Annotated in this window: 48 protein-coding genes; 21 read left to right on the top strand and 27 right to left on the bottom strand. The window is 61.4% G+C overall.

The window, feature by feature from the left end; translation table 11 throughout:
• From ABW043_RS22485 to ABW043_RS22410, 16 genes are all read right to left on the bottom strand, one after another.
• Window positions 1–671: ROK family protein (locus ABW043_RS22485; protein ID WP_353923427.1), on the bottom strand; the 671-nt coding region annotated here is incomplete at its 3' end.
• Window positions 661–2076, bottom strand: a complete 1416-nt coding sequence (gene zwf / locus ABW043_RS22480) for a glucose-6-phosphate dehydrogenase (RefSeq protein ID WP_353923426.1) — start codon at window positions 2074–2076, stop codon at window positions 661–663. The genes ABW043_RS22485 and zwf, both read right to left, overlap by 11 nt.
• Window positions 2073–3071 carry a phosphogluconate dehydrogenase (NAD(+)-dependent, decarboxylating) gene (gnd, locus tag ABW043_RS22475; RefSeq protein WP_353923425.1) on the bottom strand — a complete coding sequence of 333 codons (999 nt, stop codon included), beginning with the start codon at window positions 3069–3071 and terminating at the stop codon, window positions 2073–2075. The genes zwf and gnd overlap by 4 nt, the downstream gene beginning before the upstream one ends.
• 22 nt (window positions 3072–3093) lie before the next feature.
• Window positions 3094–5496 carry a glucan 1,4-alpha-glucosidase gene (locus tag ABW043_RS22470; RefSeq protein ID WP_353923424.1) on the bottom strand — a complete coding sequence of 801 codons (2403 nt, stop codon included), beginning with the start codon at window positions 5494–5496 and terminating at the stop codon, window positions 3094–3096.
• Window positions 5497–5622: 126 nt separating this feature from the next.
• Complete coding sequence (locus ABW043_RS22465; RefSeq protein ID WP_353923423.1) at window positions 5623–6444, bottom strand: hypothetical protein; 822 nt, start codon at window positions 6442–6444, stop codon at window positions 5623–5625.
• Window positions 6445–6460: 16 nt separating this feature from the next.
• Window positions 6461–6946, bottom strand: coding sequence for a cupin domain-containing protein (locus ABW043_RS22460; RefSeq protein ID WP_353923422.1), 486 nt, complete (start codon window positions 6944–6946; stop codon window positions 6461–6463).
• Between the two features lie 72 nt (window positions 6947–7018).
• Complete coding sequence (locus ABW043_RS22455) at window positions 7019–7399, bottom strand: lysozyme inhibitor LprI family protein (protein WP_353923421.1); 381 nt, start codon at window positions 7397–7399, stop codon at window positions 7019–7021.
• The gene (locus ABW043_RS22450) at window positions 7399–7719 is read right to left on the bottom strand and encodes an MliC family protein (RefSeq protein WP_353923420.1); all 321 of its coding nucleotides are present in this window, start codon (window positions 7717–7719) and stop codon (window positions 7399–7401) included. Before ABW043_RS22450 ends, ABW043_RS22455 begins: the two co-directional genes overlap by 1 nt.
• Window positions 7720–7825: 106 nt before the next feature.
• Window positions 7826–9010 (bottom strand): mandelate racemase/muconate lactonizing enzyme family protein, encoded by a 1185-nt coding sequence (locus ABW043_RS22445; RefSeq protein WP_353923419.1) that lies wholly within the window; start codon window positions 9008–9010, stop codon window positions 7826–7828.
• Window positions 9010–9921 (bottom strand): dihydrodipicolinate synthase family protein, encoded by a 912-nt coding sequence (locus tag ABW043_RS22440; RefSeq protein ID WP_353923418.1) that lies wholly within the window; start codon window positions 9919–9921, stop codon window positions 9010–9012. Before ABW043_RS22440 ends, ABW043_RS22445 begins: the two co-directional genes overlap by 1 nt.
• Window positions 9918–10754, bottom strand: coding sequence for a carbohydrate ABC transporter permease (locus ABW043_RS22435; RefSeq protein ID WP_353923417.1), 837 nt, complete (start codon window positions 10752–10754; stop codon window positions 9918–9920). Before ABW043_RS22435 ends, ABW043_RS22440 begins: the two co-directional genes overlap by 4 nt.
• Complete coding sequence (locus ABW043_RS22430) at window positions 10754–11689, bottom strand: carbohydrate ABC transporter permease (protein WP_353923416.1); 936 nt, start codon at window positions 11687–11689, stop codon at window positions 10754–10756. The genes ABW043_RS22435 and ABW043_RS22430 overlap by 1 nt, the downstream gene beginning before the upstream one ends.
• A 62-nt stretch (window positions 11690–11751) precedes the next feature.
• A complete protein-coding gene (locus tag ABW043_RS22425; protein WP_353923415.1) occupies window positions 11752–13020 on the bottom strand; it encodes an ABC transporter substrate-binding protein in 1269 nt (422 codons plus the stop codon).
• An 82-nt stretch (window positions 13021–13102) separates the two neighbouring features.
• Complete coding sequence (locus tag ABW043_RS22420) at window positions 13103–13909, bottom strand: SDR family NAD(P)-dependent oxidoreductase (protein ID WP_353923414.1); 807 nt, start codon at window positions 13907–13909, stop codon at window positions 13103–13105.
• Window positions 13906–15000 carry an ABC transporter ATP-binding protein gene (locus ABW043_RS22415; protein WP_353923413.1) on the bottom strand — a complete coding sequence of 365 codons (1095 nt, stop codon included), beginning with the start codon at window positions 14998–15000 and terminating at the stop codon, window positions 13906–13908. The genes ABW043_RS22420 and ABW043_RS22415 overlap by 4 nt, the downstream gene beginning before the upstream one ends.
• A gap of 14 nt (window positions 15001–15014) precedes the next feature.
• Entirely contained in the window at window positions 15015–16745 is a 1731-nt protein-coding gene (locus tag ABW043_RS22410; RefSeq protein ID WP_353923412.1) for an SMP-30/gluconolactonase/LRE family protein, read from the bottom strand.
• Between the two features lie 131 nt (window positions 16746–16876).
• Here ABW043_RS22410 and ABW043_RS22405 point away from each other — a divergent pair, with 131 nt between their 5' ends.
• The 4 genes from ABW043_RS22405 (at window position 16877) to ABW043_RS22390 (ending at window position 19786) form a co-directional block, all read left to right on the top strand.
• Window positions 16877–18028: a mandelate racemase/muconate lactonizing enzyme family protein gene (locus ABW043_RS22405; protein ID WP_353923411.1), complete on the top strand. Its 1152-nt coding sequence runs from the start codon at window positions 16877–16879 to the stop codon at window positions 18026–18028.
• An 8-nt stretch (window positions 18029–18036) separates the two neighbouring features.
• Complete coding sequence (locus ABW043_RS22400; RefSeq protein WP_353923410.1) at window positions 18037–18921, top strand: 2-dehydro-3-deoxygalactonokinase; 885 nt, start codon at window positions 18037–18039, stop codon at window positions 18919–18921.
• A gap of 113 nt (window positions 18922–19034) precedes the next feature.
• The gene (locus ABW043_RS22395; protein WP_353923409.1) at window positions 19035–19535 is read left to right on the top strand and encodes a DUF6790 family protein; all 501 of its coding nucleotides are present in this window, start codon (window positions 19035–19037) and stop codon (window positions 19533–19535) included.
• 38 nt (window positions 19536–19573) lie between these two features.
• Entirely contained in the window at window positions 19574–19786 is a 213-nt protein-coding gene (locus ABW043_RS22390) for a hypothetical protein (RefSeq protein WP_353923408.1), read from the top strand.
• On the opposite strand, the gene ABW043_RS22385 is transcribed toward ABW043_RS22390, so the two are convergent.
• From ABW043_RS22385 to ABW043_RS22375, 3 genes are read right to left on the bottom strand one after another with little or no spacing between them, the layout of a single operon-like run.
• On the bottom strand, window positions 19787–20557 hold the full coding sequence (locus ABW043_RS22385; RefSeq protein ID WP_353923407.1) for an amino acid ABC transporter ATP-binding protein: 771 nt from the start codon (window positions 20555–20557) through the stop codon (window positions 19787–19789). It abuts the gene before it with no gap.
• Window positions 20554–21480: an amino acid ABC transporter permease gene (locus tag ABW043_RS22380; RefSeq protein ID WP_353923406.1), complete on the bottom strand. Its 927-nt coding sequence runs from the start codon at window positions 21478–21480 to the stop codon at window positions 20554–20556. The genes ABW043_RS22385 and ABW043_RS22380 overlap by 4 nt, the downstream gene beginning before the upstream one ends.
• 15 nt (window positions 21481–21495) lie before the next feature.
• Window positions 21496–22431, bottom strand: a complete 936-nt coding sequence (locus tag ABW043_RS22375) for a transporter substrate-binding domain-containing protein (RefSeq protein WP_353923405.1) — start codon at window positions 22429–22431, stop codon at window positions 21496–21498.
• Between the two features lie 220 nt (window positions 22432–22651).
• Between ABW043_RS22375 and ABW043_RS22370 the strand changes: the two genes are divergently transcribed.
• The 15 genes from ABW043_RS22370 (at window position 22652) to ABW043_RS22300 (ending at window position 33648) form a co-directional block, all read left to right on the top strand.
• The gene (locus ABW043_RS22370; protein ID WP_353923404.1) at window positions 22652–23263 is read left to right on the top strand and encodes a TetR/AcrR family transcriptional regulator; all 612 of its coding nucleotides are present in this window, start codon (window positions 22652–22654) and stop codon (window positions 23261–23263) included.
• A 107-nt stretch (window positions 23264–23370) separates the two neighbouring features.
• The gene (locus ABW043_RS22365) at window positions 23371–23859 is read left to right on the top strand and encodes an HXXEE domain-containing protein (protein WP_353923403.1); all 489 of its coding nucleotides are present in this window, start codon (window positions 23371–23373) and stop codon (window positions 23857–23859) included.
• A 30-nt stretch (window positions 23860–23889) separates the two neighbouring features.
• The gene (locus tag ABW043_RS22360) at window positions 23890–24390 is read left to right on the top strand and encodes a DUF2165 family protein (RefSeq protein ID WP_353923402.1); all 501 of its coding nucleotides are present in this window, start codon (window positions 23890–23892) and stop codon (window positions 24388–24390) included.
• A gap of 235 nt (window positions 24391–24625) precedes the next feature.
• Entirely contained in the window at window positions 24626–25177 is a 552-nt protein-coding gene (locus ABW043_RS22355) for a general stress protein (RefSeq protein ID WP_353923401.1), read from the top strand.
• Window positions 25178–25262: 85 nt separating this feature from the next.
• Window positions 25263–25778, top strand: a complete 516-nt coding sequence (locus ABW043_RS22350) for a hypothetical protein (protein ID WP_353923400.1) — start codon at window positions 25263–25265, stop codon at window positions 25776–25778.
• A gap of 43 nt (window positions 25779–25821) precedes the next feature.
• Window positions 25822–26379, top strand: coding sequence for a DUF2165 family protein (locus ABW043_RS22345; RefSeq protein ID WP_353923399.1), 558 nt, complete (start codon window positions 25822–25824; stop codon window positions 26377–26379).
• Between the two features lie 56 nt (window positions 26380–26435).
• Entirely contained in the window at window positions 26436–27017 is a 582-nt protein-coding gene (locus tag ABW043_RS22340) for an HdeD family acid-resistance protein (protein ID WP_353923398.1), read from the top strand.
• Between the two features lie 167 nt (window positions 27018–27184).
• Complete coding sequence (locus tag ABW043_RS22335; protein ID WP_353923397.1) at window positions 27185–28324, top strand: helix-turn-helix transcriptional regulator; 1140 nt, start codon at window positions 27185–27187, stop codon at window positions 28322–28324.
• A 122-nt stretch (window positions 28325–28446) separates the two neighbouring features.
• A complete protein-coding gene (locus tag ABW043_RS22330) occupies window positions 28447–28884 on the top strand; it encodes a hypothetical protein (RefSeq protein ID WP_353923396.1) in 438 nt (145 codons plus the stop codon).
• Between the two features lie 123 nt (window positions 28885–29007).
• The gene (locus tag ABW043_RS22325; RefSeq protein WP_353923395.1) at window positions 29008–30189 is read left to right on the top strand and encodes an alpha/beta fold hydrolase; all 1182 of its coding nucleotides are present in this window, start codon (window positions 29008–29010) and stop codon (window positions 30187–30189) included.
• Window positions 30190–30224: 35 nt separating this feature from the next.
• The gene (locus ABW043_RS22320) at window positions 30225–30743 is read left to right on the top strand and encodes a DUF6622 family protein (protein ID WP_353923394.1); all 519 of its coding nucleotides are present in this window, start codon (window positions 30225–30227) and stop codon (window positions 30741–30743) included.
• A gap of 29 nt (window positions 30744–30772) precedes the next feature.
• Window positions 30773–31123 carry a hypothetical protein gene (locus ABW043_RS22315; protein WP_353923393.1) on the top strand — a complete coding sequence of 117 codons (351 nt, stop codon included), beginning with the start codon at window positions 30773–30775 and terminating at the stop codon, window positions 31121–31123.
• A 34-nt stretch (window positions 31124–31157) separates the two neighbouring features.
• Window positions 31158–31619: a DUF6790 family protein gene (locus ABW043_RS22310; protein ID WP_353923392.1), complete on the top strand. Its 462-nt coding sequence runs from the start codon at window positions 31158–31160 to the stop codon at window positions 31617–31619.
• A 3-nt stretch (window positions 31620–31622) separates the two neighbouring features.
• Complete coding sequence (locus tag ABW043_RS22305; protein WP_353923391.1) at window positions 31623–33053, top strand: MFS transporter; 1431 nt, start codon at window positions 31623–31625, stop codon at window positions 33051–33053.
• Window positions 33054–33126: 73 nt separating this feature from the next.
• Complete coding sequence (locus ABW043_RS22300) at window positions 33127–33648, top strand: DedA family protein (RefSeq protein ID WP_353923390.1); 522 nt, start codon at window positions 33127–33129, stop codon at window positions 33646–33648.
• Window position 33649: 1 nt separating this feature from the next.
• On the opposite strand, the gene cyoD is transcribed toward ABW043_RS22300, so the two are convergent.
• From cyoD to ABW043_RS22275, 5 genes are all read right to left on the bottom strand, one after another.
• Entirely contained in the window at window positions 33650–34006 is a 357-nt protein-coding gene (cyoD, locus tag ABW043_RS22295; protein WP_353923389.1) for a cytochrome o ubiquinol oxidase subunit IV, read from the bottom strand.
• Complete coding sequence (gene cyoC, locus ABW043_RS22290; protein ID WP_353923388.1) at window positions 34003–34626, bottom strand: cytochrome o ubiquinol oxidase subunit III; 624 nt, start codon at window positions 34624–34626, stop codon at window positions 34003–34005. Before cyoC ends, cyoD begins: the two co-directional genes overlap by 4 nt.
• The gene (locus ABW043_RS22285; protein WP_353923387.1) at window positions 34623–36623 is read right to left on the bottom strand and encodes a cbb3-type cytochrome c oxidase subunit I; all 2001 of its coding nucleotides are present in this window, start codon (window positions 36621–36623) and stop codon (window positions 34623–34625) included. Before ABW043_RS22285 ends, cyoC begins: the two co-directional genes overlap by 4 nt.
• A complete protein-coding gene (locus ABW043_RS22280) occupies window positions 36620–37450 on the bottom strand; it encodes a COX aromatic rich motif-containing protein (RefSeq protein WP_353923386.1) in 831 nt (276 codons plus the stop codon). Before ABW043_RS22280 ends, ABW043_RS22285 begins: the two co-directional genes overlap by 4 nt.
• A gap of 108 nt (window positions 37451–37558) precedes the next feature.
• Window positions 37559–38146 (bottom strand): hypothetical protein, encoded by a 588-nt coding sequence (locus ABW043_RS22275; RefSeq protein WP_353923385.1) that lies wholly within the window; start codon window positions 38144–38146, stop codon window positions 37559–37561.
• Between the two features lie 187 nt (window positions 38147–38333).
• Here ABW043_RS22275 and ABW043_RS22270 point away from each other — a divergent pair, with 187 nt between their 5' ends.
• Together ABW043_RS22270 and ABW043_RS22265 are read left to right on the top strand one after the other, a co-directional pair.
• Window positions 38334–39980 carry an alpha-keto acid decarboxylase family protein gene (locus ABW043_RS22270; protein ID WP_353923384.1) on the top strand — a complete coding sequence of 549 codons (1647 nt, stop codon included), beginning with the start codon at window positions 38334–38336 and terminating at the stop codon, window positions 39978–39980.
• A 91-nt stretch (window positions 39981–40071) separates the two neighbouring features.
• A complete protein-coding gene (locus ABW043_RS22265) occupies window positions 40072–40371 on the top strand; it encodes a hypothetical protein (protein ID WP_353923383.1) in 300 nt (99 codons plus the stop codon).
• A 27-nt stretch (window positions 40372–40398) separates the two neighbouring features.
• Here the strand turns inward: ABW043_RS22265 and ABW043_RS22260 are convergent, their stop codons facing one another.
• The 3 genes from ABW043_RS22260 to ABW043_RS22250 form a co-directional block, all read right to left on the bottom strand.
• Entirely contained in the window at window positions 40399–41067 is a 669-nt protein-coding gene (locus tag ABW043_RS22260; RefSeq protein ID WP_353923382.1) for a response regulator, read from the bottom strand.
• Window positions 41067–42416, bottom strand: coding sequence for an HlyD family type I secretion periplasmic adaptor subunit (locus ABW043_RS22255; protein ID WP_353923381.1), 1350 nt, complete (start codon window positions 42414–42416; stop codon window positions 41067–41069). Before ABW043_RS22255 ends, ABW043_RS22260 begins: the two co-directional genes overlap by 1 nt.
• Before the next feature lie 23 nt (window positions 42417–42439).
• On the bottom strand, window positions 42440–43196 hold a 757-nt coding region (locus ABW043_RS22250), incomplete at its 5' end, for a calcium-binding protein (RefSeq protein WP_353923380.1).

Below are 43196 nucleotides of genomic sequence, written 5' to 3'. Positions count from 1 at the left end.
AGGGTCTTGTTCAGCCAGAGCGCGAAGCCACCCTTGAAGGCGTTGGTATTGTCGCCTCTGCGCGCATTGGGCGGCATCTTGTCGAGCTTGGTGACATTGCCACCGCCGATGACGACATAATCGGGCTCCATCGCGGCCGTCAGTTGTTCGACGGCGTCAAGGACGTGCTTCTGCCACTTGTCGTGGCCACGTTTTTCAAGGCTTGCCTCACCAAGATAGTCCTCGAAGGTGCTTCCCTTGCGATAGGGCAGATGCGCCAGTTCCATGGGCTGGGCAACATTCTCGACGATCATGGCAGCACCGAGCCCCGTGCCAAGGCCGAGGAACAGCATCCGGCCGCCCTGGTAGCTGCCAATGGCCTGCATCAGGGCGTCGTTGACGATCCGAACCGGCTTGCCGAAACGCTTGGCGAAATCGAAGCCGACCCAGCCGGGCGCTAGGTTATGGGGATCAACGAGAATCTTGTTGTGAACGACGGGGCCCGGATAACCCATGGCGATGACGTCGAATTTTATGCCATCCGCCAGCTTTTCAACGATGTCGGCCATGCCCGCGGCATTCATCTTGGGGCCGGAGACGGCCTTGCGTTCCTCACCACCGGCGCTCGACTGAATTTTGACGTGCGAGCCGCCGATATCGATGGCGAGAACGGTGGGAACGTCATTTTCCATGGACGATAACTCCTTCCTTGCCCGGATCAATCCACCCGCCGGGCGGCTCAAACCCGGCCATTGCGGCGGCCGGTCCCCAGCTCCCCGGCGCGTAGGACGCGGGCTCGGCTTTGCGGGCAAGAACGGGGTCGACGATGCGCCAGGCCAGTTCGGAGGCATCCTGGCGGGTAAAAAGCTGCCGCTTGCCGTTCATCGCGTCGCCGATCAGGCGCTCATATGGCATCATGTCGTCGGTCGTGTCATCGACCGCATCGAGCTCGACCGGCTCGCCGATCATATCGCTGCCGGGGGCCTTTCGCCGGGCGCCAATACCGATCATCACCTGCGGACCGACGCGGAAGCGCACATAATTGGCGGCTGCGTCCTCTACATCGTCGAACAGGGCGACCGGAGGCTTGCGGAAACGCACCACGACTTCGGTGGCGCGGACCGGCAATTGCTTGCCGGCGCGAATGTAGAAGGGCACGCCCTTCCAGCGCCAGGTATCGACGAAGAGACGCACGGCAGCGAAGGTTTCCGCCTTTGAGTCCGGCGCCACGCCAGGCTCATCGCGATAACCGTCAAACTGGCCGCGCACGACGTCCGCCTCGGTCAATGGGCGCATGGCCTTGAGAATCTGCACCTTCTCGTCGCTGAGATCGTCGGAGGCGCTGGTGACGGGGGGCTCCATGGCCAGAAGCAGCAGCACATTGACCAGATGGTTCTGGATCACATCGCGAATGCAGCCGACCTCGTCATAGAACTTGCCGCGACCGGCAATGCCGAAATCCTCGGCCATGGTGATCTGCACGCTTTCCACATAGGTGCGGTTCCAGACCGGTTCGAGAAAGGCATTGGCGAAGCGGAAATAGAGCAGGTTCTGCACCGCCTCCTTGCCGAGGAAATGGTCAATCCGAAAGACTGCTTCCTCGGGAAAGGCGCGGTGCAACACGCCGTTGAGCGCCTGTGCCGTCTCAAGATCATGGCCAAAAGGCTTTTCCACCATGAGGCGGGACTTTTTGGCGATGCCGGCGGCCTTGAGGGCATCGATGACCGTGCCGAACAGCGAGGGCGGAATGGCAAGATAGTAGAGCGGATGGGTGGCGCCGCCGAGCGCGTCGCGCAGCTTGTCGAAGGTCTCGGCATTCTTGTAGTCGCCGCTGACATAGCGCAACTGCGCCTTGAAGCGGGCAAATACCGCCTCGTCGACGCTTCCGAATTGCTTGACGATGCCGTCGCGGGCGCGGTCGGCCAGCTTGTCGACATCCCAGTTGTCGAAAGCGACACCAACGATGGGTTCACTCAGATGCCCGCGACGCACCATCTGATAAAGCGAGGGAAGGATCATCTTGTGCGCGAGATCGCCGGTGGCGCCAAAAACCACGAGAGCGTCGGAGCGATCGTCGGCCGTTTTGATGGGGTTCATTTTTCTTCGTGCCCGCCAAACGAGTAGCGCATGGCCGAGAGCAGCTTGTTGGCGAACTCGTCGTTGTCGCGTGATGCGAACCGGTTGAACAAGGCGGAGGACAACACTGGCGCCGGTACGCCGGTTTCGATGGCGGCCTGCAGCGTCCAGCGCCCTTCCCCTGAATCCGACACCTTGCCGTCAAAGCGCGCCAGGGTGGCGTCGTCCTTGAGGGTCTGCGCGGTCAGGTCGAGCAGCCACGAGCCGATGACGCTGCCATGGCGCCAGACTTCGGTAACAGCGGCGAGATCGATATCGAAGCGGTAGTATTCGGGGTTATGGAGAGGCGCGGTCTCGGCATCGGCGGCGCGCTTCTCGTTGCCGGTATCGGCGGCCTTGAGGATATTCAGGCCCTCGGCATAGGCAGCCATGATGCCGTATTCGATGCCATTGTGGACCATCTTGACGAAGTGCCCGGCGCCCGCCGGACCGCAATGGAGATAGCCCTGGGTCGCCGTGTCGACTGTGCCGGGCGCGGCACCGGACCCGTCCTGGCCTGGAGCAAGGGCCGCAAGGATCGGGTCGAGCGTCTTGATCGCCTCGGGTGTGCCGCCGACCATCAGGCTATAGCCGCGCTGCAGGCCCCAGACGCCGCCGCTGGTGCCGACATCGACATAGGAGATGCCGCTGGGCGCAAGCTCGGCTGCAAGGTCCACCGCGTCACGGTAGTTGGAATTGCCGCCATCGATGAGGATATCGCCCGGCGCCATCTGGCTGGCGATCTGGCGGGCGACGCGCCCGGTGATGGCCGCCGGCAGCATCAGCCAGACGGCGCGGGGCTGCTCGAGCTTACCCAGCATGTCGGCGATGTCGGCAGCGCCAATGGCCCCTTCGGCGACCAAGGTCGCGACGCTCTGCGGATTGAGGTCGCTTACCACGCATCGGTGGCCGGCCAGCATCAGACGCCGGACCATATTGGCACCCATGCGACCCAGACCGATCATTCCCAGCTGCATATTCCTGCTCCTGCTTTGACGCTTAATCGCCTGTGATTTGAACCCTGAACTGGGATGGATCCCAGCGCTCGCCATCGAGCCAGAGGAACGTGAAGACCACGGCTCTGCCGGGTGGCAACGTCGAGATGTCGAGATCGACCACGTGGGTATTGAGGCCACTATCCCTTGTTTTCGTGTCAGTTGCCCCCTGCCAGTCGTCGAGCCCCCAATGGACGAGGGCCGGCGCGGTCAGTTCGAGCCGCAGGCTTTTGCCAGCAGGCATGCGCGTGATGGCATTGTTGAGGCGCCAGATGCGCAGATGCGATGGCGTCTTGCTTGCCACATAGCGCGCGTGGGTTTGCGGCGGCATATCGAAGACTGCGCCATCGGCGAGCGAGCGCAGGAGCTTGATATGCTCGGCGTGTGCCCACACCAGCGGCATGGCGCTGCCCGACGCGCGGCCGCGGAACAGTTCGCGCGCCGGAATGTCGTCTGCGTCCCAGCTTTGCTCAGGCAACAATCCCTCGACGCTTGCAGATGCTTCAAGCGTCCGAAGTAGGTTTTCGGCCTCGTCCATACGTCCGGCACAGATTTCGTAGTGCGCGCGCTCACCGGCAAGAAGCGGCCAGGCCCGGCCCTGCCCCGCGCCATCGAAGGCGGCGCCATTTTCGTGCTCGCCATAACCATCGCCGGTATAGCGATACCAAAGTGGGCCCTGTGGCAGATCCACCTTGAGCGTGGCGTCGAGCATCTTGACGGTGTCGAGCATGCGCGGATCGTCCGCTGCGCGGAGACCAAAACGCACCAGCGCCAAGGCGTCGGGGCTTAGCACCTGGCGGGTCGGCAATTCCGATTTGCCGATGATCTGATTGCGGATGACGGTCATGCCGGTGCGGGCATCCGCAACATCGGTCGCAAGATCGTTGCCCATGCGCACATAGTAGCCGGCGACGCCCAAGGCCGGCTCGGGATCGCCGACATAGGTCCAGTTTTCGATCTGCTCGTTCCAGCAGTCCGCCGTTTCGCGCAGGTGCCGTCCCACCTCTTCCTCTTCGAGCAAATCGGCCGCGGCCAGCAGCGCCGCGATCTCGACTGCCAGAGTGAAGGGGCTGTAGCCGCCGTCTTCCTCCCATCGGTCCTGACGGCTGGCAGGACCATTGGCGATGATATAGCCGGCAGCACGCCGAACCATGGGCAAATAGCGCTGCAGCGCCCCGCCGCTGAGAACGCCTTTGCGTCGCAGAAGGTCCGTCAAAAGGATTGGGAAGGCGCATTCGTCCATCTGGACGCCGCGCCAATAGGGTCGTCCATCGAGCCACATATTCTGCGCCCAATGGCCAGAGGCCAGTTGCACCTCGCGCAGATATTCGAGGATGTTGCAGGCCTCTTGCCGATCGCCCGCCGCCAGAAACCCACCTGCCGTTTCCACGAGATCGCGCGGCCAGACGAGATGGTAGCCGCCCATATCGTCGTCGCCCTTGCTCGTCCCCCAGGGGATGGAAAGGCTCGCAACCACGGCCCCCGGACGATCGACGGCGCGATGGCTGGCGAGGACAGCGGTCGAAACCCGATAGGCGTTGATCTTGCCCGACTCGGGGCGGTCGAGGTCCCGCAGGCCGTCCTGCCAGTCGCGCCAGTTCCTGCAATAGCCGGCAAGCGCCTCCTCCCAGCCACTGCGCAGGCTCGCCAGCACATTGGCGCCGGCTTCCGTTTCGGACTGGCCGAAGCCGAGAACCAGATCGACACTGTTCTGGTCCTCAAATCCGATCTCGGCGGTGATGGCGACATTGCCCTCGTCAGCGCGCTGATATTGCTGGGTAAGCCTGCCGGTCTGGGCCAATTGCTGATAGCCGTCCGATGTTCCGACGAACCCTACGGACCGGCTACGCCATGGCAGCGAACTCCCCAGCGCCAGATAACGCGAGCGTCCGCTGGCATAGAGCAGAGTGATATCGCGCTGCTCGCTGATCCAGGCGGAGTTGTCCATGCCGGCATTGACCAGATGCGGCGCGAGGAGGGCATAGACGCGATAGTCGCCGAGCGTGCCCACCAGCGGCGTGAAGGTGATCCGCTGGATGAGACTGGGGCGAGCCGGATCGGAGACGATCTGCTTTTCGATCCGGTAGCGACCGTCTCGCGCCGTGTTGGTCACATGGAATGCCGGCACGCCGTCTTCGTGATGGGTGGTCGTGCTGTCGCAGTCGCGCTTTTCTTCGGAGAGGTAGCCGTCAGGCCCCGTGACCAACAGTTCGAAGTCGCGCGTGCAGGCGCTGTCGACGCGCGGATAATAGACCTCGTTCAGAACACCGTGGCTGAGCGTGAACCAAACAGGCGACTTGCGCGACAAGGCCGTCCCCACGCCGCTCTTGGCGCTGGATGTCCATCGGGGCGTGATGCCGGGCGCGCCGGGAGCAAAGTCAAGCAGATCGGCTTTGGATAGTGCCATGGCGGAGCCTCGTGGACACACGGCAACCGGCGCTTCGCAGAAGCGATCCCGAAAATGCGTGGCCATAACGTAGTTTATGTCTTGGGCGACCTTCACCCGCAAGAGCCAGCCTGTTGACGCTAGGCATCATCCTGCAACGCGCTGGTGGCGATTGCCCAATAGGTGGAGCGCCAGGAGAAAGACGCTCCAGCCGACCGAGACGGCAAGGGCCAGAAGCAGGGACACCGTGTTGCCGAGCGGAACTGCGGTCAGATGCAGCAACAGGAACGCGGCCACGACGCCAACCATTCCGGGCAAGGCATGGGACATGACCGCAGCCGAAGCCGGTCCGCCATGACGCGACTGGATGATGGCCATCATGGCGATGAAGGTGACCGGCACCGAGGCGAAGATGCCCGTGGTTTCGGGGCCCGCAAAGGCAGCCGCTATTTCAACGCCGGCAACCATTGCCGCCACGGCGAGACCGCGCAGGGCAAAATCCTGCCATTTGCTGTGACCGGACGACAGCGGCACATTGCCGAAACGGCGGACCAGAACCGTGCCACCAGCGAAGACAATGATTCCGGCAGCCACAGAAGCAGCCGGATGCACTTCAAGCCCCAGCAGCAGCAGTGTGGCGAGCGCCCAGATGACAAGCGCTGCGAGGATGGAAACCACAGTGCCGGCCCGTTGGGCGAGGAAGATATAGGCCACCAGCATGACGCCGGCGGCGACGAGGCCGCTGAAACTGGTGATGGCAGCGTCGGCAATGAACGCGGGCGAATGGTCCAGCGCCAGGAGGTAATAGACCGGAGCGGACGAGATCGGCAGCGTGGCGATCAAGCCCCCGATTACCGGCCCAGCCCTTTCGGCAAGGGACGTCGAGGCCACGACCATGAAGGCGATCAGCACCATCTTGGGGATCAGGTCCAGCGTGAAGGGCCAGGCCTCGTAAAAGAGATGCAGCATCAGGACCTCCCGGGCCTCAGGTGTTCGTCGGCAGGTCGGCAAGCGACAGCGGCGGGCCGAGAAAGTCGACCTCCCACTCCACGCCAAAAGCATTGAGCGCGGTACGGTCGGGCACGCCGTCATGCATGACCCCGGCAAGGCCGGTGAAGAAGGCGGCGGCGTCGAGCGCTGGTGTTATGATGATGTATTGGCGTGCCGGCTTGTCCGAAACGTTGACGAAGCCATGCTCGACATTGCCCGGAATGGCGACCACGTCGCCTTCCTCGGCGTAAAACCGGCGCCCGTCGAGTTCGTAGAGATAGCGGCCTTCCAGCACACGAAAAATTTCCGCCTGCGGATGACGGTGTCGCGGCGGTCCCTTCCCCGGTGCGTTGATGGTCTCGATGATGGACATCTCACCATCGGACGCCTCGGGCGGCAGGCGGACGAAGAGGTCGAGACCAATTGCGGGAATGGCTATTGGTCGTTCGCTACCTGCCGAATGGATGAACTTGATGCTCATTGTCTGGTCCCTGGTTCGAGGCTGTGCTGAAGATCCAGCCGGTCCGTCATCGCTGGGGCAAACAAGCCCTACCTACAGGCCCAGATTGCTCTTCTCGTTTTTGAGAAACATGATCTGGTCGGTATAGGCGCTGACGAGGCAATCGATACCGGCGCCGCAAGCATTGCGTGTCTGCAAGAACTTGCCCTGCTGGGTCTTGACCAGTGCGACGGTAGCCGCCGGGGCGCCGCTTCCCACGATGAGGAAGTACATCCCCGTTGTCTGTTCATCGAGACGGCTGAGATTGGCATTGCCGCAAATGGCGATTTCGGCCGGCAATACCGCGTGGGCGCAGTTGAATGATTGGGCTGCGGCGGGGGGCGGAGTGATAGCCAGCGTCATGCCCACGGCGGCAACGAGGATCAGGATGGCCGGGATGACACCGGCCAGAATGTTGCGCAGGGACCGGGCCATTACTGCGCCGCCTTCGAGACTTCACAGGTCTCGGTCTTCCCAGACTGGGTCAGGGTCGCAGAATTGCCCTTGATCCAGAATTCGTTGTCGCTGTCGGCATAGCGGCCGCCATCAGCGGAAACCGCCTGCGGCAGCACGAGATCGCCGTCCTTGCCTTCAAAGAGCAGTTCGACCTGGCCGGGCGTCGAACCGACCGGCGAGAAGATCGCCGTAAGCTTGGTACCGCCGTCACACGCATAGCTCGCTTCGGTGGCAAGGCTTGCCCCGGTTGAGCAGATGACAATTGCGAGTGCGACAAAGCCGCGATTGAGGTTGGACATCTTGGAATCCTGCATTTCTGTTCAAGCTGCAGGTCAAATAACGCCAACCCAAAATGCCCGCGTCCTCAGAACTGGTGACGAACCCAATTCATCCGCACTCTTTCGCTCAGAGCTGCCGCCTGATGGCGAATTCCAGGACGGCCTCGGTCGGCTCGACGCCGAGCCCCGCACCGGTTGGGACCGTATAGGCCCCTCCGCTGCAGCCCATATTGCCGGTCACGTAGCCCAGGTTCCGATCGAAAACCGAGTGCTGGTATTCGTGATAGGGCACGTTCTGCAGCGCGGAAGCGGCATGCAGGCTGGCGGCCATGAAGATGCCGATGCTGATCGAGGCGTGCGGTATGACATTCATGTGGAATGCCTGTGCCATGCGGCCGATCTGCATGAACTCGGTTATGCCGGTATGGCCGATTTCGGGCTGCACGATGCTCATGGCGCGCGCTTCGAAGCGGGGCCGGAATTCGTAGGTCGTTCGCAGTTCCTCGCCCAGAGCCAGCGGTACGCCGATACCAGCTGCGACGCGCGCCTGTCCTTCGAGGTTTTCCGGCTGCACCGGCGCCTCGGCGAAGTAGAGATTGTGCGCCTCGAGCCGCCGGATGAGACGGATCGCTTCGGCCGCCTCGAACTTCCAGTGCAGGTCGACCATGATGTCGATATCGGGGCCGACGGCTTCGCGCAAAGCCGCCATTTCGGCGACGATACCTTCGTCCGAAACCGCCGCCGCGAATTTGATGCCCTTGTAACCCTTGGCCACCCATTCGAGCGCCAGGTCGCAGCGCTCTTTGATTGTTGCGCGGGGGAGGCCGGAAACATAGGCCGGGATGGTTTCGTGGCGGCGACCACCGAGCAATGTCGAGACTGGCACGCCCAGCACCTTGCCCGCGAGGTCATAGAGCGCGATGTCGATGCCGGCCAGCGCGTCGAGATAGAAGCCGCCGAAGAAGCCGCGGACGCGCATGAGGTCGTAGAGATCCTCATGGATGACCACCGCGTCCGCCGGATCGCGACCGATGATAACGGGGCCGAGCACGTCGTCGATAATCGCCTTGGTCGCTTCGGGCGCCACGATGCCATAGCATTCGCCCCAGCCCACCTTGCCGCTTTCGCCCGTCACCCGGACCAGCAGCGTCATATCGGTCGAGGGATAAATGGTCCGGTTGCCCTTGCGCACCAGATAGCCGCGTTCATTGATCGCCTCCCCGGCCTTGAGCGGCCCGAGATAGGGCACGTCGCGCGGGATGGAGATGATGAAGGTTTCAACCCTGACAATGGCGTCGACAATATTGGGCATCAGACCGGCTTATGGTTGGAGTAGGGAAGATCGGCTTCCGCCAGCAGCAGGGCCAGTTCGGCCCGATCTCCATCGTCGAATTTGGGGCCCTTGCCGCGCACGAAGGTGTTCTTGATGACACCGCGGCGGCGCAGCACTTCCTTGGTCATGTGCATGCGGAAGATGGCCTGGAAATTGAGCAGCGGCAGCGAGACATTGTAAAGGCGCCGCGTCGTCTTGGCGTCACCCTGCTGCCAGGCATGGATCATCTGGGCATGGATATCGGCCAACTCTGAGGCGGGCATGGTGCCCGCCGCGCCGCGCGCCAGTTCGTCGGTGACGTACCGCCCTCCGGCTCCGCCGAAGATGGCTTCAACCGAACCGTTGGCTGCGGCCTTGATGCGGGTCAGGTGCTGTCCGCAGGGCGCGGTCTCTTCCTTGACGTAACGGATTTCGGGCACGGCATTGGCAACCGCGGCAACCTCTTCTGGCGTCAACCCGGCGCCAATCGGCTTGGGCTGGTTTTGCAGCATGATCGGCACGCCTGCCCCTGCCGAAACCGCCTTGAAGTAGGCGATCTGGGCGTCGATGTCGTTGCCGATGGCGAAGGGTGCGATGACCATGGCGGCAGCGGCGCCGATCTCGGCGCCCTGGGCGATGTGCCGGGCCGCAACGGACGGATCCGGATCGCTGGCGCCGATGATGATGGGAATGCGTCCGGCAATACGTTCTGCCAGAAGGCTCACCTGCGACTGGCGTTCCTCGGGCGTCAGCGTCTCCACCTCACTAGCAACCCCGGGATAGACGACGCCGTCGACCTGGCTTTCAAGCGCAAAGTCGATCACCGAGAGAAAGTCGGCAGTATCGATCTGGCCGTCGTCACGGAATGGGGTGGGCAGCACGGGAAAGGCGCCAGCAAGGGATTTGGTCATTTTACGGCTCCGGCGGTGACGCCCTGGATGAAATAGCGCTGAAGGAACATGAAGGCGATGACGATAGGCGCCGACGCCATGAGCGAAGCGGCCATGGCGCCACCCCAGTCGGAATTGACCTCGTTGAGATAGGTCAGCAGCAGACCCGGCCCGATGGTGCGCTTGTCGTCGGAAACGATGAGCGTCATCGAATAGAGCAGGTCATTCCAGCTCCACATGAAGGAGTAGAGGAAAACCGTGACGACGGGCGGGATCGAGATGGGAATAACGATGGTGTGGAAGATGCGCAGATCGCTGGCACCATCGGCCCGCGCCGCATCGATCAGCTCGTCCGGCACCTGCGCAAAATAGCTGTAGAGCATGTAGGTCGACACAGGCAGCGCGAAGACGAGGTAGGAGAGGATCAGCCCAAGCTGCGTATCCAGCAGGTTGAGGCTGCTCATCATCGGATAGATGGAAATCAGCAACAGGCCGAACGGGAACATCTGGGCGCTGAGCATGAACAGCATGACCGGCTGGCGACCGAAATAGCGGTACTTGGCAAAACTATAGCCCGCATAGATGGCCAGCACCGAGACCAGCACCGCACTGGCGCCGGAGGTGATGAGCGAGTTGAGCAGATACATTGGCAGCTTGCCGCGGGTGATGGCGGCGACGAAGTGCTCGAGCGTCGGCATCACCGGCACGGGCGTGGGGATGATCTGGTAAAGCTCGGCATTGCCCTTGAGCGACGAGATCACCAGCCAGTAGAGCGGGAAAAACAGGAAGAAGCCGATAAACGCCAGGGCAAGGCCGAAGACGACCTTTGCCGAGGTTGAAGACAGGTCGAACATCAATTGTTCCCCTTGATCAGCATGCGCAGATAAAGGAACGCCGGCGGCAAGAGGGTTGCGACCCACAGGACCCCGATGGCCGAGGCGATGCCGATATCCCATTGCTCGAAGGCGCGGCGATAGACTTCCACCGACAGCACGGCCGTCGCGCGCACCGGACCGCCACCCGTCAGGGCATAAATGGTGTCGAACTGCTGCAGATTGCCGATGACACCGAGCACGACGACGATGATCAGCACGGGGCGGAGATGGGGAAGGATATGGTCACGCAGGACCGCCCAATTGCCGGCCCCGTCGACGCGCGCCGCATCGATCTGTTCGCGATCGACATTCTGGAGGCCAGCGAGGAAGAAGGCCATGAACAGCGGAATGGAGAGCCAGATCTTGGTGAGCACCACAGCCAGCATGGCGCCCTGTGGCGTCGAGAGCCAGGCCTGCGGATAGTCGATCAATCCCATCTGCATCAGCAGGGCATTGAGAACGCCATAGCGCGAATTGAAGATCCAGCCCCAGATGAAGGCCGAAACGGTTGAGGGCAGCACCCAGGGCAGCAGCGACAGCGAGCGCAGCACGGCCCTGCCCCGAAACGACTGGTTCATCAGCAGCGCCCAACCAAGGCCGAGCACCAGCGTGCCGGTGGTCGTCAGCGTCACGTAAATGGCAGTGGTGGCGAATGAGCCCCAGACCGCGGGGTCGCTCAAAAGCTTGCTGAAATTCCCCAGACCATTCCAGCGGGGCGACATCATCTCGACCGTATATTGGAACAGCGAGAGGCCGAGCGCTTGGAGGAACGGGTAGAGAATGATGGCAGCGAAGGCCAGGGCGGCGGGCAGCAGCATGAGCAGGCCCACGCGCGATTGCCCGGCTTTCAACCCGCCCCGATTGGCCGCCGGGGATATGGGATAGTCGGCGAATTGATTGTCTGTGGCCGCCATGTCGATCCTCTGGAGAAGAAGCCGGTCGCCGAAAGGCGGCCGGCTGATGTGCTGGTGGAGCCTCAGCTTGCCGGAGTGGCGTTGGCCATGGATTCCGTCAGGCGGGTCTGCATGGCAGTGATGGCGTCATCCACCGACTTCTGACCGAGAAGCGCGCCCTGCACTTCTTCGCCGATGATCGTGGTCATGTCGGCCGCGTTGGACCAGATGCCCACTTCATTGGCGCGCGAAGCGCCGGTGGCTTCGGCCCAGGCCGTGAGGTAGGCGTCATCGGCCACGGCAGCGCGGGCGGAGTTGGTGACGGGCAGCGCACTCATCTTGAGCGGGAATTCGGTCTGCACCGCATCCGAAGTCAGGTAGCTCAGGAACTTGTCGGCAGGATCTTCAGCGGTCGCCGTGGCGCCGGGAGCGAACTGTACCAGCAGGTGGCCCCACTGCACCGAGGTCGAGGCGTCACCTTCGTTGAGTACCGGGGTCTTGAGCGGCAGCACGTTGACGTCAAAGGCTTCGCCCTGGCCGGAGAAATCGCGGAGGAAGGTGCGTGTCTGCGGAGCGTCGAAGTAGAACGCCGACGCCCCCTGTGCGAGCAGACGACGGCTATCGGGACGATCGATTTCGGGCGCGGCAAGGCGCTCGTTGAGGAGATCGACCATGAACTGCAGAGCGGAACGGCTTTCCGGGCTGTCGACCACGACCTTGCCTTCAGCATCGATGATGCTGCCGCCATGCACCCAGTTCCAGATCATGAAGTCGATCAGGATCGAGCCGTTGTTCTTGGTGGCCATGGTGTAGGGCACGGAATTGGGCACATTGTCGCGAACCGCGATCAACGCATCCTTGAACTCGGCGACGGTCGTCGGCGCCTCGACGCCAGCCTGATCGAGTACGGCCTTGTTGGCGACCATGCCGATCGAACCCGAAATCAGCGGCAGGGCGAACTGCTTGCCATTGATATTGCCCATCGCGAGAGCATCGGCCGCAAAAGTGGCCTCGAGATTTTCCTGGCCGTACACGGTGTTGAGATCGACCAACTGGTCGAGGCTGGCAAAGGTCGGCAGCCAGCGTTCGGAGAGCTGGGCGACGTTCGGCAGCGTGTTGGAGCGGGCGCGCAGGAAGATGTTCTTCTGCATGTCGCCCCAGGCAAAGCCGAGCGGCTCGACAGTGAGCCCGTCTGCGGCCTTGAAGCCGTCGAGCAGCCCCTGAACTGTGGCCGTGTTGGCCTCTTCGGCATAGGTGAAGCTCATGAAGCTCAGGTCATCCGCCTGTGCGGTACCCGCTCCCATGGAGCCGATCAGGGCGACGGCGCCGAGAGCCTTGGTCAATCTGTTCATCTGGTTTCCTCCCAATGAATTTGTGGAACTGTGTTTCAATACGTCCATTGGACGTGCGGCCGCGTTCCCCGGACGGTAAGAGCTAGACGACGCCTCCATCCACGATGAATGTCTGCGCAGTAATGAGACGGGAGTCATCGGCAGCCAGGAACAGCGCCATACGGGCGATGTCGGGGGGCAACAGATGTTCCTTGAGGCATTGCGCCTCGAGATATTCGGTGAACTTGCCGTGGTAGATGGCCTTGGCGCGAACGACCTGGCGCTCGGTGAGCACCCAACCGGGCGCGATGGAATTGACGCGGATATTGCGCTCGCCCAGTTCGCGCGCCAGCGACTTGGTCATACCCATGACGGCAGATTTGGCCGTGGTGTAAAAGATCAGCCCGGCAGCGCCGCGCATCCAGGAGATGGAGCCCATATTGATGATGGCGCCGCCCCCTGCCGCTTCCATGCCCGCAATCACCGACTGCACGGCAAAGAACTGATGGCGCAGATTGGTCGCCTGCCGCTCGTCCCAATAGTCCGGCGTGATCTCTTCGATCGGCTTGCGGTCATCGTTGCCGGCATTGTTGACGAGGACGGTGAAAGGCCCGGTTTTCTCGGCAAGACGCGCGATTGTCGTCTGCATCGCGGCGATATCGCGCAGGTCGGTCACTTCGTAGCTCGGTCGCGCACCGGTTGCGCGCTCCACCGCGTCCGCACAGGCGGCCGCCACTTCGGCGTTGAGTTCGATGAAGCCGACCTTGCAGCCCTGCCCCACGAAATGCTCGACCAGCGAGGCCCCAATACCCGAGCCTCCGCCCGTGATCAGCACGGACTTCCCCATAAGGCTGGGATAGCGGGCCACGGCTACGTCAATGGACGGTACGAGTTCGGGATGGATGGTCATGCCGCTTCCAGTGCCACCGGACGCGCCGAGGCCAAGGTCTGCCCATCGGCGGCAAAGACGTGGATCATTTCTGGATCGAAGGCGATACCGATGGCTTCGTTGCGCCTCACCGCACGTTCGCCGGACAGGCGCACAACCAGCATTTCCTCGCTTCCCGTGAGGGAAACGTAGGCATAGGTGTCGCTGCCCAGATGTTCGGTCATGCTGATCGTGCCAGTCAGGGTATGCGGCTTGTCGAGGTCGACGAGTTCCAGATGCTCGGGCCGGATACCGACGGAAGTGGGAGTGCCCGAAAGCCCGCCGGGAACCGACACTTCGCCCCCAGGGACATTGAAGCGGCCATTTGCCGAAGGCGCACCCAGCGCCAGGAAATTCATCTTGGGGCTGCCGATGAAGCCGGCAACAAAGCGGTTCTGCGGCTTGTTGTAGAGATCGAGTGGCGAGCCCATCTGCTCCACCCTGCCCGCATTGAGCACCACGATCTTGTCGGCCAAAGTCATTGCCTCGATCTGGTCGTGGGTGACGTAGACCATGGTTGTGCCAAGGCGATCCTTCATGCGCGCGATTTCGATACGCATTTCGACGCGCAGCGAGGCATCGAGATTGCTCAGCGGTTCGTCGAAGAGAAAAATCCTTGGCTCACGCACGATGGCACGGCCAATCGCAACACGCTGGCGCTGGCCACCGGAGAGCTGGCGCGGCTTGCGGTCGAGATAATTGTCGATCCGCAGCACCTTCGCAGCAGCATCCACCCGCTTCTTGATCTCGTCCTTGTTGGTGCCAGCGAGACGCAGCGCGTAGCCCATATTGTCGGCAACCGACATATGCGGATAGAGCGCGTAGGACTGGAACACCATGGCGATACCACGCTTGGCCGGCGGTACGTCGTTGACGATTTCGCCATCGATCGCCATGCCACCGGCCGAGATTTCGTCGAGCCCGCAGATAAGCCGCAACAGGGTGGACTTGCCGCAGCCCGAGGGGCCGACAAAGGCAACGAATTCGCCGTCTTCCACAGTGAGATCGATGCCCTTGAGCACCTCGGTGGCGCCGAACGACTTCTTGATGCCGCTGAGTTCTAGCTTGGCCATGAAAATACCTTCCGTCAGCCGGCAAACATCGGGTCTGCCAGACCCTTGATGCCGGTATCGATGGCGAAGACGCTGCCGGAGAGCGGCGCGTCGGCGAGTTGGGCCGCCGATAGGCGGATACGAGCGGTGGTGACGAACAGGGTCTGCATGTCCGCCCCGCCAAAGACACAGGACGTTGGACGCGGCACCGGCAGGTTGATCACCCGCTCCACTTTGCCTTCTGGATCGTAGCGGGTGACGCACCAGCCATCCCAATGGGCGACCCATACAAAGCCTTCCGCGTCGACCGTAAGCCCGTCGGGCTTGCCTTCGTTTTCCGGCACGGTCACGAATGGCCGGCGGTTGGCGATGGCGCCGGTTTCGAGATCGAAGTCGTAGACATAGATCGTCTGGCGGGCCGTGTCGGTGAAGTAGAACTTCGTGTCGTCCGGACTCCAGCCAAGGCCATTGGCGACATGGAATCCGCGATCCATTTCATAAGTTCGGCCATCGGCATCGAGCCGCCAGAGCCGCCCCTGGTCTGGCGCTGTGTCGATCGCCAGTGAGCCTGCCCAGAGACGCCCCTTGCGGTCGCACTTGCCATCGTTGAAGCGATTGCCGGGACGATCGGCCTCGGGTCGCGCAATGGTCGTTATCGAGCCGCTCGGCAGGTCGAGGCCACGGATTTCGCCATGCATGGCGGTGACGAAGCCACCGCGCGTCCGCGGAATAATGAAGCCCACGAGCTCCGGCACCGGCAAGCTAGTATAGGTGCCCTTTTCAGTGTCGCCGGTGTGAACGGCCGGCGCCAGAATGTCGACGAAGTAGAGCTTCTTGTCCTGCGCCGACCAGTGCGGACCTTCGCCCAGGAATGTGCTGGCAGGAATGACGCAGCGCACGTCAGCCCGATCGACCCCAAGCGGACGCGGCTGAATACCGAGCGACATGGCGAACTCTCCGAAATTGCCCGATGTTCGACGCGCCGCCTCGATGACTTCCCGCCCAAGGGCGTGCAGACGATCGACCGGCAAGCGGAAGGATGGACCGATGATGCCGATGGCGCCGATAGGCTCGCCGCGATGGTTGAGCACGGGCGCCGCGACCGAGGAAATGCCGACATTCTGTTCGTCGACCGACACGGCATAGCCGCGCGCCTTGGTCAGATCGAGCTGGCGGATCAGTTCATCGATATTGGTGATAGTCGTGGGCGTCAGTTGCTCGAGCGGAAAGTCCGCCAACAAGGCGCGGCGCTTTTCCAGCGACAGATGCGCCAGGATGGCCTTTCCAAGACCGCTGGCATAGGGCGCCGCCCGGCTGCCGACACCATTGTTGAGGCGCAGCGGCTGCGGCACTTCGCGCTGATCGATGTAGAGTACGCTCTCGCCATCGAGTACGCCGAGCCGGATTGCCTCGCCCGTTAGATCGCGCAGCCGTTCCAGTTCAGGCTCCGCGGCGCCGCGCAGATCAAAGTCATCCCAGACCTTGTGCGCCCATTGGAAGAGACGCGCGGCGAGCCGATAGGTCTGATTGCGACCATCAAACCCCAACAACCGCTCTTCCACTAGCGCCTGCAGCAACCTGTGCAACGTGCCTTTGGGCATACCGGTCTGCTCGAGCAACTCGGTAAAGCGCAGGCCGGCAGGGGCGGAGGCGACGATGTCGAGTATCTGGATTCCGCGCGTCAGAGCCTGCACGCCGGGGGTCGACGGCCCTTCGGCCTCGACCTCTTTTTCAGGCGCAGTAACGCTCAGCTGGGGCTTACCCATAACCTCTCCCATGACCGGTGTTTTCCAGTCAGCTCATTGCGACTTTTGCCGCCGTGTTGCCATTCGAATATCTTGGAACTAAGTTCCATGTCAACACGTGCGATGACAAATGCCATCGCGGAGGAGGAAGAATGCGCATAACGAAGGTAGACCACTGGCTGGTCAGAATGCCCTTTACCGAAGACATTCTATGGGGTTCGGGCCGTCGTATCGGCACCACCAGGCTGGTTTGCCGTATAGAAACGGACGCTGGAATCACCGGCTGGGGCGAGACGATTTCGCTGATCGCCAATGTGCCGGCGGTCTTCACCGACATCGTCGCGCCCCTCGCAATCGGTTATCCGGTGGCGGACGTTGAGCGCCTCCATCGTCATGTGCTCGGCGCGGGCTTTTATCACCACAAGCGCGCGGCGGTGATGGCCATTGCAGCTCTTGAAATGGCGATGTGGGACGCGCTTGGAAAACAGGCCAAGCTTCCCCTTTATGCCCTATGGGGCGGCAAATGGCGGCAGGACGTCGAGGCGGCGGCTTATCTTTTTACCAATGAACCCCAGGGCCTGGCCGAGCGCCTGCAGCGCTTTCTCGACAAGGGGTATGAGACTTTCAAGGTCAAGATCGGCTTTGACGAGCGGACCGACATTGTTCTCGCCGAGACGGCACGCAAGGTCATCGGAGACCGCCCGCTCCGTCTCGACGTCAACGGCGCCTGGTATCGCAACACCGCCAAGCGGCAGTTGGAAAAGCTCCGGCCCTTTGATCCCGCCTATGTCGAGCAGCCTCTGGAACTCGATGACCTGGCCGGACATGCGGCGCTTGCCGCCCAGTCATCGGTGCCGATTGCGCTCGACGAAAGCGCGTACACGCTCGCTGACGTTGGCAATATCGTCCGCGCCGCGGCGGCCGATGTCGTCCTTCTCGATCCCCACGAGGCCGGCGGCCTCTGGCAGACGATAAAGGCGGCTGCAATATGCGAAGCGGTCGGGATACCCGTGACCCTCCATTCCGGCGCCGAACTTGCCCTGTCGCAGGCTGCCTATATCCATCTCGCCGCCTCCATTCCCAATATGTCGCTGGCGATCGATACCGAGCGCGCCTATCTCGGCGGCGACATCAGCCCCAACCCGCCAGCGTTGAACGCCGGCCGCTTCGTGATCCCCGAGGGACCGGGGCTGGGCGTGGATGTCGACGTATCCGCTTTGGAGCGCTACCGCGTCGATGGCATTGCCGGGGCCTATCTCGATACCAGCCGCAAAGACTGGTTCCCCACCAAGCCTGCATATTGAGACCGATCATGTATCTGGCCATTGAATGGACTTCCGCGGCCTTTCACGCTTGGAAGCTCTCCGGGGACGGCGACGTAACGGCCGAATATGCAAGCGCACGCGGGGTGAACTCCATCGCCAATGGCGCCTTCGAGGAAGCGCTTCGCGAGCAGGTTACCTCGTTGCTGGACGGGGTCGACACGATCCTGCTTTCAGGGATGATCACCAGCCGCACCGGTTGGGTGGAATCGCCTTTTGCCATGGTGCCGGCTTCGCCATCAGACCTTGCCGAGAAGGCTGTCTACCGACAGATGGAAGGCCTGCCCCGGCTTTGCTTTCTGCCGGGCATCGCGCGAAAAGAGCCCGTGCCAGATGTGATGCGCGGAGAAGAACTGGCAATCCTTGGCATAGAGGGACCGATACCACCCTTGGTGGTACTGCCTGGAATGCACGGAAAATGGGTCCGAACGAACGGCGCCGAGATCACTGATGTCTCGACCTTTATGTCCGGAGAAGTCCTCAATCTCCTGCGCAAGGATTCCCTTGTGGCAAAACTGATCCCAGCGACCTACGAACCGCGGCCAGAAGCCTTTGCCCGCGGCGTAGCCTTCGCCGCAGACCGCTCGGCGCTCTCCGGCGGCGTTCTGCAGCGCATTTTCTCCGCCCGTTCGCTGGTTCTCTTCGGCCAATTGGCGCCGGAAGACATCGCCGACTATCTCGAAGGACTGCTTCTCGGCTCCGAAATTGCCGAGGCACTCGAGGGCCATGAAAAGCCCGACGCCATTCCAATACTGGGTGAGAGCCGGATCGCAGGGCGCTATCGCGAGGCGCTTGGCCTTCTTGGCATCGAAAGTCCTTGCATCGTGTCGAGCGCGGCCCAGGGCTTTTCGCGCGTGCTGCCCCACCTCCGCTAAAGCCGAAGCCCGCAGCAACGCCATGAAAATTGAAGGTTATCACCAATACTGGTGATGACCGGCATACTCCTGCCCCGTAGAGAGCGCCCAGAAAAACGCATCAGGAACGCAAGATGATTGCCCAGGCCATAACTTTCTTTCTCTCGAACATTCCCCTCGTCATGTTTATTGCCGCGATCTTGATTGCGGCTCTGACGAAGCATCCGACATTTGCGCCCGAACGCTACTTCTCCTGGCTATTGCTGCTTTCGGTCGGGGTGGAAGCGCTATGGGGCGGTCTCTTTCACGTCTTTTTCCCGGAAATGGCCTCGGCACAGATCGGCTGGCAGCCCAGCCCCTATGAATTCGAGATCGGCGTTTCCGACATTTCGCTCGGCCTCGTTGCCATCGCAGCATTCTGGCGGAGCCTGTCGTTCAAGAGCGCCATCGCTATCTTCTCCGTCCTCTTCGACGCCGGCGTCCTCATCGGGCACTTCCAACAGGCCTTCGCCGCCAACAATTTCTCTCCGGACAATTTCGGCATCCTGCAGATCGTGACCGCGCTGCACATCATCATCATGCCAACATTGCTGTTCATGACATGGCGCCATCGAGACAACACGACGGCAAACTGAACAGGCCCCAAATGCGCCAGTCCCTCCGCACGACACTCATGATCACCGCGCTGGGGCTGGCTGCGCAGACGAGCGGGGCAATGGCGGCGGCCCCGGACTCCGTACTTTGCTGGTCGCAACTGGAACTGCTTCAGCGCGGCAACAAACTGACGGAAGCCGAGGCCGATCGCTTCAAAAAGCAATGCAGTTGCCTTGAAGAGAAGAACGAGGACAATGCCGCCGAAACCTGCGCCGAAGACGCTTCCCACTGACTAGGGAGCGCGCGAAAGCAGGCGCTGCAGGCCGCTGGTTTGCGGATTGTCCAGCAGGTCGGCCGGCGTTCCCTGCTCTAGGATGCGCCCATCTTCCATGAAAACGAGTTGATCGGCGACATCGCGGGCAAACTCGATTTCATGCGTGACGACGATCATGGTTGTGCCATGGGCCGCCAGGTCACGCATGACTTTGAGCACCTCACCCACAAGGAGGGGATCAAGCGCCGACGTCGGCTCGTCGAACAGCAGGGCCTTGGGCTTCATGGCCAAAGCCCGGGCGATGGCGACGCGCTGCTGCTGCCCGCCCGAGAGATCGCGAGGCCAGGCATTGGCCTTTTCGCGCAACCCCACGCGGTCCAGAAGAACCTCAGCCTCCTTCACCGCCTGATCCGTGCCGAGGCGTCGCACCACGCGCGGCGCCTCGATGATATTCTCGATGACCGTCATGTGGGGAAAGAGGTTGAAGGATTGGAAGACCAGCCCGACATCCGCGCGGCGGCGCGCGAGCACTTTTTCGCTAACCTCGTAGAGCCGCCCTTGCCTGAGGTCGTAGCCAAGAAACCCACCGTCGATCGTGACATGCCCGGCATCGGGAATTTCGAGATGGTTGATGCAGCGCAACAGCGTGCTTTTGCCTGAGCCTGAAGGCCCGATTATGCAGGTTACCGACCCCACGTTAACGTCGAGATCCACTCCAGCAAGAACGCGTGCCTCGCCGTAGCTCTTCGTCAGGCCACGGATGGAGATCATTGGCTGGCGGGTGCTCATCGGGATCCCCACAAGTCGCGAAGATCAGCCCCGGCGCGCCGCAGCGACCAACGCCCTTTCGAGCGCGTGTCGAACTGGCTGTAGTGGGCTTCGAGAAAGCCCTGGCCGATCGACATGACTGTTACGACTGCAAGATACCAGAAGGCGACGACGGCGAGCAACGGAATGGTCTCGAAGGTGCGGGCGTAAATGCTTTGGGCGGCGTAAAAAAGGTCGTCTACCGCGACATAGGTCACGAGCGATGTCAGCTTCAGAAGGCTAATCGCGGCATTGCCGGTGGGCGGAATGATGAAGCGCAGGGACTGTGGCGCAATGATACGCCGGAAAGCCTGTTGCCGCGTCATGCCGAGGCTGCGCGCCGCATCCCCCTGCCCCGCAGACACCGACAGGATGCCGGCCCGGACGATCTCAGCGATATAGGCCGCTTCGCACAGCGACAGGGCTATAACCGCCGCGGCATAGGGCGAGATGAGATCGTTGGTATCAATCGAGAACAGGGTGCCCAATCCCGGTATTGTCAGGGAAATTTCGCGCACGACGAGAGCAAGATTGAACCAGAAGATGAGCTGGATCAGCGAAGGAACGCCGCGAAATACCCAGACATAGACAAGGGCAATCACCCCCATCACGCGGCTCGACGACAGCCGCATCAAAGCGATCACTGTGCCCAGAGCCACCGAGATGGCGAGCACCACGGCGGTCAAAACCAGCGTCATGGCGAGGCCACGCAGGATTGATGGGTGGAAAAGATAATGCGCCACCGCATCCCATTGGAAATTGGCATTGCCGGCCATCGAGACGATCAGAGCCAGCGTTAGCGCGCCGACAATGACGGCAAGGGCGAGCGTGGCATATCGCGGGCGTGGCACGATGGGATAGGAAATACGTCCGGCACCGTCTTGTGGGCCCTGCCGATCGTTCATGACCAAGGTGCCAGCCTATTCGTCACGCAGGTCGTCCAGACTGTCGACGAAATAGGGCGCGGCAACCGCATAGCTGGCCATGCCATGCTGTTCCAGCACCTCATGGTACACTCCGGTTTCAAAGAGCGTAGCGAGCGCTGACAGCACCATTTGAGATGTCTCGGTATCGCCTTTGACAACGGCCAGCCCCAAAGGCGCAACATCGAAAAGCCGTGGCGCAACCACCAACTGACCATTGCTGATCCGTTCGAAATAGCTGGAGGCCGTCGCATCATCGACCCGGGCATCTATGCGGCCGGACATGACGGCCTGCACGATATCCTGAGACGAGTTGAAGACAGACTTGACCACACCCTCCTGTCTATTTGAAACGCATTCTTCGCTCAGCCTGTCGACCAGAAAGTCCGATGCGCTTCCCGCGGACACTCCGACACGCTTGCCGCATATGCCCCATTCATCGGCGAAATCCTCGGCAAGGTCGGGACGCGACGAGATGGCAATGCCACCGCGCAGAAAGACGATGAAGTCGACCTGTTCGAGCCTTTCGGCACTGATGGAGAAGGTCTCCCAGGCAATACTGAAGCGGCCGGAGGTCAATCCCGGCATCAGCGCTGGAAACGGGGTGCGCTGCAGGTCGAGGTCGACCTTGAGAAGCTTGGCCATGGCGCCGGCAAGTTCGATGACGATCCCTTCCGGCTCGCCATCTTCACCCACATAACCGAAAGGCGCGTAGTCGATCGTGTTGGCGATGGAGAGCTTGCCAGTCGCAGCAACTTCACTGGAGAGGACGATATCATCGGCAGTCGCTTCGCCGGCCGCGGTCATAGCCAGCAACGACGCAACGCCGATCCCCCGCCAGTGGCGGAACAGTCCGTGCCCAATCGCCGTTCCCCTGCTCGCGCAGTAAGAACCCTTCGAAGACTCGATCATGGCCCCGCGCAGACGCTGCATGAATTGCCCGCCACAAATTCATTGAGCGGGATAATAGACCTCAAATGACAGCCGGTCTACTTGGCCAATTGGCATAAAGCATTCAGGCTGCAACGAAATTGGACGCTGCTACCACGTCGTTCAAAATTTCGAAGGTTGCTTGCAATGAGCATAAGGTACAGTACTGTATGTTTCAGTACTAGAATGGTCCCCATGACCACATTACCAGGCAGGACACGACTTGGATTCGACAACAAGCTCGGACGGAGCAAAAACAGGCGCTGAAGGCGCGACGCAGCGCAAGACCCTGAGCCGGGAAACCTGGCTGGAAGCAGCGCGCAAGGTACTCGAGCGTCGCGGTATCGCCGCCGTCAAGATCGATGCGCTGGCGCGGCAGTTGAAGGTAACGCGCGGCAGCTTCTACTTCCACTTTGCCGGTCTGAGCGACCTGCATGCAGGGCTGATCGACATCTGGCGACAGCGCAACTGCGCACCTTTTGAGGCACTGGAACACTCCGAGACCGAAGGGCAGGTTCTGTTCGAAACGGTCGTGCGCGTCTGGGTCGATGAAAAGACCTTTACCCCATCGCTGGATCTCGCCATCCGCGACTGGTCGCGGTCTTCGCGCATGCTCGCGGCCGATGTTGAAGCAACCGACAAGCTGCGCCTCGATCTTCTCGCCCGCGCGTTTCGCGGCATGGGATATTCCGACGACGAAAGCACCGTCAGGGCGCGGATCACCTATCTGCACCAGATCGGCTACTACGCTGTCTCGTTCAAGGAATCGGTCGCGGATCGCAAGCGCTACCAGCCGATCTACGGTCGTGTACTCGAAGGGCCGCTTTCCCAATAAGGCGGCCCATCCCCTCACCAGTTCTGAGGATGAAGACCGAGGTCCAAAAGAGTAGCTCGTCTCTCCACATGCAGCCGCGGCATCGCGGCCGATCACAGGAGAGAAGAATGACACTGACGACTGCCGCCTGGCTGGCGATGGCCGCCTATTCACTGCACATCATGGAAGAATTCAGCTTCGATTGGCGGAACTGGGCGCGCGACGTCATCAAATTGCCCGTTGAATGGCCGGATTTTTACATAACCAACGCCGTCGTCGTTTCTGTCGGCATCGCCCAGGCAATGCTGGCCTCGACCATGCCGCTGGTGTCCCTGACATTCACTGGGCTGATGCTCATAAATGCCCTCTTCTTCCACTTCATGCCGATGATCGTCGCCAAAGGGCGCTACTCGCCTGGGGCATTCACCGCGCTGGTGCTGTTCCTGCCCTCCATTGCCTTTTCCTGGTCCACCGCACTTTCGAGCGGCGTTGCCGATATCGGCACGATCACGCTCGGTGTCGTCCTCGGGGCTGTGCTGATGGCCTATCCGGTGGTCATGCTGCGCCTTCGCTCGCGCCCCTACTTTCAACAGATCAAGCCGGCAGTCGCTCACTGACAGCGCAATCGCTCAACAAAGGAGTCGCAGATGCTGATCACTCGCCTGGGCAAGACGGCGCTGGTCGCCGCCATGGCGTTTTATGCCAGCCTCGTCGCTTTCGGGAATATCACCGACTACGGCACGAACTACGCCTTCGTCGAACACGTCATGAAGATGGACACCATCTTTCCGGGCGCCTCGATCACCTATCGGGCGATCGACAATCCCGCGCTCTGGCAGGCGTTCTATGCGCTCATCATTGCCGCTGAGACGGCCACGGCAATCCTCTGCTGGATCGGCGCGGTTCGCATGCTCGCCAGCACCAGGCGGGAGGCTACCGCCTTCAATCGTTCAAAGGCCTGGGCAATCGGCGGCCTGAGTTTCGGCTTTCTGGTCTGGCAGGTGGCCTTCATGTCTATTGGCGGCGAGTGGTTCGGCATGTGGCAATCCACGACCTGGAACGGCGTGCAGTCTGCCTTCCGGATTTTCATCACCATTCTTGGCGTACTGATTTTTGTCGCGCTCAGGGACGACGAGCTGCACGACTAGTCTCGTCGCCGATATATCAACGAAATCAGAGCCCTGCCGACCCTGTCGGCGGGGCTTTTCCGTGTCCGCAGAGCCCAAGTTCGGCTTTTTTCGGCTCATCACCAGTTCTGAGGATGCTGGCATGGGCAAGGCGGGACTAATCCTGCCGCCATGTTCGGGACCGACGGTTTTGCCGGCTCGCCCAGGCGTACTTGGCCCACCGCCAGCGCCACTCACACCATGCAAGGATACCGAAATGACCACGACCTATAGCAGCGCCGCCATTGCCACATTCGAAAGCCACCTGGACGCTGAAGCTGCCGTGAAGACGCTGACCGCCGCGGGCTTCGCACCGGCCACGCTCAGCGTCATCGGCAAAGGCTACCACACCGAGGAAAAGGTGATGGGCTTTTACAATGCCGGTGATCGCATCAAGATCTGGGGCAAGCAGGGTGCCGTCTGGGGCGGCCTGTGGGGCGCCCTGCTTGGCGGCCTCCTCGTCACCTCCCCGGCCATCGGCCCGGTGGTGATCGTTGGCTATCTCGGCGCCGTCGCCGTGACCGCCATTGAAAGTGCAGTTGTCGCCGGCGGCGTCAGCGCCATCGGCGCGGCGATCTACAGCATCGGCATTCCGAAGGACAGCGTGCTGCGCTACGAAACCGCAGTAAAGGCCGATGGCTTCCTCGTCATGGTGCACGGCGATGCCGCAGAGGTAGATCGCGCCCGCGCTCTTCTCGCCGCGTCTGCCAGCTCGGTCGACATCCACAATGATCTTTCGGCACCGACCGTCGCTGCAAGCGCCGCCTGACCGATGGCGCCGGTCGGCATGGCCGGCCGGCGCATCATTTCTTCTTCAGAGTTGGACCGCCTGCAGGCTGGTCCCGGAGGCCAAAGTGTCCCTTACCAAAATCCTCAGAATTGCCTTTGCCAGCTTGATCCTCGCCTTCGGCGCGGTCCCTGCCATTCCGGCAATCGCGCAAGACATGAATGCGACGATCATCGTACCGGACGCTCCGGGCGGCGCTCGTTTTACCGGCTGCTACAATGTCGCTCAGCGGCTCTATGGCCCCTATCGCATGACCTTCTGCCTCGAGCAGCGGGGCAGCTACACGGTGACCGGCGGCGGCGTAACCTGCAACGGTCGGCTCAACTGGTCGGCCAGCGGCCGCACCATCGAAGTCGATCTATCGCGAACCTCGTGCGGCAATGGCGTGGCCTGGACCGCAGACAGCATGAGCTGCCAGGGTACCGGCCTTTTCCCCGGCTCGGGCGCGGGCTCCATCATCGGTAACGCCGTGGCCAAGGTCATTGCGCCCAACATGCCCACCATCAACGGCCTGAGCTGCACCTATTACCCCAATGCTCGTGGCGAACAGCCAACCCAGATCACCGCCCGGCGCATGAGCTGACCGCTGGTCAGCATCGCCCCCGCTCACAAGGATGAGGTTTGAAATGTCTCAGGAATACGTGGCGACTCCCGCCGGGCTCTTAGGCCTGATCACCGTACGAAATGTAAGCCGCCTGGCGCTGGTCGTCATGGCACTTTTCCCCACGCTCTGGGGCTTTCTCGGCCTCATCAATGACGTCACCGACTTCAACGACACCGTCGTGAATGCGGTTAAGCCGATGATCGAGATGACTAATACCTACGGCAATCCGCTTCAGCAGGTCCGCGCCATCACCGCTCCATGGGCGGCAACCGTCGGGCTGATCGGTATCATGTCCGTTGAAACCCTTGCAGGAATTTTCGGCTTGATCGGCCTCTTGATGATGGTCCGCAATCTTGGCCGCAGCAGCGCCGATTTTGCGAGGGGCAAGGCCTGGATGATGCTCGGTTGCCTCTTTGCGGTCCTCGTCTGGGGCATTGGCTTCATGGTCATTGCCGGCGATTATTTCCTGTCCTGGGAAGCCAAGACCATGCCGCTCTCCAATCAGCTTGGGGGCATGATCTATTTCCTTCCCAATGCGCTCGGACTGATCCTCGCCACTCTCCACCGCGAAGAGGTTTGACTCTCTGGCCGGACCCGCGCCGCAATGGCGCGGGCCTTTCAACAAGGATAGTTCCCATGTCCATTTCAGAAGACGCGGCCGCCCAACTCTACCAGGAGGCAGTACGCAACAACGTTCGCAAGTCGTCGCTGCGTTATCTCATCCAGGCCGGAATGATGATTGTCGCCGGCCTTCTGGCCATCCTCTTTCCAATCATTTCCTCCGAAGCGCTGGTGCTGACGATAGGCTGGTTACTGGTCATCAGCGGCCTTGTTCAGGCGGTTGGCTTTATCTTTGCGCATCGGGGGCCGTTTGCGGGCCTGCAAATGGTGTCGGTTGTCCTCTCACTGCTGATCGGCTTCCTGATCCTGCGCAGTCCGGCCCAGTCGCTTGTCACCTTCAGCCTGCTCATCGTTGTGTTCCTCATGATCGAGGGGATTTCCAAGATCATGTGGGCCATCACGATCCGGCCCATGGAGGGCTGGCTATGGGTGTTACTGAGCGGCGCACTCGGCGTCGCTCTGTCGGTGCTGCTGCTTCTCACCATCGACACGACAGCCAGCTGGCTGCTCGCGCTTCTCGTTGGCGTGCAACTGATCAGCATCGGCGCAAGCCTCTTCTATCTGGCCTGGACAGTGCGCAAGGCAGCCAAGGCCTGACGACGCCTCAACTATTCACAACGGGACCGGTCCTGCCCTGGCAGACCGGTCCTTTCCTTTTAAGCCAAGTCTGCCACGCATGACCTAAATGCGAAATTGGACTCGCCAAATAACATACAGTTGTGTATTGTACTTTCACAGCAGTCGAAAACTATGGCGGGACGGTCATGGAATTTTCTTCGATTATCGGTGACATCTACGATGCCGGCTCTGACGGCGGTGACTGGAAGGCGGTTGGACGCAAGCTGTTCAACTGCTTTGGTGCCGATGCCGGCACGCTCCGGCTCAAGCGACCTAATGGTCTGTGGGCCAATGTTTTCGAGCTGTCGTCCGAGGGCGAGAGCACCTACGCCGACTACTACAGCCACATAGATCCCATCCGCGCCGCGATCTCTCGGATCGAGCCCAATGGCAACTGGTCGTCGGCAGTGGCAGTCGTTTCGGACCTGGTTGAAGAAGATCACTACCATAAGAGCGAATTCTATACCGATTTCGCCCGCCCTGCCGGGCAGAACCACATGCTTATTGGCGCGGTTGGGGACAAGGACCACACCGTCATCGGCTTTTTCCGCGACTCGATGGAGTTCAGCGACCGCGACAAGCACACTTTGGCAACGCTGCTGCCGCATCTGCAGCGTGCCATCCAGTTTTCCCAAAGACTGCGGAAAGCGGAAATGGACGCCCGCGTCGGTTATGCCGCCTTTGAATCCCTGCCCGGCGCAGCCCTTGTCGTTGATGCCGAACTGAACGTGCTTTTCGCCAACTCGACGGCGGAATGCACCCTTTCCCGTCGAGGGCTTCCCATCGGCATCAAGGCCGCCTCGCATGCCGACAATTCCCCCCGGCTGTCCATAAATGCCAGGGAAAAATCCGCGCAACTGCGGGCCATGGTCGAAAATGCCGCCCATGGCGGCAGCGGTGGCGCACTGCGCCTCGAGCTCGACACCGGCGAAGACGATCGCATCGACCAACTTGCGGTTTTCGTCTCCCCCCAGCCACCGCAGTTTTTGACCCGCGAAATCGAGTTCGGCGAGACCGCTCCGGTGCTCATCCTGATCACTGAACTCTCTCGTCACAGCGCTCCCAAGCCTTCGCTGCTGAGCGACCTTTTCGGCCTCAGCATTGCCGAAGGCGCCGTCGCGCTCGCTTTGCTGGGTGGGCAGACGGCAGAAGCGGTTGCCCGTGAACGCGATGTCTCGCTCGAAACCGTACGCAGCCAGATCCGCACCGTGTTGCGCAAGACCGACGCGACCAATCTGCGCGACTTCGAGCGCATCGGCGCCCTGCTGACGACGCTGTCGCACTGATCCAAGCTCACCAGTTCTGAGGATGCCAGCGAGGCCGGCGCCGCCTAGACATGAACAAGCCGCCCTGACTGGCGGCGTCTGTTCACTGGAGAATCCGATGATCATAAAGGCTCTATTGGTCCGTGCGACCGGCCTTCGCATTTCGCTCGACAAAAGCGATCGACGCCGCTCGCGCATGGCCGCGTGGGCATAACGCCATGCCCGCACAAAAACGTGCGAAATGGCGGCGTACCGTTCTTGTCCCGATCATCGGCGGAGCAATCCTGACCCTCATTGGCAGCGCGCTGCTTGCCGACCAGCTTGGATACGTCCTGCCCTATCGTTGGGTGTTTCTGCTTCTGCTGGTGCCGGCTGCGGCAGCCCTTGCCGACGGGATACGAACGGCCGGAGCATTTGGATGGCGCAATGTGCACGCGATGGCGCGGATTATCGCCGGCGTGCTTTTCGCAGCAATCGGCATGCTCATGTTTTTCGAACTCAATACCGGGGTTATCCTGCCGGCGCTGATCATGATCCTTGGCGCTGGCACAGTTGCGCGGGCTTTTCTTAATCGAGTCTGACGCGATGAATGCAAGACGCGCGACGTCACCAGTTCTGAGGATGTCGCGCTCCACCGCCGGCGCTATCAGTCCCCATAGAAATCAGGCGCCGCGCCGCAATCAGCACACCAATCGGGAATCGAAATGCCTGCCAAATCCGTCATGTCCTCCCTGGTCTCCCTGGCGAGCGCCGGCCTGCTCCTTCTGGCAGCCTGCGCGACCGTTGCAGCACAGGACAGTTTCTATAGCGCGGACGCCGCACAGATCGCGGCTGGCTATGCCGGGTCGCTCATCCACAATGCAAAAGACGATGTCTCGGTCTTTGGCGGCAGCAAATACCAGATCCTCTATCGTTCAACCGGTCTCAAGGGCGAACCGATCGCCGTTTCGGGCATGGTCTTCGTTCCGCCCGGAAACATGCCGGAGGGCGGTTGGCCAATCGTTGCATGGGCCCATCCCACGAGCGGCCTCGTGTCCAAGTGCGCGCCATCCATGGCGGCCGGCGGAACCGGTCAGGTTCAGGGGCTCGAAGCGCTGCTGAAGCAGGGTTATGTCGTGACGGCCACTGACTATCCGGGTCTTGGAACGGCAGGTCCGCATCCATTCCTGGTGGGCGAAAGCGAGGGGCGAGCCGTGCTCGACTCCATCCGCGCCGCTCGCGAGCTAATTGGCGGAAAGTCGCCACACGCCGCTCTTTGGGGGCATTCCCAAGGCGGACAGGCTGTGCTTTTTGCCAGTGAAATTGCAGGCCAATATGCGCCCGACATCGATCTGGTGGGTGTCGGCGCAGCCGCACCAGCGACCAACCTTGGCCGCTTGATGGATGATGACATCAACACGCCCGGCGGGCGCAACCTGCTGGCCATGGCGCTCTATTCCTGGGCCGAGGTTTTTGGCGCACCAATCGACAATGTGGTGACGCCGGACGCGTTGAAGACGGTGGACAGTCTCGCTCAGGATTGCCTCGAATCCATCTTCGATCTGCCTGCCCGCTACTTCGACGGGAAGGACCTGATGCAGGACTTCCTCTCGGTTCCGGGCATCACCAATATCGAGCCCTGGAAAGCCCTGATGGAAGAAAATTCGGCAGGGACACTCCCAGCGCACCTGCCGGTTTTCATCGCCCAGGGCACCACCGACAACACCGTGCCCGAAACCGTCACGGCCGACTACATGTCGAAACTATGCGGCGCCGGTTCGGCCGTCACCATGCAGCTCCTGCTCAATGTTGGCCACCTCGACACCGCCAAGGACAGCGCCGGCGACTTTGTCGACTGGCTCACCAATATCGACGCGGGGGAACCCGTCACCAACAACTGCCCCTGATCATCACAGACTTCTCAAATTCGGACACGTTCACCATGGAAATCCTGCAGCAATTCCTCACGCAAACCCCGGTCTGGGTTTGGTTTCTTCTCGTCTATCTCATCATGAAGGGTGTCAAGGCACGCCGGCCCGGCGATACGACCCTCCTGAAGATGGCGATCATCCCCGTCATCTTTACAGCCTGGGGCCTGTCCGATCTGGTTACCCTTTATGGCGTTGCGGCGGATACGACCCTGCTCTGGCTTCTCGGAATTGCAGCGGGTTCGGTGATCGGCTGGATGATCGTATCGCGCTACGCCATCGTCGCTGACAGGGCCGCAGGCGTGATCCACCGTCCGGCAGACAACACACTTCTGCCGTTGCTGCTATTGACCTTCGCCATCAAGTACAGCTTCGGCGTGATCGGCGCGACCTCTCCCGCCCTGTTGGCAGAGATGGGTTTCCGCATCGCCGACCTCGTGCTCTCGGGCCTCTTCACCGGCATCTTCATCGGCAAGTTCCTGCGCTATGTCTGGGTCTGGAACGCCGCCGCAGCACCTGCCGCGAGCGCCTGATCCGCGCACCGCGCTCTATGGAGACCACCATGCACAAGCTATCGCTTCCTACCAGCATCGCGCTCATCGTCGCCCTCGGCTCGTCGGCATGGGCGCTGGAATGCCCGGTGCCCGCCAAGATCGACGACGCCGCCACCGCGGCCAAAATTCAGGAACTGCTTCCGGCTGACACCGACCTCGACGCGCCCGATGCGCTGCAGAGCGCCGTGTTCGATCTCAAGGCTGCTGGCATTTCCGATGACCTGATCCTCGACAACCTGATCTCCGTCCGTTGCGCCGCCGTCAACGCGCAGACCGGCGTTTCGGACGACGAGAAGACCCAGCAGGTCGAGGCATTTTCGCAATCCGCCAACGATGTCGTTTTCAGCGATGTCGACTGAGCGCTGAGACGGCGGCGACAGGGAGGAGACGCAGATGTACTATGCCATGGCTTGGGGGCTGATGCTCATCATCCCCGTGATCTCCGTCCTCGGCGAAGCGATGACCACCGCTTCGCCAGATATGGTGTGGCTCATCGCCAAATGGTTCGTCTTCTGGGGCATCGGGGTTCGACTGCTGAGCGCCGGCATCAGACAGTCGATACAGCCGGCATTCACGGCGCGCACCATCTTCCGGATGGAAAGTCCGGACGCCGAGAAGCTCGTGGCCGAAATCGGCTTCGGCAATATCGCCATAGGCTCCGTCGCCTGCCTCAGCCTTGCGTTTCCCGCATTCGTCGCACCCATAGCACTGTGCGGCGGGCTTTTCCTCGGTCTCGCCGGCATAAAGCATATCGGCAATTCCGGGCGCACGCCGGAAGAGACCACCGCACTTCTGACGGACCTGATTATCGGCGTCGTGGGCCTCGGCTCGGCCATCTTGTTGCTGGTGCGATAAGTCATGAGCGCCGCCGTTATGGACCAGACAAGCCGAAAGCCCTGGCTGGTTCTGATCGCCATGACGGGCGGCCTCTCCATGGTCATGCTAGACCAGACCATCGTCACCGTGTCCCTGCCGACCATGATGCGGGACATTCCGCTATCGGCCGGCGGCGCCCATTGGGTGGTCAGCGCCTATGTGCTGGCGATGGCAGCACTGGTGGCGCTTGGTGGGCGCGTCGGGGATTGGCTGGGCGCTGTCACCGCATTTCGCATCGGCGTGATCCTATTCTTTGTGGCCTCCTGCGGCTGCGGACTTGTGCCGACCGGCGGCCATGGCGAGCCGATACTTCTCCTGTTTCGAGCGCTGCAGGGGGCCGGCGCGGCGCTTATGCTTCCGGCCTCGCAATCGGTTGTTACCAGCGCCTTCCCCCTCGAAATGCGCGGCCGCGCGCTCGCGGTCTATGTCGGTGTCGGACAGATTTTTCTCGCCATAGGCCCGCTGCTGGGTGGGTTCCTGACCGAAACCGTCTCCTGGCGATCCGTCTTCTGGCTCAATGTGCCGGTCGGACTGGCGACCCTGATCCTCGTTCACCTCGTCAAACCAGACAATCACGCGGACGGCAAACCCCCCTCACTGCCAATCGCGGCCCTGCTGGTCGCCGGCATGGCACTATTCATCCTCGGCGTGCAGGAAGGCCCCAATTTCGGCTGGTCATCACCGATGACTCTGGGCTCGATAATTGTCGGACTACTGCTGTTGTACTGGCTGGTGAACCACCAGTGGCACTCGAGCGACCCGCTGGTCGACGTCCGGCTGGTTGCAGTGCCAGGCATTGCAGGCGATCTCCTGGTGTTGACCCTGGTGCAGGCCAGCATGCTCGGCATGGTGCTTTATGGAACGCTCTACCTGCAGAATGTTCTCCACTTTACGCCGCTCGCGGCCGGCGCCGCATCGCTGCCGCTGATCCTCGGCATCGCGGTAGGCGCGCAAGTGGGTGGCCGCATGTTTGACCACTTTGGCATAAGGCCGCCCGTATTGATTGGACTGACGCTCGCCGCGATCGGCACGAGCGCATGGGCCCTGGCGCTGCTGGGCTCCAACTATCTCTGGCAGCTTCCCGGCATGCTGCTCGCCGGGCTCGGCCTTGGCCTCGTGCAATCCCCCACCGGGGTCGATGCCCTCAGCCGCGCTCCGGAAGCCGAGCGCAATCAGATGTCAGGCCTGATCCAGACCCTGCGCCAGACGGGCGGAACGATCGGCATTGCCATGACAGGCGCTGTGGTGCTGACACTCGAACCCGCGGGCTCGGCCGCCGCGACCGCCCGTTTCCCCATCGCTGCCGCCTTCGGCCTTTCGGCATTCGTGCTGGTTGTAGCTCTCGCCTGCGCCTGGCCGTTGTTGTCTCGACAGCGACTAACAGTTACCGCAAGAGACGGCAGCGCCGGCTGACCGGCACTGCCTTCTGGCTGACGTCGGCGCTGGCCAGGTCATGTGAAGCATCCTGGACGAAAATGGAGTCGAAATGGATCTGTTGCGCGAAGCCTCGAATTCCGTCGCGCCCTACATCCACTCCTACGGCCTCCTGGCCCTCTTCGTTCTCATTTATCTCGAGTCTCTCGGGCTGCCACTGCCGGGCGAAACGGCGCTGCTCGGCGCGGTCGCGCTCGCTTATGAAGGGCAATTGCCCATTCTCGGCATCTTTGGCGTGGTCGTGGTCGCCGCCGTCCTGGGCGACAATACCGGTTATCTGATTGGCCGCTATGGCGGCCGAAAATTGATTGCACGGTTCGGAAAACTCGTTGGATTGACCGAGGAAAGACAGACGTGGATCGAGGGGCTTTACGCCAAGCGCGGCCCGCTCATCGTCATCGGTGCCCGGTTTGTCGTCATCCTGCGCCAGCTCAATGGCGTCGTCGCCGGGTCGATGAACATGGCGTGGCCGGTCTTCTTCCTGGCCAATGTCACTGGCGCCATTCTCTGGACGGGCGCCTGGTCCTTTGGTCCCTATGTCGTCGGTCACCTCGCCGGCGCGTGGTTCCGCTAGATCAACCCATCATGCGTTGATCAAGGCTCGCCATGATCCAGAGGCTGCCGCCGACCATGATAAGGATCAGCAGCCCGGTGAAGAGGATCAGTTGCAGATCCTCGCGCTTGGAGCGCGACAGGTCGATATGGAGAAAAAAGCGAAACTGCGCGGCAATCTGGATGAGCGCCAGGATGCCTATGGCTGCAAGAAGAGCGGACCCCGCGAGAACCTTGAAGACAGCGAGGCCGAAGGCAATTGCCGTCAGCACCACCGCCAGCCCAAGGCCCCAGACATAGGACCGCGTTTCGCTTTGGGCGTCCGACGAGGGCTGGGCAACGACATGCCCCCGATAGTCGCCTTCCCAGGGACCGCTCATGATGCCACCGCTGGCAGATAGACAGTTGTAAAGATCACAATCCACACCAGATCCAGAAAATGCCAAAAGAGGCCGAGCCTGAGGATGCGCGAGCGCACCTGCCGACTGAGGCCGAATGTAGAGACCTGCACCAGCATCACCACGATCCAGATGCAGCCGACCAGCATGTGCAGTCCATGCGTTGAGAGCAGGACGAAAAAGCTCGAAAGGAAGCCGCTCGTCTGTGCGGTGGCCCCCTGCCCGATCAGGCTGGCGAATTCGCGCAGTTCAAGGCCGACAAAGCCAAGCCCCAGAACCAGGGTAACGCCAAGCCATAGTGTGACCGCGCGTTCGCGTCCCTCCTTGAGCGCCACCGCGCCCATGCCGAAGGTAAAACTGCTGACCAGGAGGACCAGCGTCTCGACGAAGGCATTGCCGATATCGAAGAGTTCGGGCCCCGTGGGGCCGCCGGCGGTCCGGTTGACCATGGTTGCATAGGTGGCAAAGAGCAGCGCGAAAAGGATCGCGTCGTTCATCAGGAAGGTCCAGAAGCCGAAGACCGTCACTTCGGTGTGGCGCTCATCCTCCGGTCGCGCATGGGAGAGGTTGATGCCGGGATGGTGTCTGACCTGCACGCTCACGAGTTTGCCTCCTGTCGGGCCCGGACGGCCGCGTGCCACCGCAACTCGGTAGCAGTGATTTCTTCGGCACTGATGATGCGCGTCGTCTCGGTCGCAAAACTGCGGACGATAATGGTGCCAATGACCCCGACGACGCCGACCGCAGCCAGCCACCAGATATGCCAGACGACGGCAAAGCCGAGGACGAAGGCGAGACCGCCAAAGATCGGGCCAAGCGCGGTGTTGCGTGGAACCTCGATGGGCTCGTAATGCGTCGGCCAGATGTAGGGCCGCCCGTCCTCCTTGGCAGCCTGGAATGCGTCCAGTGCCGACACCTGACGCAGCACGGCGAAATTGTATTCGGGAGGCGGCGACGAGGTCGACCATTCAAGGGTCTGCCCACCCCAAGGATCGCCGGCAAGATCCATGGTCCCCTCGCGGTGTCGGATGCTGACGACGAGCTGGATGACCTGGCAACCAATGCCCAGCAGCACCGACAAGGCGCCGATGGCCGCGACCACGAAGTAGATCTGCCACTCGGGCTGATCGTAATAGGCCATACGCCGGGCAGCACCCATGAAGCCGAGCACATAGAGCGGCATGAAGGCGAGATAGAAGCCCGCGACCCAGAAGACAAAGGCTCTTCGCCCCCAGGTTTCATCAAGCCGGAAGCCTGTCGCCTTGGGGAACCAATAGGCATAGCCCGCGAACAGCCCGAACAGCATGCCCGGCACCAGCATGTTGTGAAAATGCGCGATCAGGAACAGCGTGTTGTGGAACACATAGTCGAGCGGCGGGATGGAGAGGATCACCCCGGTCATGCCGCCGATGACGAAGGTGACGATGAAGGCGATCGACCACAGCATCGGCGTTTCGAAGCGCAGCCGGCCCCGGAACATGGTTAGGATCCAGTCGTAGACCTTCACGCCCGTCGGCACGGCGATCACCATGGTCATGATGCCGAAGAAGGCATTCACATTGGCGTCGGCGCCCATGGTGAAGAAGTGATGCAGCCAAACCGTGAAGGATAGCACCGCAATGCACATGGTCGCATAGACCAGCACATTGTAGCCGAAGAGTTTTTTCTGGCTAAAGGTCGGGATGACGGTCGAGAAGATGCCAAAGGCCGGCAGGATCAGGATGTAGACTTCCGGATGCCCGAATATCCAGAAGATATTGGCATAGTTCATTACGTTGCCGCCGCCGTCATTGGTGAAGAAATGCATCCCCAGGTAACGATCGAGCGCCAATAGGCCACCGGCGACGGTCAGGCCCGGAATGGCGAAAATGACCAGCAGGCTGGAGCACAGTGCGGTCCAGCAAAACAGCGGCATCTGCATCAGCTTCATGCCCGGCGCGCGCATCTTGTAGATGGTGACGATGAAGTTGATGGCGCTCAGCGTCGTGCCGATACCGCTAACGAGAAGCGCCATGATCCAGTAGTCGACGCCTACAGTCGGGCTGTAGCTCAGCTCGGTATAGGGCGGATATCCCGTCCAGCCGCCGGTCGAGAAGACACCGATGACCAGCGAAGCCATGACGAGTGCGGCGCCGGCCGCCGTCAGCCAGAGGCCAATGGCATTGAGCAAGGGAAATGCGACATCGCGAGCACCCAGCTGCAGGGGCACGACATAGTTCATGATGCCGAAGAGGAATGGCATGCCCATGAAGAAGATCATGATCGTACCATGCGAGGAAAAGACCTGCTGGAAATGGTCGGGCGTCAGATAGCCCTCGGCATTCATAGCGATGGCTTGCTGCGCCCGCATCATCAGCGCATCCACAAAGCCGCGCAACAGCATCACCAGTGCCAGGATTACATACATCATGCCGATCTTCTTGTGATCGGTCGTCGTGAACCACTCGCGCCAGAGATAGGGCCAGGCCCTGAGCCAGGTGATGAGACCGACGACGACCGCCCCGCCCAGCACGATGACGCCAGCACCACCTGCGGCAATGGGACTGTAGAAGGGAAGCGCATCGAGCGTGAGCTTGCCAAAGAGCATGCTGGAATTCATGGATTGTGCTCCGCATGCGGTGCAGTTGTGGTGTCGGCTTCCATGTGCGGCATGGAGCCGTGCGAAGCGATGATGGATTGGAAGAGGCCATCCTCGACGCCTGAATAGAGCCGGACCGGACCGGCTATGGTTGGGGTCGAGAGGGTTTTGAAACTGCCGCCATCGAGCGTTTCTCCGGCGTTGCGGGCCTCGGCGACAAAGGCTTGGAAGGCGGCAACATCGACCGCTTCGGCGTTAAAGACCTGGGCGGAAAAACCATCGCCGTTGAACATGGTGTTGCGCCCGTCATAGATCCCGATGCGATCAGCCATCAGGTTCAGTTCGGTCTGCATGCCGGCCATTGCGTAGATCTGTCCGCCGAGGGCCGGGATCATCAGCGAGTTCATCACGCTGTCGGAAGTCAGTTCGATCGTCACAGGCCGGCCGACCGGAAAGACCAGGCGGTTCACCGAAGCGATGTTCTCTTCGGGATAAATGAACAGCCACTGCCAATCGAGCGCGACGGCCTGAACCACGAGCGGCGGCTGGCCTGACGACAGTGGCTTGTAGGGATCGAGATCATGCGTGCGGTTCCAGACGACGAACCACAACATCACGACGATCAGCACCGGCAGAAACCAGAGCCCAAGTTCGACGAGGCGCGAGCCGCCCCAATGCGGCGTATACGCCGCTGCCGCGTTGCCGGCCCGATAGCGCCACACGACCAGCGCCGTGAGAACGATGACCGGCAGGACGACGATGAGCATGAGGCCGACGGAATCGAAGAACAGGTCCCTCGTTGCCGCCGAAACCGGCCCTGCTGGATCGAGCATTGTATCCTTGAACATCGCGTCTCCGGGCGCGTCGCGCAGTACTGGCCGCAACGTTACGGGTGTGAATGAACTTCAAACCGGGATTTGCTTCATCCCCACTTCTGGGGATGGCGAGAGATCGCCTCAGCCGAGCGTGTCGAAATACTGGCTTATCCAGAATATCTGATAGGCGAAGTGGACAAGGACTGCCCCGATCTGCACGCGACGGTCCGCCCAGCGGATGGCAACGGCGCAAAGGATCAACCCGAATGGGATCTGGATGGCATAGTCGATGCCATACCGCTCCCAATATTGATTGCCTTTGATCAGCGTATCGATCGCATCGAAGAGGAATGTGACAGCGAAAATCCCGAAGAACCAGTGGCGGCGCTGCAGGAAGAAATCCTCGTAGCTTTCATATTCGTCGATATTGTCGGGCGCGAGCAAGGCCGCAAGCAGGAAGAGCGTAACGGCATAGAGGATCAGGAACAGCGTGATCCCGAAAGTCCAGTGGGCGAGCTGGAACAGCGAAAACTCCCACCACCAGAAGAGCACAAGCTCGACAAGCATCGAACCCATCCACAGGAGGTGGATCGAGGACAGGTTTGCCCGCTTGGGATGCTGGATCATTCCGGCCACGGTCATCAGCAGCCGCGTCATCCCCAGGCCGATGACCATGCCCATGACCACGCGAATATGGGGAAAGAGTTCTGGCGATAACACGGGATCCATCTAGGCCGGCTGCTGATCGGTTGACGATGCAGCAGGGCTAGCCGCGAGAGCGGCTGGGCCGCATCCTCAGAACTGGTTAGCCCGGCTACGCCGCGTGAAATTTCCAGCCCTTCGTGTCACCAGTTCTGAGGATGCCGGGGCTCGGCTGGCGCGGCTATTGGCTGGCACACAACCTGTGGAGCCTGCTGTGTCCAAGACCGTAATCGAACATGTACTGAGCCGCCTCAAAGCCATCGGCATCGACGACATATTCGGTGTGCCCGGCGACTATGCCTTTCCAGTCAATGACGCGATCAACGACAGTGCCGAGATCAACTGGATCGGGTGCGGCAATGAACTCAATGCCGGTTACGCCGCCGATGGCTATGCGCGCATCAAGGGAGTCGGTGCGCTCTGCACCACCTTTGGCGTCGGGGAACTGAGTGCGATCAACGCCATTGCCGGAGCCTATGCCGAACACCTGCCGGTGTTTCACCTGGTGGGCATGCCCAATATGGCAACGCAGGCAGGTCGCAAGCAGGCCCATCACACGCTCGGCGACGGCGACTATGATCTCTTCCGCAAGATGAGCGACCCGGTGGTTGCGGCTTCCGCCATCATGACGCCGGACAATGTGGCCTTCGAGACCGAACGGCTGATCCACGAGGCGCTGTACCATCGGCGCCCGGTTTATATGGGCTTTCCAGCCGACCTGGCCCTGCGGCCCGCGCTAGGAACGGCGCAGGAAATCCCGCTACCTCCGAGCGACACAACCGCCCTTGCCGCTGCGGTCGAGGCAATTGTTGAGGCTGTTGCGACTGCCAATTCGGCCGTGGCGCTGGCCGGGATGCTCGTGGGCAGGACAGGCAATGCTGCAAGGCTGGAACGGCTTCTGGACATTTCAGGCCTGCCCTTTGCCACAATGTTCATGGGCAAGTCGGTGATCGATGAGCAGCATCCCAACTATATCGGCATGTATGACGGCGCCCTGCTCGAACCGGAGGTCAGGGAAATGGTGGAAGGCGCGGACCTCGTCATCGACATCGCCGCTCCGCTGACCGACTTCAATAGCGGCGTCTTCACCGCAAGGCTGGACGACACGCGCACCATCTGGATCGGCCACCACGAAACCCGTATCGGCACTCGCACCTTTCGCAATGTCGAGCTGGGCGACGTGATCGAGGCGCTGATACACCGCCTCAGCCATCGCGACTGGCCCAAACGCCGGCCCGGCACGATCGAGCATGGCATCTATGACGCCGGAGACAAGATCGATGCAGTCTCGCTCTACGGCCGCTGGTCGAGTTTCATCTCGCCCGGCGATATCCTCGTTGCCGAAACCGGTACGGCCTCGATGGGTCTTGGTTTTGCCTATTTGCCGGCCGGGGCGAGTTTCCACAATCAGACTCTCTGGGGTTCCATTGGCTGGGCCACCCCGGCCGCGCTTGGCACGGCCGTTGCGGCGCCGGATCACCGCACGGTGCTGGTCACCGGCGAAGGATCGCACCAGATGACTGTCCAGGAACTTGGGCAATTTGCGCGCCTGGGCCTCAAACCCATCGTCTTCGTGCTCAACAATGACGGCTATCTCATCGAACGCCTCCTCGCCAGAGACGGGGAAGCCGCCTATAACGACGTGGCGCCCTGGCGCTACATCGAGCTTCCGCATGCGCTTGGCTGCGACGACTGGCTTTGCCTCCGCGTCAGCACCTGCGGGGAACTGGATGAGGCAATGCTGCAGGCTCGCGCTGCGACAACCGGCGTCTATATCGAAGTCGTCACCGGCCGCTACGTTTCCTCGGACCTGGCGCTCAAACTGCAAACCGCAATGCAAGCGATCTACAAAGCCTCGTAATCGTGCCGATCAAAGCAATCTCGTCGCGACCAGACCTCGACCTTGCGGCCAAAAACTGTTTGATACGGCTCGTTCCAACCAGGAGAGCGCCGTGGCACTTTTTGCCGTGAGTTTCATGCTTGAAGACGGAAGCGACTACAATGATCGCTACGCCGCGCTGACCAAAGCAATCGAACAAGCCGCCGATGGCGACGTTTGGTCGGAAACCTCGTCCTTCTATCTCGTGAGCTCGACCCGAAATTCGGTTGGCCTGAAAGACGAGATCACGACGGCAGTCGCGCTGCAGGATGGCGACGTGTTGCTGGTCATCAATCTCAGCAAGACCAAGGGTCACGCCACCAGCGGGCTCGCAAAAAAGACCCTGTTCAAAAAGCTGATCGAACAGCGCTAGCCAGCCGTGGCGGGCCGGGCTCTGCCTTCACACCGCTTCGACGTCGGCGAGAGAGGTTTGCGACTGCTTCACCGCCACGACTACTTCGACCCGGCTCCTGACCTTCATCTTGTGCATAAGGCTGGTCATGTAGTGCTTGACGGTCTGCTCGGTGAGATCGAGCGTTCTGGTGATCTCTCTATTGGTCTGGCCGAAGAGGAGCTGTCCAACGATCTGCTTCTCCCGCCGGCTGAGGCTGAAAATGGCGCCCGGCGGGGCCGCCGACTGCCGTGCGCGCATGGCGCTCATGACCTCCGCCGAGAATTTTTTCGAGATGACCAGCTCGTCGCGCGCCCGGATCGCCCCAAGCAATTCTTCGATCGGGTCGCTCTTGAGGACGAATCCGGTTGCGCCGGCTTCGAGCGCTTTCACCGCTGAATCGACACTGCAATAAGCGGTGTAGACGATGGAGCGCGTCACACTATTGGTGCGGGTGATTTCCGAGATGGTCTGGAAGACATCGCCGGGCGTCGACAGGTCAAGAATGGCGACGTCCGGCTTGTTCTGGTTGATGAGATCGAGGCTCGACTTGGCGCAACTCGCCTGCCCAACCACGTCCAGATCTTCCTGTCTCGCCAAAAGGTCCTTCACGCCTTGGAGGAATACCGGGTGGTCGTCGGAAACGGTGACGGTACTGACGCGATACTGGTTAGGCATCATTCCTCGCGGAAGGCGCGGGTGATCTGGTCGGTGAAGGGCTTCGCGAAATAGGCGATGGCCACCTGCTCTTCGGTTTGCACGAAGACTTCCACCGGCATGCCGGGAACAAGGCCGGTGGGGCCAAGTTGTGCGAGATCGTCGGTGGGGTCGGCTTCGGCAAGATAGTAGCTCTGGCCGCTCTGAGGGTCGGTGGTCGCCGCGGCTGAAATTCGCGTCACAACGCCGGCGATTTCGGGCGTCGTGCGCTGGTTGAACGCCGAGAAACGGAGTTTGACCGGCTGCCCCAGGCGCAACTGGTCGATGTCATTGGTTGCGAGACGGAACTCGATCTTGAGGTCCGCGTCGGTGGGCACGATGGTCATCAGTTTTTCAGCGGGGGTAATCACGCCGCCAAGAGTGGTCACAGCGACCTCGTTGACCGTGCCGCTGACCGGAGAACGGATTATGGTGCGAGCCTGGCGGGCGTCGACCTCGGTCAGACGATCGTGGAGTTCTGCCAGGCGAGCGTCGACAGTACGCAGTTCACGCAGGGCCTCCATCCCGCCGGTCTGGTCAATGGCGAGAATCTGCAGCTCGATTTCGCTGATGCGCGCATTGGCCCGGGCGATGCTGGCGGCGATCTCGCCTTCAGAGCCCATCATGCGGGCGAGTTCGCGATCGGTGGCGTTGATCCTCGTGGTCTCGATGAGGCCCTTGCCGGCAAGCTCGCTCATCCGCGTGCGTTCTTCGCGGACCAGCGTCAGTTCTTCCTTCAATGCGTCGTCCTGATAGTCGAGACCGGCGATCTCTTCACGCAACTGGGCGACCTGCAGCTCCAACTGGGAACGCAGCGACTTCTGGTTGAGCATCGTGCTGTCGAACAATTGCTGCTCGCCCGTCAGGATCGGCGCGGCATCGGGATAGCTGGTGAGATAGCTCTCTGGGAAGTCGATCTCGCTTGCCTGCCCGGCCTGGGCCTGCAGCCTTGCCTGCCGCGCGACCAGTTCGGCCAGTTGACCGAGAAGGATCGAACGCTCCGTACGGATCTGGACGTCATCGAGCCGCAGCAGGACAGCGTCCTTGGCGACAACGTCGCCCTCGCGCACTTCGATGGCGCGGACGACGCCACCGTCGAGGTGCTGGATGGCTTTGACCTCATCGTCGACCAAGACCGTGCCAACGGAAATCACGGCGCCGGAAAGCTTGGCGGTCGCAGACCAGCCGCCGATGCCCACGACGAGGAGCACGGCAAAAATGCTGCCCGCAATGACCCGGCCCCGCAGCGAAAAGCCGTCCTGTTCGGTTCGGCCCCGCTGCCTTGAGGTCGGCTTGGAGGTGAAGGCGGCGTAGGTGTCGATCGTGGTCATCACGCAGAACTCCGGAACGCGGGTTAGACGATGGTTTGTTCGATATTGAACGGCAGATGGATGCCGTCGACGCGAATTGCGATTTCGTAGAAATCGTCGCCGTCGACATCGGCCTCGATGATGGAATGGTCGATGTCGTCGTAGCGCTCGTAGCGGACGCGGATGGGCAGGTCCTCGCGGTCGCCGTCCTCCAGCTCTTCGTAGAACTCCTCGAAGCGCTCCTCCTCGGTGCGTTCGGCGCGGCGGGAAATGTCGTAGTCGGCAACGCGGATACGATCCCCGACCACGAAATCGAGGATTTCGTGGACAAGCTGCCGGCTGAGCGTGGGGGTTTCGTCGATCACGGTGAAGATGAAGAGATCGTCGCCGCGCCCGCCGGTGATGACGGTGGCAGTCGTGCCGATGAAGAAGGTGTCATTGCCGCTGCCGCCAATGGCGGTTTCCATATTGCGGAAAGTGTCGGTGCCGATGGTGTCGCCGGTCGCAAGGCCAGCAACGAAATCGACGACGATGTCTTCTTCGCTTTCGGAATAGTCGAGCGTGTCAAAACCTTCGCCGCCATCGACATGATCGTCGCCGGAACCGGGGGCAACCGTGTCGTCGCCTTCATCCGCGTCGATAATGTCGTTACCGGTGCCGCCTGAGATGGTGTCATCACCATTTCCGGCATCGATGATGTCGTTACCGACGTCTCCGACGAGGATGTCGTCACCGTCATCGCCATTGATGACGTCATCGCCCTCGCCGCCATTGGCATTGTCGTTGCCGGCTCCGGCTGTG

It is taken from the genome of Devosia sp. (assembly GCF_040509215.1).
Taxonomy (GTDB): Bacteria; Pseudomonadota; Alphaproteobacteria; order Rhizobiales; family Devosiaceae; genus Devosia.
This window is presented reverse-complemented; position numbering and strand designations above follow the sequence as displayed.

What these genes read in the sequence shown, in the direction of transcription:
- zwf (WP_353923426.1), bottom strand. Translation starts at nt 2,076, where the DNA reads ATGAACCCCATCAAAACGGCCGACGATCGCTCCGACGCTCTCGTGGTT.
- gnd (WP_353923425.1), bottom strand. Translation starts at nt 3,071, where the DNA reads ATGCAGCTGGGAATGATCGGTCTGGGTCGCATGGGTGCCAATATGGTC.
- ABW043_RS22470 (WP_353923424.1), bottom strand. Translation starts at nt 5,496, where the DNA reads ATGGCACTATCCAAAGCCGATCTGCTTGACTTTGCTCCCGGCGCGCCC.
- ABW043_RS22465 (WP_353923423.1), bottom strand. Translation starts at nt 6,444, where the DNA reads ATGCTGCATCTCTTTTACGAGGCCTGGCCCTTCACGCTGGACCTGATC.
- ABW043_RS22460 (WP_353923422.1), bottom strand. Translation starts at nt 6,946, where the DNA reads ATGAGCATCAAGTTCATCCATTCGGCAGGTAGCGAACGACCAATAGCC.
- ABW043_RS22455 (WP_353923421.1), bottom strand. Translation starts at nt 7,399, where the DNA reads ATGGCCCGGTCCCTGCGCAACATTCTGGCCGGTGTCATCCCGGCCATC.
- ABW043_RS22450 (WP_353923420.1), bottom strand. Translation starts at nt 7,719, where the DNA reads ATGTCCAACCTCAATCGCGGCTTTGTCGCACTCGCAATTGTCATCTGC.
- ABW043_RS22445 (WP_353923419.1), bottom strand. Translation starts at nt 9,010, where the DNA reads ATGCCCAATATTGTCGACGCCATTGTCAGGGTTGAAACCTTCATCATC.
- ABW043_RS22440 (WP_353923418.1), bottom strand. Translation starts at nt 9,921, where the DNA reads ATGACCAAATCCCTTGCTGGCGCCTTTCCCGTGCTGCCCACCCCATTC.
- ABW043_RS22435 (WP_353923417.1), bottom strand. Translation starts at nt 10,754, where the DNA reads ATGTTCGACCTGTCTTCAACCTCGGCAAAGGTCGTCTTCGGCCTTGCC.
- ABW043_RS22430 (WP_353923416.1), bottom strand. Translation starts at nt 11,689, where the DNA reads ATGGCGGCCACAGACAATCAATTCGCCGACTATCCCATATCCCCGGCG.
- ABW043_RS22425 (WP_353923415.1), bottom strand. Translation starts at nt 13,020, where the DNA reads ATGAACAGATTGACCAAGGCTCTCGGCGCCGTCGCCCTGATCGGCTCC.
- ABW043_RS22420 (WP_353923414.1), bottom strand. Translation starts at nt 13,909, where the DNA reads ATGACCATCCATCCCGAACTCGTACCGTCCATTGACGTAGCCGTGGCC.
- ABW043_RS22415 (WP_353923413.1), bottom strand. Translation starts at nt 15,000, where the DNA reads ATGGCCAAGCTAGAACTCAGCGGCATCAAGAAGTCGTTCGGCGCCACC.
- ABW043_RS22410 (WP_353923412.1), bottom strand. Translation starts at nt 16,745, where the DNA reads ATGGGTAAGCCCCAGCTGAGCGTTACTGCGCCTGAAAAAGAGGTCGAG.
- ABW043_RS22405 (WP_353923411.1), top strand. Translation starts at nt 16,877, where the DNA reads ATGCGCATAACGAAGGTAGACCACTGGCTGGTCAGAATGCCCTTTACC.
- ABW043_RS22400 (WP_353923410.1), top strand. Translation starts at nt 18,037, where the DNA reads ATGTATCTGGCCATTGAATGGACTTCCGCGGCCTTTCACGCTTGGAAG.
- ABW043_RS22395 (WP_353923409.1), top strand. Translation starts at nt 19,035, where the DNA reads ATGATTGCCCAGGCCATAACTTTCTTTCTCTCGAACATTCCCCTCGTC.
- ABW043_RS22390 (WP_353923408.1), top strand. Translation starts at nt 19,574, where the DNA reads ATGATCACCGCGCTGGGGCTGGCTGCGCAGACGAGCGGGGCAATGGCG.
- ABW043_RS22385 (WP_353923407.1), bottom strand. Translation starts at nt 20,557, where the DNA reads ATGAGCACCCGCCAGCCAATGATCTCCATCCGTGGCCTGACGAAGAGC.
- ABW043_RS22380 (WP_353923406.1), bottom strand. Translation starts at nt 21,480, where the DNA reads ATGAACGATCGGCAGGGCCCACAAGACGGTGCCGGACGTATTTCCTAT.
- ABW043_RS22375 (WP_353923405.1), bottom strand. Translation starts at nt 22,431, where the DNA reads ATGCAGCGTCTGCGCGGGGCCATGATCGAGTCTTCGAAGGGTTCTTAC.
- ABW043_RS22365 (WP_353923403.1), top strand. Translation starts at nt 23,371, where the DNA reads ATGACACTGACGACTGCCGCCTGGCTGGCGATGGCCGCCTATTCACTG.
- ABW043_RS22360 (WP_353923402.1), top strand. Translation starts at nt 23,890, where the DNA reads ATGCTGATCACTCGCCTGGGCAAGACGGCGCTGGTCGCCGCCATGGCG.
- ABW043_RS22355 (WP_353923401.1), top strand. Translation starts at nt 24,626, where the DNA reads ATGACCACGACCTATAGCAGCGCCGCCATTGCCACATTCGAAAGCCAC.
- ABW043_RS22345 (WP_353923399.1), top strand. Translation starts at nt 25,822, where the DNA reads ATGTCTCAGGAATACGTGGCGACTCCCGCCGGGCTCTTAGGCCTGATC.
- ABW043_RS22340 (WP_353923398.1), top strand. Translation starts at nt 26,436, where the DNA reads ATGTCCATTTCAGAAGACGCGGCCGCCCAACTCTACCAGGAGGCAGTA.
- ABW043_RS22335 (WP_353923397.1), top strand. Translation starts at nt 27,185, where the DNA reads ATGGAATTTTCTTCGATTATCGGTGACATCTACGATGCCGGCTCTGAC.
- ABW043_RS22325 (WP_353923395.1), top strand. Translation starts at nt 29,008, where the DNA reads ATGCCTGCCAAATCCGTCATGTCCTCCCTGGTCTCCCTGGCGAGCGCC.
- ABW043_RS22320 (WP_353923394.1), top strand. Translation starts at nt 30,225, where the DNA reads ATGGAAATCCTGCAGCAATTCCTCACGCAAACCCCGGTCTGGGTTTGG.
- ABW043_RS22315 (WP_353923393.1), top strand. Translation starts at nt 30,773, where the DNA reads ATGCACAAGCTATCGCTTCCTACCAGCATCGCGCTCATCGTCGCCCTC.
- ABW043_RS22310 (WP_353923392.1), top strand. Translation starts at nt 31,158, where the DNA reads ATGTACTATGCCATGGCTTGGGGGCTGATGCTCATCATCCCCGTGATC.
- ABW043_RS22305 (WP_353923391.1), top strand. Translation starts at nt 31,623, where the DNA reads ATGAGCGCCGCCGTTATGGACCAGACAAGCCGAAAGCCCTGGCTGGTT.
- ABW043_RS22300 (WP_353923390.1), top strand. Translation starts at nt 33,127, where the DNA reads ATGGATCTGTTGCGCGAAGCCTCGAATTCCGTCGCGCCCTACATCCAC.
- cyoD (WP_353923389.1), bottom strand. Translation starts at nt 34,006, where the DNA reads ATGAGCGGTCCCTGGGAAGGCGACTATCGGGGGCATGTCGTTGCCCAG.
- ABW043_RS22285 (WP_353923387.1), bottom strand. Translation starts at nt 36,623, where the DNA reads ATGAATTCCAGCATGCTCTTTGGCAAGCTCACGCTCGATGCGCTTCCC.
- ABW043_RS22280 (WP_353923386.1), bottom strand. Translation starts at nt 37,450, where the DNA reads ATGTTCAAGGATACAATGCTCGATCCAGCAGGGCCGGTTTCGGCGGCA.
- ABW043_RS22275 (WP_353923385.1), bottom strand. Translation starts at nt 38,146, where the DNA reads ATGGATCCCGTGTTATCGCCAGAACTCTTTCCCCATATTCGCGTGGTC.
- ABW043_RS22260 (WP_353923382.1), bottom strand. Translation starts at nt 41,067, where the DNA reads ATGCCTAACCAGTATCGCGTCAGTACCGTCACCGTTTCCGACGACCAC.
- ABW043_RS22255 (WP_353923381.1), bottom strand. Translation starts at nt 42,416, where the DNA reads ATGACCACGATCGACACCTACGCCGCCTTCACCTCCAAGCCGACCTCA.